The following is a 57,671-nucleotide window of genomic DNA, read 5'->3' as shown; positions in this document are numbered from 1 at the left end:
ACAGCTAGGTTAAAGATATCGTTTTCTTTGGCGACACCTCGGCCAAAGATCATGTCAACATTTGCCTGTTTGAATGGCGGTGCAACCTTATTTTTTACAACTTTTAAGGTTGTTTCATTCCCTATTTGATCTTTACCTTCTCTTATGGCATTACCTTTTCTTACCTCTATCCTTATCGTAGAATAAAATTTTAGTGCAATTCCTCCCGTAGTGGTTTCTGGATTACCGTACACTACCCCTATTTTCATCCTTACTTGGTTTATAAATATTACTATAGATTTGGACTTGTTTATACTTCCAGCTAATTTTCTTAGAGCTTGAGACATAAGTCTTGCTTGAAGTCCCATATGAGAGTCTCCCATAGCTCCTTCTATTTCTGCTTTCGGTACTAAAGCGGCTACAGAGTCTACGACTATTAAGTCTACTATGTTAGATCTTATCAAAGAATCTACAATTTCAAGGGCTTGTTCACCATAATCCGGTTGTGAAACAATTAATTTGTCGACGTCTACGCCTAACTTTTTGGCATATTCAACATCTAAAGCATGTTCGGCATCAACAAATGCGACTATACCGTTCAATTTTTGGACTTCCGCTAAGGAATGAAGAGCTAACGTAGTTTTACCCGATGATTCGTTTCCATATATTTCCACAATTCTTCCCCTTGGATATCCGCCAACACCCAAAGCTATGTCTAGCGATAAACATCCACTTGGTACAACGGATATATTGCTATTATCCAATCCCTTACCCATTATCATGACCGATCCTGTTCCATGATTTTTTTCTAATTCTTTAACAAGCTTTTCTAACAGTTCTTCTTTATTTGTATCTTTAGAATCATTTTTAGCCATTAATGATGACGCCTCCTTCAAAGTCGACAGTGTAAAGTTTTTTATATATTGGGCCTTTCCTTGTTAGTTCAGAAGAGTATATACCGATAGAATTTACGTATACTTGGATTTGATCGAAAGTTACAGAATTAAGTAGTTCTTTCCAATGGTTAGGATAGGATTTAACTCTTCCGACAGTAATATGAGGTAAAAAGTTGGTATCTTTAACCTCAAATTCTGAAATCTTTAGTACTTTCCTTATTTCATCATATAGTCCAATTAAGGTATTATCTTCTTCTATTCCTAGCCATAATACCTTTGGTTGAGAATCATTTTCAAAGAATCCCATTTTATGGATATTAAAATGAAAAGTAGGAAATCCAGATATTCTTTCACCAATTTTATAAGCCAGATGGGCTATCTTTTCCATTTTTTGATCTCCGAGGAAAAACAAGGTTAAATGGACATTTTTTGATTTTGTCCAATTGGCTTTAAATCCCATCCTTTGAAATCTTTCAATTAAATCATTCAACAACTCTTCTAATTTTTCGTTGGTTTCAATGGCAATGAAGGATCTTAATTTATCGGTATTGTAGTAATTTACATTTTTTAGCTGTGTCATATGCTAGGACCCCCTTCTTTTTGAAAATTGTTTAGCAGTTTTGAGAGTATAATTTACTCCCGATAATAGACTGATTATAACGGTTAAATAGATCAACGTACTAACTAGAAAGTTCCAAAGCATCAAATATATTACAATGATTAAAGCGATTTCTAAGACGGTTTTTAGTTTACCAAACTTATCAGCGGGGACAACAATATTTTTATTCGCAGCTGCCATTCTTAAACCGCTTACAAAGGTGTCTCTTGATACAATTACAGCAACAAACCACGCAGGCAAAATCCCTACACCCAACATCGCAATAAAAACAGAGTTTATAAGTATTTTGTCAGATATTTGATCAAAAAATTTGCCGATATCGGTAACCTGACCTGTCTTTCTGGCAACATAACCGTCTAACCAATCGGTTAAAGAAGCTATAATAAATAAAACCAAGGCTACGATATAAAAAGGTTCTCCAAAGACGGTTAAAATAAATATTGGAACGGCTAGTATTATCCTAGAAAAGCTTAAAAAATTTGGTATGTTCATGTTCAACGATTTCTCCTTCTAGATCATATTCGTATGAGCCAGTAATTCTCACTTTCACGAAGTCCCCTAAATATGGTTCTTTGTCACCAAAATTTTTTATATACACATTCCCATCAATTTCCGGAGCGTCTAAAAAGCTTCTTCCGATATAAACGTTGTCTTCTTTTTCTTCCAAAAGAACTTCTAAAGATTTATCTGTATATTTTTCCATGAGGTTTTTGGAAATTTTACTTTGAACTGCCATTAGTTCATTTTGTCTTTGATTTTTAATGTGTTCATCAATTTGTTCTGGAAACGTGAATGACCTTGTATTTTCTTCTTTTGAAAATTTAAAGCTCCCCATTCTTTCAAATTTTACCTCTTTTACAAAATCTACTAACTCTTCAAAGTCCTCAACTTTTTCTCCAGGAAATCCTACCATTAACGTTGTCCTAATAACGGATGGTTCTTTTCTAATTTTCTCAAATAGTTTCATTAATTCACTTCTTTTCTTATGCCTTCCCATACTTTGCAAAATTTTATCAGAGATATGTTGAATTGGAACATCGAAATAATTTAATACCTTTTCATTTCTATGTATGCTTTCTATGATTTCTTCGCTTAAAAAATCCGGATGTAAGTACATGACTCTGATCCAAAATTTCCCTCTTATATCATTAAGTTTGTCTAATAAATCAGGTAATGCCTGCTTTTTGTAATTATCTATGCCGTACAATGTATTATCTTGTGATACAAGAATGATTTCTTTTACGCCTTTGGATACCAAAAATTCTACTTCTTCATTTATTTCTTCTATGCTTCTGCTTTTCGGTTTCCCTTTGAACGTGGGTATAGAGCAAAAGGTACAATTTCTATTACACCCATCCCCAATTTTTACGTATGCGTAATATGAATTTGGAACCGCTCTAATTTTACAATTATACAAAGTTTCAGGAATATCGTTTTTAAAAAAAAATTCACCATTTTCAATTTTCTCAACTATGGTTTTTGGGGACAACACACCGTATAATCCATCTATTTCTGGAACATTTTCGAGAAACTCATTGAAATACCTTTGAGTTAGGCAACCTATTGGTATAACTTTTGGATTTTTGTTATTATCTTTTAAGGATGTATATTCAAATATAGTTTCAATGCTTTCTTTTTTAGCTTCTTCTATAAAACCACATGTATCGATGAATATGTAGTCAGCAAATTGAGGGTTATTCTCGTGTTTATATCCTTTGCTCAGGAGTAATCCTTTCAGAATTTCCATATCTGCATCATTTTTTGGACAACCTAATTTTACGATGTGAAACTTTTTCATTCGATTCCTCCATGTTGGTTTTTTTGATTGTAGAATTTAAAATCTAATTATATAGCGGCCCTTCACCAGGACGTTAAGGGGTTTACCCCTTAAAATCCCCGAACGTTAAGGGAGTTCCCCTTAAAAACCCCTAATCAAGGTCAAAATCATTTAAAAACAAGGTTTGCACACTGCAGCAAATTTAAAAAACCATTTTGCACAGAACAGCAAAACAAAATATCTAATTAGTTATTTAGATTATATCAGATTTTCTTTTAAAAATGAAAATATTTTTATAACTAGTTATACATATTTATAATTATCATTTTAGCCAGTTTTTACCAACACTTATATCAACTTTTAAAGGTATTTTCATTTTGACAGCATTTTCCATACAATCTTGGACCGTTTTTTTGGTTTCTTCTACGATTTTTTCTGGTAATTCTATTACAACTTCGTCGTGTACCTGAAGTATTAATTTTGCTTCTTTTGGAAGTTTTTTATACAAATTTATCATCGCCAGTTTCATTATATCGGCTGCGCTTCCTTGGATAGGGGTATTTATGACTATCCGTTTCAGTTCAGATTTGCCTGTTTTTATGTTTTTCAAAAATCTTTTTCTTCCGAATATAGTTTCGACATAACCTTTTTGTGCTGCAACCTTTAAGCTTGATTCCTGATATTCTTTGACTTTTTGGTAAGTTTTAAAGTATTTGTTCATGAACTCTTTTGCATCCTCTACAGGTATTTTTAAATTCTCGGCTAATCCATATGGAGATGATCCATACACCAGAGAAAAATTAACTACTTTTCCCACTCTTCTCATGTTGTAGTCGACATCGTCGATTTTTACACCAAATATTGCAGCTGCGGTTAGAGCATGTATGTCTTCATCACTGTTAAAAGCATTTATTAAAGTTTCATCGTTACTTAGATGAGCTAAAACTCTCAATTCAATTTGTGAATAATCGGCACTGAGTAGAACACGATCATCTTTTTGCGCCTTGACGGTGCTTCTAATTCTTTCTCCATCTTCTTCTCGTATGGGGAGATTTTGAAGATTTGGTTCGCTACTACTTAATCTACCGGTAGCTGTTCCCGTTTGATTGAAAGATGTATGAACCCTACCAGTTTTTTTGTTAACTAATTTTGGTATAGCAATTATGTATGTAGAAAGAAGTTTTTGGTATTTCCTATATTCTAAGAGTTTTTCTATTATGGGATGTTCATCTCTTAGAGCTTCCAATGAATCAGCATCTGTTGAATATGATCCGCTCTTAGTTTTTCTTTTTCCCTTCAATCCTAAGTTTTCAAAAAGTAGTTCACTAACTTGTTTTGGTGAATTTGGATTGAATTCATAACCCACGATTTTTTTCATTTCATACATTAATGAATTTAGCTTTTTGTTGTATTCCTCTTCCAGTTTTTTGAGTTCTTTTAAATCAAAATATACTCCGTTCATTTCCATTTCTGATAACACATTTATAGTTGACATTTCGATGTTTTCAAACAATTCAATTAGTTCAAATTCTTCTAGTTGGGGTTTTAATACTTCAAATAATCGATAAGCAATATCCGCATCTTCTGCAGCGTATTCAACAACCTTTTTCTTATCGATGTCTCCAAGGGTTAACAGTTTGATATCTTTTCCCATAACATCTTTGTATTTAGTTGTTTTATAATCCAAATATTCTTTGGCGAGATCGTCCATATTGAACCTTCTGCTATCCGGATTCAACAAATAAGCAGCTATCATACTGTCAAAATATACTTTGTTTAATTCAATTCTATTTACTTTCAAAACGGTCATATCGTACTTTAAATTTTGACCAATGACCTTTTTGTTGTTTAAAAGATTGACTATCTCTTTCGTTATTTCCCATCTGTTTTTTTCTTTGTATAGATACAAAAAATATCCTTCAAACGGTTTCCAGCTTAAAGCGATTCCTACTATATCTGCTTGATATGGATCAAGAGAAGAAGTTTCAAGGTCAAAAGATATTATTTCGTATTTTTCTAAAGTTTTTAATAGTTCTTTGTAATCTTGTGCGTTGTATTCGTAATACTTACCTTTTGCTGAATAATCTTTTTTTTCTGTTTTTGTTTCCATTCTCACTTTAGATGAGTTACTAGTTATATCAGGCATATCTAACTCTTTAAATAGTGAGTTGAACTCTAACTTTTTAAGGAAATCTCTTAGATCGTCTCTGAATCCTTGATATATTATTTCTTTATCTTCAAATATTTCTTCTATTGGTGCATCTGCCATCAACTGGACTAATTTTTTACTCAGATATGCTGTTTCCTTTTCATTTTTTAGTTTGTTTTTTGTAGAACCTTTTATTTCATCCAAATGTTGATACAGATCATCTAAATCCTTGTAATTTTGCAACAATTTTTGGGCTGTTTTTAATCCAATGCCTTTTACTCCCGGGATGTTGTCAGAACTATCTCCCATCAAAGCCAGTAAATCAGCTATTTGTTCTGGAGGAACCCCCATCTTTTCTTTCACTTGGTGTGCATCGTAGTTTACCATTTCTGTTATTCCTTTTTCTGGCCTCAATATATACACATTATCCTTAACAAGTTGCATCATATCTTTATCAGACGTGATTATATAAACTTTATCGTACTTTCTTTTCTTTTTTGCAACTATCGTGGCTATAACGTCGTCGGCTTCGTAATTATCCATAGCAACTAATTTCATGCCTAATTTTTCCACTAGTTCGTAAATGTATGGGATCTGTTGTATATATTTTTCGGGCGTTTCAGGTCTTTGGGCTTTATAGCTTTTTAATAGTTCATTTCGATAAGTGGTGGTTTTTTTATCCATAACAAATATTATTGAATCTTCGCCTTTTTTAACGTATTCTTTGAGTAACTTTAGAAGCATTCTAGCTACTCCATAGATGGCGTTTGTTGGCAAACCATCAGAAGTGCTCATCCAGTCCCCCAGTGCAAAAAAGGCTCTATATGCTATTCCCGAGCCGTCTATTAAATATAAATTTGCCATGTAAAACACCTTCTTTTCTTTTGATTTTTTACTCAATTACAATTAATTTATATTTTCCAGTCTTTTCATCTGACTTGATATCTTCCACAACTTTTACCTCAAAATTGACGTTTTTCATTTTTTTCTTTTCTAAGATATCGGTAAGTTTGTTTCTAACATCTTCTACAATTTTATCCGAACGTTCTTTCTGTGAAACAACTATTTTAAAGACAAAGAAAGATTGATTTCTTTGGACGAATTGAAACTTAGCCACTCCTTTGACAAAAAATTCGGCTATAACGAGTGGATGAATACCGTCTTTTTCTCCGTTTTCATTTATAAAAAATGGGATTATCTCGGTTCTACCAGTAATTTTTTCGATCATTGTAAAAGGCCATTCGCCTTCATCATCTTTTGATTTTTTTAGGATATCTGTTAATTCATACCTTATTATAGGTTGGGTGTAATTGTACAAGTTAGTTAAAATTGTTTTATTCTCTTTGATTTCAAGATAAACCGCATCGTCGTATATGTACATACCTTTTAAATCTTCCCTAGAGGCACCCATAGCCAAAGACTCAGATGTTGCATAGCTATCAACTATTTCAGCATCTTTCCAAACTTCTTTTAAAAACTGTTCTACATTTTTTAATAAAGGTTCTCCACCGCAAACTATCACTTCGGGGTGAATGTTCAAAAGGCCTTTGCTTTGAAAGGTAGCTAAAGATCTTATACCATAAGGATACCCTGTAAGATTATCCGGTTGAAACTCGTTAAGTTTTTTTAAGTAAGTTTTGATAGGTTTGTTTATATCCATTACCATATAATCTTTATAGAAAAGCTTCTCAGGTCCATTTAGTGGAGAGAGGAACAAACTTATGGCAGCATAATGTCCATCAACTGCACCTATAAAGGCATATTTCTTTCTTTTGAGAGTGAAATTTGAAAACATCCTTGTTGAAATAGCTTTGATGAAATCCCACTCTTTTTCACTGTACAAATAATATCCTACCGTTCCAGTTGACCCAGAACTGTGTATTACATGATACTTGTCATAAAGTAGAGAAGTTGGATTGGGGTTATTTTTTAAAAAATCTTCCACTTTATTTTTAGTAATTTGGTTATCTTTAAAGAACTTATCAAAATTATCAATCATAATATTTTTATTGATCGTTGGTAATTCGTATATGGGAATCTCTTGCAGCATGTTTTCTTTTATGCCATAAGAAGCATAAAAATCTTTATAAAACGGTATTTTTCTATAAGCATATTTCAGTATTTTTCTAAATTTCTTTTCTCTTAATGCTAATATCTTTTTTCTTGAATAATTAAGGTTTTTACGTAGAGAGTAATAATAGTAAACTGTCCTTAGAAAACTCATATTCTCAAAATTCTTTCAAAAAATAATCCAAGTGGTCTTTGCCATATATTACAAATCTGATTTCCTTTAAAAATTGTGGATTGGTATTTATAAAATCAGAGACGGCTTTTTTATAAACTGGAACCGCTTTTTCTATTGGGTAACCGTATATACCTGCACTTATGGCGGGTAAGGCCAGTGAATTCAATTTCAATTCTTCTGCTTTTTTCAAAGAATTGAAAACGGCATCATACAATAACTTTTCTTCTTGTTGATTACCTCCTTCCCAAATAGGTCCAACTGCATGTATTATGTATTTGCATTTTAACTTTCCCCCAGCTGTTAGGGCAACATTTCCAGTTTCGACTTTACCATATTTTTTGATATATTCGTTCGATTCTTTTTGAATATCGGGACCTCCTTTTCTTAATATTGCTCCAGCTACTCCACCACCATGTTGCAACTGTGAATTAGCAGCATTTACAATAGCATCTGTTTCTTCGATAGTTATATCACCAGATACCAATTTAATTTCAACGTTGTTGACTTTTATTTCTTTTATAATTTTGTTCATACTTTAACCCTCCTCAAAACATAAAATTATATTACCGTTCATATTTAATGTTTCTATTATTATATCAAAAGTTTGTTGACTAACACAAAAAAATGCAATAATGAGAAAATCAAAGATTTTAGATAATAATCTCAAATAATTACTTATAATTAATCGTAATCACGAATAATCAGATTTTGAAAATAATATTTTTTTCTGTATAATGAAAATGAAAATTTTCTTTTTATCTTATACTTATGTAAAAAATTTTTATTCACAGTAAGAACCAAAATTTCAGGAGGTGTGTATGGTGAAGAAACTTACAGTAGTTATTTTAACAGTGTTGGTTAGTGCGATGGTGTTCACTCAAACCATTACGTTTTGGCACACTCAGGTAGAAACAAATAGACAACAAAGGATAAGAGCCTTAGCACAGATTTTTGAAGCACAAACGGGTATAACCATTAATTTAGTACCTATTGAGGAAAATGAGATTTTAGAACAGATTCCAAGAGCAGTTCAGGCTGGTACCTTACCAGATGTAATAGAAGGAGGCATTTCTCCTATTCTCCTGCTTGGAAGCCAAGGTTTTATGGATACAGAACTGAATGCAAAGATCATCGAGGATTTTGGTGATGTTTATGAAGGTGTTTCAAGATTGATGAAAGCACCAGATGGAGGATATTATGGGGTACCTTTTCACGCCTGGGTTCAAGGGATTTGGTATAAGGCCAATTTGTTTGAAGAAAGAGACCTAGGGGCTCCAACATCTTGGTATAATATACTTACAGCTGCTAAAGCATTAAACGATCCTGCTAATGGTTTCTATGGTTTAATATTGCCTAAGAAAGCTGACGCTTATACGGAGCAGGTCTTTTCACAAATCGCTCTTTCAAATGGTGCAAGACCAATAGATAGAGATGGAAATATTCTTTTTAATACTCCCGAGATGATCGAATCATTTAGATTTTATAAAGAACTTGGAAAATATTCCAAGCCTGGTTTTACCTCTGTTCCAGCAGCATTAAATGGTTATTTGAATAATGAAGCCGCAATGGTTTTCTATTCGACTTATATAATGGACGATATTGCGGTGGAAGAGGTTCAAAAACAAAGAGTAGAACAGTTTGATCCTAAACTTGTTGAGAATACAGGTTTTGCAAATTTTATGGTTAACATAAGGCCGTCTTCATTTGGAGAAGTCGTTGGATTGGGTATACTTAACACATCCGACAACAAAGATGCTGCAGAACAATGGGTAAAATTTCTTATGAGTGGAAACAATTACATCTACTGGTTGCACATGGCACCTGGCGGAATGAATCCAACCAGAAGCTCTATAGCACAGATGGATGAATTTTTAGATAATCCTGTTTTAGAAAGATATGGGAAGGACCAAATAACTACGATTATTTCCGCATTAGATACTGTTGAAAGATTTGAGTTCATGGAAGGAGAAATTATTGAGGAGATGAGTATCCTATCTGGTAACTTTGTAGTTGGTAGAGCGATCAATTTGATGTTTGCAAACGATTGGACACCACAGCAAACCGCTCAATGGGCACAAAAAGAAGCAGAAAGATTATTAGGCTATTAAAAGTTTACTAGCTGTTAAAAGGGGAATACTTTATTCCCCTTTTTTATTAAAAATTGGGAGGAGAGAGAAATGCAACGATTTCGAGAGTTATCTCCTTTAAGGAAGAAAGAAGCGGTTTTTGGATGGCGGTTAGTATCTCCCGCAGTTATTTTGATAGGGATTTTTATTTTGTATCCGGTTTTATACAATATTTACTTGAGTTTTTTTCAAGTATCCCTTACACCGGGAGTACCGAATAAGTTTGTTGGCTTTCAAAATTATAGAGAACTGTTAACCGATCCTACCTTTTGGAATTCTTTTGGTATAACCATGTTGTTCGTTTTGATTACTGTTGTTGGCAGTATTTTAGTTGGTTTAGGGGTCGCTTTACTTATGAATAAAGAATTTCCCGGCAGAGGTATAGTAAGAGCTCTTATATTGTTCCCATATGTTGCACCGGTTATTTCAACCGTTTTTGCTTGGCAATACGTCTTAATGCCTTTAAATGGTCCTTTAACAATACTCTTAAGTAATTTAGGTATAATGGATGTGACACAAGACCTTGTTAACAATCCAAATAATGCATTCTTAGTTGTATCTTTTTACAGTATTTGGAAGAACTTTCCTTTTATTTATTTGATGATTCTATCCAGGTTACAATCAATATCTCAAGATTATTATGAAGCAGCTGATATAGATGGCGCTAATGGTTGGCAAAAATTTCACCACATCACTTTACCAGAACTATATTATGTAATAGGTTCTTTAGTCCTATTAAGAGGAATATGGAACTTTTACAAATTTGAAGAGGTATACCTTTTGTCGAAAGAAGCAAGAACTCTGCCTATATATCTATATGAAAAAGCCTTTACAGGTTTGCCAGAGTTAGGAGTCGCGGCAGCGATTGCAACGGTCCTCTTTATTGTTATGATGGTGCTCATATCCATCTATGTAAGGAAGGTGTTAAAATGGTAGTCAGAAAAAGATCTTTCATAAAAACATTTTTATTTTGGTTTTTCATAGCTTTAGTTATAATATTTGTTGCCTACCCTTTTGCATATATGGTTTCAGTTTCCTTTAGATATGATTCTGATGCATTTGATCCTGGATTGATCCCTGAGAATCCAACATTGTCACAGTATGCTCAACTATTAGGACTTGAGGAGTCTATTAGGCAAGAAATGAGTAATGAAGAAGAACAACTTATTAAACTTTTAGAGTCTTTTCCAGAAGAGCAAAGAGCACAAATCCTTCAGAATATACAATCACAAAGAAGGCGTGAATCGTTCCCTTTTTTAAGATGGTTTGGTAATAGTTTACTATTAGCTGGATTAAGCGCTTTAACAAGCTTGATAATAGGTATATTTGGTGCCTATTCTTTCAGCAGAGTTTGGTATCCGGGAAGAAATCTTATTCAAAGAGGAGTTTTGCTAGTATACCTAGTAGGTGGAGTGATATTATCGGTGCCCTTGTATGATTTGTTTGTAAGAATGGGATTAACTAATTCAGGGGGAACCTCAATGTTCTCTTTGTATATAATATATGTAATTCAGACGTTGCCAGTTTCAATGTACATGCTTGGTAATTATTTCAGAACAATTCCTGAATCAATTGAAGAAGCGGCTTTAATTGATGGTAGTACAAGAATAGGAACTATTATGAGGATAATCATTCCTCTATCAATGCCTGCTATAATCACTGTTTTCATATACTCATTTATGATAGGATGGAATGAGTATTTGTTTGCTTCTATCTTCATAAGGCCTTATCCTGTATCTTATACTTTGCCAGTAGGTTTAAGAGAGATTTTCTTTTCTGAACATGCTGTATGGGCTAAAATGATGGCAGCCTCAGTATTGACAGCTGTTCCCGTCATTGTGTTGTTTATGACCGTAGAAAAGTACCTAACGGCTGGTTTAACTGCTGGCGGAGTCAAAGAATAAAGTTGAAAGCGACAAAAAGGAGGAAGTTAAAATGTCAATATTCTATGATGATAAAATTTTACAAAATTTACCTAAAAGGGTAAAAGTAGTTGTGGGTATTCCAAGCTATAATAATGCTGAAACGATTTCTTTTGTTTCTAAAACAGCTGCAGAAGGAATAGTCGAATATTTCGATTCAGATGGGCTAATTGTCAACGCTGATGGTGGTTCAAAAGATGGAACAAAAGAAGTTTTTATGAAAACAGGTACAAAAAATGTACCGAAAATCGCTTACGATTATATTGGACTTCCCGGTAAAGGAAGCGCTATGCTTTCTGTCATAGAAGTTGCTAAGAACTTAGACGCCGAAGCGATTGTATTTTTAGATTCTGATTTAAAAAGTGTTAGGCCATGGTGGATAGAAAGATTAACTGGCCCAATAATGAAAGGACTTTCTGATTATGTTACACCTTATTATGTGAGGCACAAGTACGACGGTACAATCACAAATCAAGTATGTTATCCTTTAGTTACCTCTTTGTTTGGTCAAGCTATTAGGCAACCAATAGGGGGCGACTTTGGTGTAGGCAAAAATATGATCGATGTTTATTTGAAAACCACTTCGAGTGTCGCAAAAACAGACGTTGCTAGGTTTGGGATAGATATTTGGATGACTACAAATGCTATACTTAACTCCAATAAAAAGGTTTATCAAGCTGCTTTAGGAGCAAAAGTTCACGATCCTAAGGATCCTGGAGCTGATCTATCTCCAATGTTTAAGCAAGTTGTTGGAACGTTATTTGATATTATCGTAGATAGCGTCTCGAAATGGAAAGATACCGTTACTATTGAAGAAGCCCCAATGTATGGTGAAATACCTAAGGTATCAGTTGATCCTATCAACATCAACATAGAAAATTTGGAAAAGCAGCTTTTAGAAGGATTAAAAAAACAAGAAACAAAAAGATTAGCAAATGATCACTTGGAAATCATAATGAAAAATAAGAAAGTACCACTTCAAACCTGGGTGGATATCTTATTCAATGCATTAACAGAGTATTCAAAAAACAAAGACAAAAAGTTGGTGGAATCCTTAGTACCCCTCTATTTTGGTAGAGTAGCTGATTTCGCTGAATTGACAAAAGATATGAATGAAGTAGAAGCTGAAAAAGTTATCAGAGATCAAATAAAGGTATTTAAGAATAAAAAAGATGAATTGATGAAAAAGTTATAGCCGATTAGAGGTGACGAAGTTGGTAACTTCCAAGATTAAAGGGATATACAATTCTTTAACTGACAAAGAAAAGCAGGTAGCACAGTATATAATCGAAAGGCCCGCAGATGTAATACACTACAGCATCACTGAATTATCCAATTGGGCAGGAACTAGTGAAACTACTATATACAGAGTTTTAAAAAAGGTTGGCTACTCGGGATATCAAAAATTTAAGTTAGAACTAGCAAGAGAGTTGAGTACCCCTACACTTGAATTAAAAGAGTCGAAAGATCTTGTAGATATGATTTACAACAAGACTGTAAACTCCTTAACAGATATTCTAAGGCAAGCGGACAGGGATAAAATTAATCGAGCATCCGAAATGATACTTAACAGCAAAAAATTACTATTCTATGCGGTAGGAAGATCTTTTCCCGTAGCTTTGGATGCTTCGTTAAAGTTTGCTGCCTTGGGATTTGCTTCCACTGCATATTCTGATCCACATATGCAAGTTATAGTCGCTTCTAATCTTGAAAAAGATGACGTAGTAATTGCTATCAGTCATTCTGGGGTTATCAGAGATACTTACAAATCTGCCCAAGTAGCCAAAGACGCTGGCGCCTTCACCATAGGTATAACTGCAGGGATTAATTCACCTATGTCAAAAATAGTCAACCTAGTTTTATACACTTCCGCTGAAATGCCTCAGGAAAGCGAATTCACTGTGAGCAGAATAGGAGAGATATTTATGGTGGAACTTTTGTACAACTCAGTTGCTTCTAAAATGTCCCTTAAAAACAAAGAAAGTAGAATAAGTCAAGCGATGAGAACAAAAAGGTTTAGTTAACAAAAAAGGGGGATCCCCCCTTATTTTGTTATGAAAGTTCCCGTTTTTCCTTCCAATGCATCAACCAATTTGGTTAAATCTGTAATTAAAGCAGCTCTTCCAGTCTTGAGAACAAAATTTGTACACGCCTCTATCTTTGGCAACATACTCCCTTTTGAAAATTGCTCCTCATTCATGTATTGTATTGCTTGATTTACAGTCATTGAAGATATGGCTTGTTGATTGGGCTTGTTAAAATTTATGAATACTTTTTCTACAGCGGTTAGAATTATGAACTCATCGGCGTCCAATTCTATAGCTAACAAAGCAGAGGCTCTATCTTTGTCTATGACACCTTCCACTCCTTTTAGTTTATCCCCTTCTTTTATTACTGGGATACCTCCACCACCTGCTGCTATGGTTATATTGTTATCCCTTACCAATTGTTTAATAGCTTTTATCTCTACAATCTCCAACGGTTCTGGAGAAGGTACTACTCTTCGCCAACCTCTTCCGGCGTCTTCTACCATACTCCATCCTTTTTCTTTGATGAGGGCGTCTGCCTCTTCTTTGGAATAAAAAGGCCCAATGGGTTTTGAAGGATTTTTAAAGGCTGGATCATTTTTATCAACAAGTACCTGGGTAACGATACTTGAAACTTCTTTTTCAATATTTTCTGCTGTTAAAACATTTTTTAACGTTTGGGATATCATGTATCCTATATATCCTTGAGTCATAGCCCCGTTAACATCCAGGGGAAAAGGAGGAATAACATCTTTGGCTATATCTTGTTGAACAAGAATATTTCCTACTTGTGGCCCATTTCCGTGTGTTATGACTATTTTATAATTTTTTTTTACTAGCTCAACTAAGCATTTTGCCGTGTTCTCTAGGTTTTTTAGCATATTTTCGGCGGTTGGAGATTCTTTTGGTTGGGATAAGGCATTTCCTCCAATTGCTACTATTGCAAGTTTTTCAACCATTCCTATCAACCTACCAACGTTGCTACCATAACTGCTTTTATGGTATGCATTCTATTTTCTGCTTGGTCAAAAACCTTTGAGTACTTACTTTCGAACACTTCGTCCGTAACTTCCATTTCTTTAATACCGTATTTCTGGTAAACATCGTATCCCATCTCGGTTTTTGTGTCATGAAAAGAAGGCAGACAATGCAGAAAAATTACATCAGGATTGTTTGTCTTTTTTATCAAATCCATATTTACTTGGTATGGTTTAAGTAATTTGATTCTCTCTTCGACTTTACTTTCTTCTCCCATAGAAATCCAGACATCAGTATAGATGACATCCGAGTTAGCAACAGCATCAAGATTGTCTGTGATGGTTATTTCTCCACCGTTTTCGCTAGCTGTCTTTTCCATTTCGCTTACCAGTTCGTTATTTGGGAAAAGTTCTTTTGGAGAGATTATTACAAAATCCATCCCCATCTTAGAGGCACCTATCATAAGTGCATTAGCCATATTGTTTCTTCCATCTCCAACGTATACAAACTTGATCTTATTAAGAGGTTTTTCAAAATTTTCCATAACTGTTAAGAAATCTGCCAAAACTTGGGTGGGATGATCTTCATCTGTTAGACCATTCCACACAGGAACACCTGAATATTTTGCTAGAATTTCCACCGTTTCTTGCTTGAAGCCTCTAAATTCTATACCATCGTAAAATCTTCCTAAAACTCTGGCGGTATCTTCTATTGATTCTTTCTTACCCATTTGACTGTTAGTTAGAAATGTAACGTTTGCCCCTTCATCGAAGGCGGCTACTTCAAAAGCACATCTTGTTCTAGTTGATGTTTTTTCAAATAACAAAACTATGTTCTTACCTTTTAATAAGTTCCCCTTAATACCCATTCTCTTTTTGGCTTTCAGATCTTTTGAAAGTTCCAAAAGATACTTTATTTCTTCGGGCGTGAAATCTTTCAACGTTAAAAGGCTTCTTCCTCTTAAATTGATAGGCATGTTTCTTTAATTCCTCCTTTTTATTCTCCGAGAACTTTTTTAAGTTTTTCAGGTTCTACCCTGAATGGTGACCCCTTACCTTGGAAAAAATGATGTTTTTCTATTAAGTGTAGCGATAATTCTGTGATAAGAAGTTCTTCTTTGTTAACTAAATTTTTAATCCTTAAATTAACTTTTCTAAAAATACCGTCTTCAAAGGGACAAGGTAGATGCCCTCTAGCTTCGTCCACTTTTATAAGCCATTTATTATCAACGGTTACAGGTTCTTCAAAAGCTTCTTTTCCTTTATCAAAAAGATATCTAATCTTTTTGAGGTCGTCTTCTAAATTTATATTTAAAGCCCTGATTTTTTCTTCATCACTTTCAATTATGTCAACCAAAAGTCTTTCATCATCACCTAAAAATCCATCAGCGGTTATAACTCCGGGCTTCATGTTTTCATAGGCTTTCTTTAAATCTTCAGTCATTTTCATTGAGGAAAAGCACCTCCTTTTAATTACGCGAACTTATCATAATATATTTTATCTTCGGATATGCCGTTCTCTGTCATTACTTTAATGCAGGCATTAATCATGCCGGGGCTTCCACATAAATATCCTTCCTTTTGGGTATTTTGATCCATTTTTTCTTTGAAATATTTTCCCAATACATTTGTGATAAGGCCTGTTTCACCATTCCAATTATCCTCAGGTTGTGGTTCGGAAAGAGCAGGAACAAAGTGGAATCTGTCCCATTTCTTTTCCATGTCTTGAAAGAAATCCATGTAGTAAAGGTCTTTCAAACTTCTTGCCCCGAAAAACAACCATACATTTCTGTTGGTTATCCCCCTTTCGAACATATCTGCAACGATAGATTTTATTGGAGCTAATCCCGAACCTCCTGCAACACATATCATATCTGCATCCGTATCTCTCATATAAAATTCGCCAAAAGGACCGACTAATTCCATTTGATCATTTTCTTTTAGATAATTATGAACATAAGTTGTTGCAATCCCGCCTGGGACAAGCCTGATAAAAAATTCTAAAGATTCTTTTTGGCTTGGAGATGATGCTATGGAATATGCCCTTTGAGTATATTCGTTTATTTTCTCGTAGGGAGGTATAACCAATTGCATATACTGCCCAGATTTAAACTCAATTTCATTGGGTTCGACAAGTTTAATTTTAACTCCTTTTATATCATAAGTCAAATCATTTGTTTTTTCAACCACACCCTTGAAAATTTTTGCGGAAAATAGTTCTTCAGGTATTTCTATTGCTATGTCAGATTTTACTTTCACTTGACAAGATAGTCTTATATTTTGTTTCATTTCTACTTCGTCTAAAAGGGGTGCTTCAGTGGGTAAAATTGGCCCTATATCTGATAAAACTTTCACCTTACATGCCCCACAACTTCCTCTACCGCCACATGCTGAAGGGATAAAGATGCCTTGCTCGGAAAGAGTGGTAAGTAGTGGAGCACCTCCATTTACCTTTAACTCCTTTTTCCCGTTGTTGATATCAATCTTAACCTCTCCATAATTGTTAACTACGCTATCAACAACCACAATCATAGTAGCTAAAACTGCACTTAATCCACCTATTAAAAATGAAGCGGCTAAAATTGCATTCACATCAATCACCTCACTGTACGTTTAACATACCGGAAAATCCCATGAAAGCCATCGCCATAAGTCCAATCGTGATTAAAGTAATTCCAGGTCCTTTTAAAGGTCCTGGTACAGGAGATTTATCAACCTTTTTTCTTATCGCTGCTAGAGATACTATTGCTAACCACCAACCTAGCCCTGAACCTAGTCCAAATATAACCGATTGAAGAAAATTATAATTTCTAATCTGCATAAAGAGAGCTACACCCAGTATAGCGCAATTGACGGTGATTAAAGGAAGAAAAATACCTAAGCTCATATACAAATTAGTTGACATTCTCTCTATAACCATTTCTGATATCTGAACTATTGCGGCAATAACTATTATGAACACTATATATCTAAGATACTCTAATCCGAAGGGAATCAACAAGTAATGGTAGACAAGCCAATTAATTGCGGTAGTTACAGTCATAACAAAAGTTACTGCAAGGCCCAGCCCATTAGAAGAAGTGAAATCCTTTGAAACCGATATAAAGGAACACATTCCTAAAAAATTAGAAAGAAGAATGTTGCTTGTAAAAATAGAAGCAAAAAATAAAGATATCAAACCTACGTCAGGGGACATTATTTTTTAACCTCCTTTCTAAACATGTAACCTTTGAGTATCCAAATAAAAATAGCTAACATAAAGAAGGCACTTGGAGGCATCACCATTATAGTCCAATTTGCAAAATTATTTGGTAATATTTGAAATCCAAAAAGTGTTCCAAAGCCCAATAATTCCCTCACAAATGCGACCATCAAAAGAACATACATATAACCAATTCCACTTGTTAAACCATCCCACAAGGATAGCAGTGGAGGGTTAGATTGAGCAAAAGCCTCTGTTCTTCCCATTATTATACAATTAGTTATAATCAAACCTACGTATGGTCCCAACGCTCTACTAACTTCAGGTACATAAGCCCGTAGAACGATATCAACAATTATAACATAAAAAGATATTATCAACGTTTGGGCTATCATTCTGACTTTCCTAGGAATAAAAGATTTCAACAAAGAAACCGTCAACGCGGATAATCCTGTTACAAAAACAACTCCTAGAGTCATAATAGAAGTGTTAATAAGAGTATTAGTTACGGCTAGTGTGGAACATATTCCGAGTATTTGAATGAATACAGGATTGTTATACCATAAATTATCTTTAGCAATCGCTATCCAATTTTTCTGAGCCATTAAATACTCACCCCCAGAATATCTTTCAAATTCGAAATCGTTTCATTTACAATTTTTTCAATAGACTCAGAAGTTCTTGTAGCGCCAGTTATTGCATCGACTTGTCCGTTTTCGTAGTCGTAGTCTCCGCCGTTTTGTCCTGTTACTATTTTTATTTCACTATCTATAATTTTGAGACCAGAAAACTGCCTTTTGAACCAATCTTCTTCTATCCTTCCGCCTAATCCTGGCGTCTCGTTTTGAGATATAAAGTCAATACCAACGATTCTAGAAACATCTTCGTTCACAGCTAAGACACCCGTGATCGTTCCCCATAGTCCACTTCCTGAGAAGATGGTAGCATAGATGTTTTCTTGGTTTATTTGAGCTGTATATATCTCAGAGCCATTATTATTTAAGGTTGAAACTATAGAGTTATATTTTTGAAAAGCTTCTTCATCACTCTGATAAGATATACCCGTTGCAGATAATATGGCTTTAATTTGGAACAATTCTTGATTTTTTTCTACAGTATCTTTTGTTAGTTCATTTGCAACTGCCAGAACGAAAACAAATACAAAAGAAATAATAAATGTAAATATTATGGTATAAACTCTACCTTCCCTTTTCATGCTTTCACCTTCTTTCTAGTAAAAGCTATATCCAACAAAGCAGCAAAAGTGTTACCCATTAACACTCCAAAACTTGTACCTTCTGGGAAAAGAGAAAAAGTTCTGATAAATATAGCCGTAACCCCTATTATAATGCCATAAAACCATTTAGAGGTTTCATTTTTTGGTGCGGTTACAGGATCTGTTGCCATAAAAACGGTAACAAACATGAAACTTCCAGAAAGTAAGAATTCTAAAGGATAAAAGGCGTTCTGTAGGCCCATTAAAGAAAAAAAGATTGTCAGCAAAGAAGCACTCAAAAATGTCGATAACATAATTTTCCAACTAGCGGTTTTTGTAGCGATAAGGTAAATTGCAGCGATAAGTATTAAAAATATAGGACCCTCTCCCATTGAACCGGATCTAAGCCCAAAAAATAGTTCAAACAAACCGAAATTTTCGCCATTAGCTAAAACTTGAAGAGGGGTTGCTGAAGTTAAGATATCAGATGTAGCTCTCCCAAAATTTCCTGGTTGAAGCCATGATTGGGTCATTATATTTGGAAAGGTGATGTAAATAAAAAGCCTACCAGCAATAGCTGGATTAAAAACGTTCCTCCCAAAACCTCCATAAACTTCCTTTGCAAATAAAACGCCAAAAATAATCCCAATACTGGCAATCCACCAGGGTGTTGCAGGAGGAAGAGATAAGACGAATAAAGTGCAGCTAACCAGAACCGCTTCGGTAACTTTACGTTTTTGTCTTCTTTCCATAATATACTCTGTCAAAATCCCAAAACCATAAACAAATATAGATAAAAAGATCAATCTCCATCCGTACATGTAAAAAGCAAATGTGTATATAGGTATGAGTGAGTACAGCACTTTTCTCATCATAACCTGCTTTTGAAAGAAGCCTGATGCCACACGAACACCCCCCCTTAATTAAATTAAAATTAATAAATCTATCGATATTTTAACATGTTTTCTATCTTATATCAAGATTCTTTTGTCATTTTATAAAAATAAAAAAGGGCGAAGAAACTCGCCCCTTGAATTTTTAAAGAATATTAATTTTGATATAAAACGTAGACGGATAAAGGTGATACTTCGATTACTCCCTCTACAACATCCAATGTTACTGTACCTGCTGTATCTTCATTTACAACTAAGTTCCATTCCCCTTCAGGTAAAGTGATTTGAACTGAAGATTCTGGTTCTGCGTTGTAAACAACTACTATATTCTTCCACGGATCGTTGTTCGCATTATCTTTTATGATAAAAGCAACGGTTTTTCTATATTCTTTTGGTAGTTCAAAAAATTCTATGTGATTTATTATATCTTCACTATTTGTCATTCTAAAGGCGGGATGAGCTTTTCTCAGTTCTATCAATCCTTGGTAATACTCAAATATATCGTAAAACTCGCTTTTCCTGTTCCAATCGTATACGTTTGGTTCTAAAACGTTGTATGAATTATCGTTACCGTTCTTAGTCCTTGCAAAATCAACGCCTCCGTGTAAGAAGGTTATGCCTTGCATGGTTAAAATCATTGCGTTAGAAAATTTTTGAGAGGCTTTTAAGGTTTCTAAAGTTAGTGGGTCTATCTCTTCTTCCCATGGTTTTACACCGAGGGCAAGGGCATTTTTATCCCATAAAGTATGGTTATCATGGTTGGAAACGTAGTTTATTGTTTCTTGTGGGTCTTGTGCCCAAGATCTTATTGTATTGTCGTATTCAATAGATCCAACAGCGCCTCTTTTTATCCTCGTTTGTTGACCTGGAGCACCTAAGCCAAAACCTTTGGCCTCAGGTTCAAATACGCTTCCCCTAATAGCGTTTCTGACGTCATCGTTGAATACTGCCACTTCTAAACCTTTTTGGTCCCCTTTACCAAACGTTATTGGACCTCCGCCAGTCCACGGTTCCCCATATAAAAGTAAGTCTGGTAGTATAGCGTGTAATTCTTCTGATATTGTTTTTACCGTTTCTTTGTCAAATAAACCTAATAAATCGAATCTGAATCCGTCTACATGGTACTCATCGACCCAATACTTTAAACTATCTAATATGTACTTTCTAACCATAAACCTTTCCGTGGCTATTTCGTTTCCACATCCCGATCCATTTGTATATTTCCCTGATTGATCAGTACGATAATAGAAGTAAGGAACGGTTTGATCGAAAGGTGAATGCTTCCCAACTTGGTATGTATGGTTGTACACAACATCCATCACAACCCTTATACCGTTTTCGTGAAAAGTTTTAACTACAGTTTTAACTTCGTTTATCCTCTTTAATGGATCATACGGATCTGTCGAATAAATACCTTCGGGGACATTGTATACCAAGGGATCGTATCCCCAACCGTATTGCTGATCGAATTTAGTTTCATCTAAAGAACCAGCATCTTGAATAGGCATAATGTGAACATGAGTAACTCCAAGTTCCTTTAGATGGGATAACCCCGTCTTCACACCGCTTGGGGACTGGGTATTGTCTATAGTCAACCCAAGATATTTACCCCTGTATTCTTCTGGAATTCCTGAGCTTTCGTCTATCGTAAAATCCTTTACGTGAATTTCATAAACAATTGAATCTTCTATGTTGTTGAGAGTAGGCCTCACATCTTTATCCCAACCTACGGGATCGGTATCTTTCAAATCAACAATCGTAGACTTGGTAGAATTGACGGCAAGAGCCGCGGAATAAATATCTATAGTTCTTCTTGTTTCTCCGTATGATACAAACTCATATAGATAATACTTCCTCTTTAAATCACCGTTCACAGTAGCTTGCCAAACTCCGTTATCGTTTTTTTCCATGGGAACTACTTTATAAGGTTTTTCATCCAAATAATTATCAAAAAGTAGTACCGTTGCCTTTGAGGAAACGGGGGACCAAACTTTAAAATCTGTCTTATCTGGGGAATACACCGCTCCTAAATCGTTTCCGTAGTAATGAAAAACTTCATCATCTAAAATATTTCTCATAATTACATAATTTTCTGATACATATCCTTCTATATCTACTTTATACAATTTATCCACATCCTGGGAAGATATAGGATTAGCAAGTTTTATGGTAATATTTGTGGTGACGGAAATATCGGTAGGATCAGTTTTATAAACATCTGATACATCTAAAGCAACGGGATCAGAATCTTCCACCTCATAAAAATTAACTTTACCTTTCCACTCTTTTGTATCAAAGGGCACAGTTAGATTCACCATTATCTCATCGAATGAATCCATAATAGCTGCGTTCACTCGAGGACTTAGGTCAAGGTTTTCTGGATCGGTATAGTAATTTTCTACGCCTGATAAGACCCATATTTCAGCAACACCACTTTCAGGTATACTCACGAATCTATCCACTGAAATATCTTTATCCCAGTTATCTGTTCTTACAATAAAACCCAGTTCCTCATGCTTTTCATCAAATTTGATGATTGCATACTTGCCGAAGCTGTCTTCGCCATCGAATAAATATCTTGCTCCTTCTTTTGAGACGGGTTTACTTGGCCAAATCCAAAGATTCCAAGGTTCATAATCCCCATCAGGTCTGTAATAGTGTACGATCAAAACGGTTTGTGCATCAAAATCATCGGCAGTTTTGCCTTCAGAAAGGCTTACAAAATCATTAGGATTTGTACTTCCAACCTCTTCAGGCAAAGTTTGAGTTTGGTTGGCTTGATCTGTTTGTGCAGAACAGCCTAACAAAATGGAAATTAAGAAAAATACTAACAAAAAGTAACCTACTTTCTTCATAAGTACCTACCTCCTTTTTAAGTTGTAATTAAGTGAAAAGGTTTCCATAATAAAAAAAAAAATAATTACATCTTCTATGTTTGTCTTTCTACTACTTTTCCTTCTAATTTATGATGTTCAACTTTTTCTCTTCCTTCCATAGAAGAGATGAACATTTCATATGCAATTTCGACCATTTCAATAATCGGTTGTCTAATCGTTGTTAATTGAAATAGTCTACTAATAGGTAGATTATCAACAGCTATCAATGAATAATCTTTTTTTGGATGCATATTCTTTTCTTCCAAGTACTTTTTGATGCCTATTCCAATCATGTCACATGTTGCAAATATGGAGGAATATTTTTTAGGACGTCTTTTTAAAACATTACCAATCGCTTTATACCCTCCGTCCCACAATAAATCGCTGTATATTATCTTTACCTTTTTATTGTTCTCTTCCATAACCTGTAAAAAACCTTCATCTCTTTTTTTGAAAACGAAAGAGGTAAATTCATTGTTGAGTTCCTTAAAAGTAACCAAGTAAAAAGTGCTATTTGACGGCGAATTACTTATAAGGTACTCAGCAGCGGTTTTCCCGACTTGATAATTATCAACATAGACAGAATCAAATCTTTCATCATATGAATCGATCAATATTATCTTTTTAGGGGGAATCCTGTTCTGAAAAATACTTGAGACGGAAAGAGAAGAGATGAACACTCCGTCAGTTTGATAAATTAAATCGGTATTTTGCTTGATCTTTTCCAGCGATATCTGATCTATAAGGGGAAAAACAATCAACCTATAATTGTTACGAGAAATCTTCTTTTCAAGTAAAGAATACATGATCCCATAAAATTCGTTTCCCATGTCAGGTGTCACAAAAGAAAGGGAATTTATATTTTTTGAAGATAATGTTCTCGCATTAATATTGGGAGAATAACCCAACTCTTCAATGATTTCTAGAACTTTTTCTCTGGTCTTTTCACTTACTTTTTCGGAATTATTTAACACCCTTGAAACTGTTGCTATTCCAACGTTGGCGAGCCGTGCAACATCTTTAATAGTAGGATTTGGATTTTTCTTTTTTTCTTTCACAATACTCACCTCAAAGTTTATTGTCTTGGGAAGTTCTAAAACTTATATACAGCGCCCCTTTGCCCCACTCTCTACCCATAAGGATAAAGGAGTTCTTACCTCTTTCCCCCACTCTCTACCCATAAGGAACCGTTTCCTTTTTTTACTCAGTCTTATTTTACCTCTTTGCATTTAAAAAAGCTAATCAAATTATTCTTGATTACAGAAGATTATAGGGAATTATTATCGATTAAGTGGAGAAAACTCCATTTTTCTCTATTTTTAGAAATTTAAAAAAGGTTTGCATAACGTTATTTCGTATGATATAATAAAAAAAGAATTATAAATTTTTATTGATAATCAATATTTTAAAGAGGAGGAAATTTATGGGGTTTCTAGGTGTCTTGCTGATAATTATTCATATCATTTTAGCCTTGGGAGTAATCTACTTTGCACTGCAAAGAATGCAGAAAAATAGTGAAATAGGTGGAGCGTTTGGTGCCGGAGGTTCGGCTACCAATTTTGGTCGAGAGAAAGGGTTAGATAAAAGTTCCAAAATTGCTCTAACTTTTGGTATACTCTTTATGATCAACTGTTTTTTGGTAACATGGATAATAGCTTAAAGGAGGATCCAACATTTGAGCCCTGAAGACCAACTTAGAATTGTACAAGAAGATTCCGTCGATCTTATTACACCAGAAGATTTTCTGATCAAATTAAAAAATAAAAGTCAATTAAAAGTTAAATTAGGGGTGGATCCTTCTAGGCCTGATCTTCATTTAGGGCATGCTGTTGTATTAAGAAAATTAAAACAGTTTCAAGAGTTAGGTCATATCGTTTACTTAATAATAGGGGATTTCACCGCAAGAATAGGAGATCCGTCTGGAAGATCAAAAACTAGGCCTCTGCTTTCTGAAAATGAAGTACGAGAAAACTCTAAGACATACGTTGAACAAGCTTTTAGAATACTCCAACCCGATAAAACCGTGGTAAAATTTAATAGTGAGTGGCTCTCTAAATTATCTTTTGCGGATATAATTAATCTATCATCAAGATACACAGTTGCAAGAATGCTTGAAAGAGATGATTTCAGTAAAAGGTTAAAAGAAAATCAGCCTATAAGTATATCTGAATTTTTGTATCCTTTAGCCCAGGCGTATGATTCTGTTGTTATCGAAGCCGATGTGGAACTTGGAGGTACAGACCAACTTTTCAATCTTTTGGTTGGAAGAAAGCTTCAAGAAGAGTTTGACCAATCACCTCAAGTTGTGCTTACTATGCCATTAATTGAGGGGACAGATGGATACTTAAAGATGAGTAAAAGTTATGACAATTATATAGCTTTTAACGATTCTTCAAAAGATATTTTCGGTAAAGTTATGTCTATTCCTGATCATCTTATTATTAAGTATATGAAATATTTAACAGATATTCCAAAGGATAAAATAAAAAATATGGAGGACCAAATCAAAAGCGGAGAAGTGAACCCTAGAGATATTAAAATGATTTTAGCAGAAGAAATAGTTACTATTTTGTATAATAAGGATGAAGCAGAAAAGGCCAAGCAAAACTTTGTCTCGATCTTTCAAAAAAGAGAAATGCCAGAAGATTTGCCAGAGATTCAAATTAAAAGTGGAGAAACGATTTTAGATATAGTTTCAAAGACCAAGGTTTATGATAGTAACAGTGAAATAAAGAGGGCTATAATTCAAGGGGCTATTAGAATAAACGACGAAAAAATAAATGATTTCAAACAGATCGTTGATTGTGATGATGGAGCTATATTACGAGTTGGGAAAAAGAGTTATTTTAAAATAAAAAAGGTAAAATAGATTTTGCAAAATTTGTTTAAATATAGTATAATATAGTGACGGGTTTTTGAAGGAAGAATTTTTTTACCAAATCAAAATCATAAAAGGGGGTAAGGAAGAATGAAGAAAACGCTTGCTTTTTTTGTAGTAATGGTATTTGTGGTTTCTGCCTTTTCACTTGGCTTCACTGATGTAGGATTAGATCATTGGGCGTATGATTACGTTATGAAGCTAGTTGAAAAAGGCGTAATTCCTGTAGATGAACCAACCTTTAGAGGTTATGAACCTTTAACAAGGTCTGATGCCGCAGTTTGGATGTCGAGGTTGGTAACTTATTTAGAGAATTCTCCTGAAATCGCTAAGACGAGAGATTTATCCTATTTGGAAGCTAAAGTAGGAGACCTCTCAAAGAAAGTAAATAACGTTGAAAGTCAGTTTAATTCCTTGAATGACCAGTTGCAAGCGGATGATCTTTTATCTGATTTGCAGGCGACATATCAAGATGTTAAAAAGACAGCCTACAGAGCCAAAAACATGGGAGATGCTTTAGAGACCGATCTTTTAGCGGTAAGCCAAGATGTAGCTGGTTTAAAGGCAACAGTTAGTCAGTTAGAGGTAACTGTGAAAGAAACAAAGAGTTTAGCAGAACAAAATCAAATGTTTGTTAAAGCATTACCTACACTCTCACTAAAAGTGGCTTCACTCGAAGAGCAAATAGCTTCACTCGAAGAATTCAAAACAAGTATGGCAAAGCAACATTTGAATCTCAAATACGATACTTACGATAAGATTGATGGATTAACCAACAGGGTATCTACAAACGAAAAACAAATCGCATCTTTATCTCAAGATTTGGCAGATGTAAAAAGGACAGCTGAAATAAATCAGATGTTTGTTAAGGCTTTACCAGATCTTTCAAAAAAAGCCGCTTCTAATGAAGCAAAAATAACAGAGTTAAGTCAAGTAGTTGAAGCTCATAACGCAGAAATAGCAAAGGCGCAAGATAAAACAATGTTATGGTTAGTAGCTGGTTTGGGAGTAATTTTAGGTGTCGTTGGAATATTCATGCCTCAATAAATGCTATAAAATGTTAGATTTATATTGACAAGTAGTGTGGATGTTTGCTATAATAATAAGGATTTTCTAAAAAATTAAATCACAAGTAGAAGGGGGTTTTTGTATGAAAAAAGTTTTATTGTCTTTGTTGGTAGTTTTTGCGTCACTAGCACTTTTTGCATTAGAGCCAGTATATGATGTTAGTGGAACAGCAGGTTTTGAATTCAAGATGGATGAAAGTGCGTTGGATATTGAGAAGGTGTTGACATCGGATTTGAGTATCAATGTTAGTTTTACTACGGAGCTTCCGGCAACTTTAACAGCAGGTTTTACATTTTCACCGGTGACTGTAACTACCGAATCAACTCCAGTTTATGACACTGATTCAGCCACTACAGATGTTTTAACAAGTGTTGTTGTTGAACCAGGATTAAGTTTGAGATACGTTCAATATGAAGAAGAAGCATGGTTGTTAAGATTCGAACCAAACGTTATAGCTTTAAGTAACTACACTTTGAGTGGATACACTAATGCTGTAGGTTCTTTAAAACTCGGTTTGAAGGATTACGGAGTCAACTTAGTATTAGCTGATAGGTTAGCTGGAGAAGTTACTCCGCACGCTACAGGAGACTTCGCAATTCCTGGAAATTGGATTTTAGGTGCTAGTTACGATCTCGACGTAAGTGGAGTAAAAGGACTTGTTGCTGGTGCTTATAAATTTGAAGATGCTACCAACAACAGAGTTACCCTTGAAGGAAAAGTTACAGAAGTACCAGTCCCAGGAAGTTTAAGCGCTGATTTAGTTTTTGGCTTACTGAATTTTGGAGATGACACAACTGATGACTCCACAAGTGCTTACAGAGTAGATTTAGCTTATGAATACCCATTAGAAATGGACCCTGTAACAGTTACACCTCACGTTGGTTTCACATGGCAGAATAACCTAGAAACAGTTTATGCAGAAGAAGGTGGAGCCGGTCTTTTCGTTGCCGATAAACAAGAAGTTACAGCAGGAGTAGATGTAAGCTATCTTGCGGCCCCGTTGACAGTAGATTTAACTGATAAATTAACAATAAATTTATTAGATGCAACTCCCGTATATTCCTTAGCTCTTACTCCAACCGTTGAATACGCTATTTCCGATCTAAGTGTTGTAGGAGTAGAAGTTCCCGTCGAAGTTGCTGACTTAACTGACTTTGCAAGCACATTATCTATTACACCTCATGGATATTTAACCTACGGTGTGGCTGAAGTTCCTGTAACCTTAGCTGCCGATGTTTACTATTTCTTCGAAGATGGAGAACCAGAAGAAAATCCAATAGCGTATATAGCTAACGTTTCTTATGCTATCAACGACTACATCTCTGCAGGAGCCCACCTTGGTAACGAAACTCTGGACGTTTATGGTAATGTAAACGGAGCAGATACCTTAGCAGACTTACATTGGTATCTATATCTCAAAGCCCAATTTAAATTCTAAGATGACCCATAAATCAAAAAGCTGGCTTTTTAAAGCCAGCTTTTTTGAAGTTATAAGAAAGAAATCTATTTTTCGTAAATTAAGTCTATACCCACTTGTTCTAATTTTTCGTGTATGTTTTCGTATCCTCTGAAAATATGATCCACGTTTGAGATGATTGTTTCTCCTTCTGCAACGAGTCCCGCTATAAGTAACGCTGCAGCGGCCCTTAGATCTGTGGCCTCTACAGGTGCCCCTGATAGTTTGTTTACCCCTTCTATAATTGCTGTATTGTCTTCTACCCTGATCTTTGCTCCCATTCTGTTCAACTCATCGATGTGATAAAATCTACTTTTAAATACAGATTCAGTTATTGTAGATCTTCCTGGGACCAAAGATAAAAATGTTGTGATTTGAGGTTGTAAATCTGTTGGGAATCCTGGGAAAGGGGATGTTTCCATGCTGATACTGTTCAATGTATCCATAGAAGTTTCTTCTACTTTTACTTCTCTTTTTTTCTCATCGTAATCCACTGGGCTTCCTATATTTTCAAATATTGAGAATAAACTATCTAGATGCTCAGCTGATACATTTTTTATGGTTAGTTCTTTGCCAATGAGTTTACCTAGTATAATATAGGTGCCAGCTTCAATTCTGTCAGGGATTATAGTGTATTTTACACCTGATAATTTTTTTACCCCTACGATTTTCAATATTGAAGTTCCCCCACCCGTTATCTTAGCTCCCATTTTGTTTAAAAAGTTAACTAAATCTGTTACCTCTGGTTCGATGGCACAATTAGTTATAGTCGTTTTTACACCTTCCAACAAGCAAGCAGTGGTTAAGACATGTTCTGTGGCTCCAACACTTGGAAAAGGTAAAGATATATTTATTAGGCTATTGGGATTGTTCAATTTACTGGTTACGAAACCGTGTTCGATCGTACTTTCTATTCCCAACTTCTTTAAACCCTCTAAATGAAAGTCCACAGGCCTTGCACCGATAGAACATCCGCCTGGAAGGGCAACTTTCGCATAACCATTTCTAAGGGTTAATGGACCATAAACGTTGAAAGAAGCCCTCATTTTTCTTACGGGTTCATATGGAATCTCAGAATTGATAGTTCCGGAGCTTTTAATTATAAGTTGATCATCAAAACGTTCTATTACTTTCCCTGCACTTTCAAGTATTTCGATCATTGTTCTAACGTCGGCTAAATCAGGGACATTTCTTAACTCAATGTCATCATCAGTGAGTAAGGATGCTCCCATAATTGGTAGCACAGCGTTTTTCGAACCAGAAACAGTCAATATGCCTCTTGCCTTTTGAGGTCCTTTTACGATCATTTTTCCAGATGTATCTAAACCAATACTTTTCAATTTTAGCCCCCCTAAGAAATAATGAAAGAACGTTTACCAATTTTTATTTCCGGTAGGTAGTAATTCGCCAGAAAAGACCTTCTTTGCATTTTCCTCCACTGATTTAGAAAAATAGGTTACTGATTTTATATCTGTAGTATTTATTTTTCTATATAATAAATTTTCGCCTTCATCACGCCATCCCGTTAAAATAATGCTATTGCTAAAAATTTCTTGAATAGTCTCTTCAAGAGTACCTTTCCCGTAATTCCATGGAAGGGAAAATAGATTGTTTTTCTGAAGGTAAAGATTATTACCATCAAAAAAGAGGTCCACATTTTTTATTTGATCTGAATAAGTGTAAAATGATCCGCCTTTTTGAAGTAAGGATTGAGTTGCGTTTCTATCGTCTTTAGATGTTACAATGATTACAGGGGTAACACCACTTGTTTCTAATCCTCTTATCATTCGGTAAATGATTTCAGATATCAAATAAGGGGAATTTCCAATATACTTTAAAGGATCATCCGCATCTTTTTCCAAAACCATTAAATTACCGAATACAACAAAATCTATTCCCAAGTTTTTAAGGTAATAACCTAATTCTCTTGAAAAATCCTGAATTAAAGAAAAGTTTCTAACTGAACCTAACGCCAAATAACAAAGTTCGGAATCTATTTCATGTAAATCCAAAAAATACCCCACCATGTAATTTGGGTCTATTTCAGCAATTTCAATATCTTTTAACGTATGAAAAAATTTTCCAACTATATGATTATCCTCTTGTATTATATCGTATATACTTCCAAAAGTAAAGCTAAATATTAACATTGTCGATATCGTCAGCCAGTATCTTTTCAATGGCATATGCCACACCGTCCTCATCGTTACTTGGTATCAAATAATTTGCTACTTTTTTTACATCTTCTTTAGCGTTTCCCATGGCAAAACTGTTTTTTGTTAATTCAAGCATGTCTATATCGTTTTCGGAATCACCAAAAACGTATAGAGTGTTGGGATCTAAGTTGTACATTTTTGAAATTATCTTCAAGCTATTTCCTTTGGAGACATCATAAGGAATAAAATCCAAATAAGTATCCCAAGATTTCATGAGGTTAAACTCTCCTTGAAACTCTTTTTCCGCCAATTTTTTAACGAGGTTTATTTTATCAGGCTCTCCAATTGCTAATATTTTTAATGTTGGGTGAGATGAATTTTCTATTTCAGATATTAAGTCATCTACTAGCACGTAATCAACAAATGAATGTTTAGAGTAATCTCTAATCTCTTTATCGTCTATTTCTGAAATAAGTTTATCGTTTATATAGATATGTCTGTGGATCTTAAGGTCTCTAAGGAATTTTATACATTTGACAGCACTTTCCTTTGAAACACCTTTTTCAAAGACTACTTTTCCATTGAGGTCGACTATGTATCCGCCGTTGTAGGAGGAAATAATCACGTTCCCTTTCAAAAACGGTAGAAAGTTTTCAACAACGTACATAGTCGATGCATACATTCTTCCACTTGCTATTACAATAAGATGGCCTTCTTCTTTCAACTTTTTTAGAGCTTGATATGTTTTTGGTGAAATTCTTACCTCAGAATTTAAAAGAGTACCATCCAAATCAAAAACAAAAGCTTTTTTCATCTTCTTCTCCTTTCCAAACTGTAACCTTTTTAGAAGCAAAAACTTATTTTTAAAAATTAGTTAGTTTCTAAAATATTTATTCTATCTACGTTTGCGCCCCTTCGCCCCGCAGCCCACCCATGGCCATTAAGGGGGTTCCCCTTAAAAACCCCAAATCAAGGTCAAAATCATTTAAAAACATTTTTTGCACACTGCGGCAAATGCTCCCACCCATCTAGGGAAGTGATTTTCTCACCCTTTCAACCCGTTCCACGTCCATTAAGGAAGGGATCCTGTTACCCCTTCGCTCCGTAGCCTGAGAGAATTTTAAACGTTCTTTTATATTTTATCATAAAAATCATTAATTATAAATTAATAAAGCACCCTTATAATGTTTTTCTTTTGCTTAAAGCCATCATAACAAATGTGTGGTATGATTTTCATTAATCTAATTGGAGGGGGGAGTATCGAATGGATTATGCTAAATTTGGTAGTAAATACATAGTTAGATTAGATAAGGGAGAAGAAATATTTTCAACTTTGAAAGACTTTTGTACAAAAAATTCAATAAAATTAGGCACTGTATATGGTTTAGGTTCAACGAACGCTATAACTATTGGTTTGTTCAATACCCATGAGAAGAAATACTATTCAAAAGAGTTTAAAGGAGACTTTGAAATATTGAATCTCACAGGAAATATATCTACTATGAATGGAGAGACTTATTTGCACTTACATGTGATTATCTCAGATTCTGATCTTCGTTCATATGGTGGGCATTTGAATTCTGCAATAGTTAGTGGAACCGCAGAAATAATCGTTGAAAGTATAGATGGCACTGTAGATAGAAAATTTGATTCAGAAGTTGGTCTCAATCTGTATAATTTTAGAAGATAGTGTATTCTATTTGAGAAGGGAGTAAATAAATTGAATTTTATTGATACTCATTGCCACTTGTTACTCAAACAGTTTGATGAGGATAGACAAGAGATAATGAAAAAAGTTAATGAAGAGTTGGATCTGTTGATCGAAATAGGTATAAACGTAGAGACTTCTAAAAATGTAGTTGATTTCGTAAAAAATAAAGAAAAAATATTCGGAACTGTTGGGATACATCCCACCGAAAGCGAAGGTTTAAAGGAAACGGATTTAGATGAAATAAAAGAACTATCAAGAAAACCTAAGATAGTTGCAATTGGAGAAATCGGATTGGATTTTCATTGGGAAACTAATAAACAGGACCAGTATAAAAGTTTGGATACCCAATTAGATATTGCTAAAGAGGTAGGCTTACCAGTAGTTTTTCATATTAGAGATGCGTATGATGAGGCATACAATTTTTTACAAAAAAAAGGATTATCTGAGTATAAAGGTGTGGTTCATTGCTTTTCAAGTGATTGGGAAAAGGCTCAGAAATTTTTGGATTTGGGCTTATATATAGGGTTTGATGGTCCAATTACTTATCCAAAAAATAATAAATTGAGGGAAGTGGTTGAAAAAACACCTGTTGAAAGAATTTTGCCTGAAACAGATTCCCCTTTTTTACCTCCTGTACCTTTTAGAGGAAAAAGGAACAAACCAACCTACGTAAAGTATATTTATGAGAAAATATCAGAAATAAAAGGGATTGATATTGAAACTTTGAAAGAGATAATAAAAAGCAACGTTGAAAAGCTATTCTTTAATAAGGTCTAAACTGCCCAAGTAATTTTAGTTTTTTGCCATTGATGGCATCTATTGTGGTTATCTTTTTTTTACCTGGGAATTGTATCTCTTTCACTTTTACAGCCCCATTTCTACATTTTACAATTATGCCATCTTTTTCAATATCAATTATTGTTCCTGGCTCTTCTTTATTTTCAATTGTCGTCAAATCAACAGAAAATTCCGAGCCAAACATCTTTACCTCTTCTTTTTCGTATATGCTTCTTACTCCAGGGTAGGGATCGTAAGCTCTAATTTTGTTATGAACCTTTAGAGTATCATTATCAAAATCTACAATTAGGTCTTCTTTTGTAATTTTTTCTGCATATGAGGCTTCTTCTTCATTTTGTGGTTTCAAAATTAACCGATCGAATGAATTTAAAAACTCCAACACAGTTTCTTTGGCAAGAGCTAATAATTTTTCATAAACTACGCCATAATTGTCGTTTATTTCAATGGGTATACTTTTTTGAATGGCAATATCTCCTGCGTCCAGAGCTTCTACCATCTTGAAAATACTGATTCCTGTTTCTTTTTCTCCGTTTTCTATAGCTCTTTGAATAGGAGCAGCTCCCCTATATTTTGGCAACAGAGATGCATGAACGTTCCAACATCCTTTTTGTGGTAGTTTTAAAACGTTTTTTCTCAATATTTTTCCAAAAGCAGCCGTAATAATAATATCAGGATTCAACTCTTTCAAAAAGTCAAAGCCTTCTCCTTTATTAACACTTTTTGGTTGAAATATGGGAATATTGTATTTGAGGGCAATTTCCTTAGCTGGAGTTGGTTGAAGTTTTTTTCCGCGCCCTCTAGGTCTGTCAGGTTGGGAAAATACTCCGACAACATTAAAATTGTGATTTATTAATTCTTCTAAAACTTCAGCTCCAAAATCAGGGGTACCCATGAAAACAATTTTAAAATCGTTGTTAGTTGTCATAATTTAACCTTATCCTCTAACTCTAATGAGCGATTTTTCCCCTTTTCTATCAGTTTGTTTAATTCTTTTTTTAACCTGGCTTTCTTTACAAGGGGTAATTTGTCGGTGAATAAAATCCCATCAAGATGATCTGTTTCATGTTGGAATATTCTTGCCTGATATCCGTGAAGATCTTCCTCAATAACTTTTCCGCTTAAATCCTGGTAACGAACCTTCACACCTTCTGCTCTTACTACATCTTCAAATATATCAGGAATGCTTAAACACCCTTCTTCAAAGCTAACCTCTTTTCCCAAGAACTCTATTATTTCGGGGTTAATAACAACTTTTTTGCCCTTTTCGTTATTTGCCGTGAGGCTGTCTCCTTCGTTTTCTCTAGAATCCATAATAAAAAACCTCAACGATATTCCCACTTGAGGTGCGGCTAAACCTACTCCGTCGTATAGATACATTGTCGAAAACATTTCATCAATGACATTTTTTAAGTTTTCATCGATTTTTTCCACTTTTTTCGCCCTTTTTCTTAAAACAGGGTCTCCAATGAGTCGAATTTCCATCTCTTTAAACCTCCAACCGTGATTTTAATTCATCTATAAAATCATACTTTGTCATGAAAACACTCAGTGGGGTTACAGAAACATAACCTTGTTTTATTACATTATAATCTGAATTATCATCGTTATCATCTTCTATGATATTTCCCAACATCCAATAATAAGAATTTCCAAAAGGATCTTTTCTTTCTTCAAAGTAATCTTGGTATCTTCTTCTGCTTTGCTTGGTAATTTTTAAACCTTTCATTTCATCATACGGAATTCTTGGGATGTTAATGTTTAATGTAGTAAATTCAGGCCAATTGTTCAAATCTAATTTTTCCAAGATATTCAAAACAACCTTTGCCCCATCTTCGAAGTTAGGATTAGAAAAGTCAACACAGGAAACAGCGATAGAAGGATAACCACCAACAGCACCTTCTAATGCTGCAGACACGGTACCAGAATAAAGGACATCCGTTCCCAGATTCGCTCCCCTGTTTATACCGGAGATTACAAAGTCGAAATGTATATCTTTATATATTGCATCTAATCCTATTTTAACACAGTCAGCAGGTGTTCCATTCACTGCATGACCAAAAAAAGTATCTCCAAACTTAACTTTTTTAGCCCAAAGAGGGTTTCTGACTGTAATTCCATGTCCAGTTGCACTTCGTTCTATATCGGGGGCGACAACGTAAACATTATGCTTTTCTTGCAGATAAGTTTTTAAAGTAATAATACCTGGAGACATTATTCCATCGTCATTTGAAAGTAAAATATTCATTAGTTTCTATGACTCCTTTTTTAATTATATCGGTTGGATTATTTTTTATAATTTTAACATATTTAGATTATAATTCATTAAATACTTAATTAATTTTTTTGCTGCTTTCTGCAAAAAACTTTATTCGTAATGCTTTTGAACAGCACCCAAAACCTCATTTGCTCTGCAAATGACGTATACAAATATGGTATAATAAATATAAAAGGCTATTTTTTAAAAAGGAGATCAATTTTGAAAGTTTTAGGTATAGTTGTTGAATACAATCCTTTTCATAACGGGCACCTCCATCATTTGAAAGAAGCTAAAACTTTAATTAACCCTGATTACACAATCGCTGTAATGAGTGGGAATTTTGTCCAAAGAGGAGAACCTGCAATCTTGGATAAGTTTTCTCGAGCCGAAATTGCTGTTAATATGGGAGTAGACGTTGTCTTGGAATTACCATTTGTCTATTGTATACAAGATGCAAGTGGATTCGCAACAGGAGCCATAGGCGTATTAGAGAGAACCAATGTTGTTACAGATATAGTTTTTGGAAGTGAATCTAGTAATTTAGAAGTTTTAGATAAAATATCGAACATTTTATACGAGCAACCCAAAAATTTTAAGAAGTTACTCAACAAAAATTTAAAAAAAGGTTTATCCTTCCCAAATGCTAGAAAGTTTGCTTTAGTTGAGCATTTAGAATCTTCAAATTACGAACACAATGTACTAGACATATTAGAGCAATCAAACGATATCTTAGGTTTGGAGTATTTAAATGCCTTAAAATTATATAATTCAAAGATCGTTCCACATACTATTCAAAGAATAAAGGCGGAATACAATCAAAAAGAATTCACCGGTGAAATTTCCAGCGCCACTGCAATACGAAATCTTATAGAAAAAAAAGAGATGAACAAAGTTAAGCAAGGAGTTCCACCCTTTTCTTATGAAGTTCTACTTAGGGAGATTGAGAAAGGTAAAGCCCCAATAATATTTGAAGATATGCGAGACATAGTTTTAGCTAAGTTGCGAATGATGAAAAGAGAAGAATTCATTCAGATAGACGGAGTAAAAGAAGGATTAGAAACAAGGTATTCAAAATTTTCCAAAACAAGTTCCAATCTTACAGAATTAGTAAACAACGTTAAGACGAAAAGGTTTACGTTGACAAGAGTGAAAAGGACGCTTTTAAAGATTCTATTTGATTTAAAAGAGAAAGATGTAAAATTATATAACAATTATGGACCACAATATTTAAGGGTTTTAGCCTTCACAAAGAAGGGTCAAGAATTGCTGGGTAAAATAAAAGATCTTTCTACTTATCCAATTATTACTACCCCATCGAGATACAGAAAAATATATAATAGATTAAACGACAAACTATTATCAAGTAAAAAAAAGTATGAAAGTATACCTGAAATCTATTTAAATCAGATTGAATACGATTTTTTGGCAAGTAATATTTACACTTTATTATACAAAAATACAAATTTATCCTCATACGAACCTGATAAAAAAAATAGGGTTATAATTTTATGATCTTATGGGTTTATAGTAAAAGCATATCAATTTCGGAGGTCTCTCAATGGAAAAGATTCTTGTCATCGATTATGGTTCTCAGTACACTCAGCTTCTAGCAAAAAGGATTAGAGATCTGGGGGTATTTTCAGAAGTAGCACAATATGACGATACTATATCCCTTAACAACGTGAAAGGTATAGTCTTGTCCGGTGGACCTGATAGTGTTTATGATGTTGATGCTCCCCATGTATCAGATGAAATATTTCATGCCAAACTTCCTATTTTAGGTATCTGTTATGGGATGCAGCTTTTGGCGAAGAAACTTGGTGGAAAGGTTGAACAAAGAGGTATAGCTGAGTATGGAAAAACTAAAATTTCCATAACCAACCAATCTCTGTTATTTAAAAAGCTTCCAAGCGTATTTAACGTTTGGATGAGCCATAAGGATATGGTGACGAAAGTTCCTGAGAAATTTAGAATTACTTCTCTCACTTCAAACAATATCATCTCTTCTTTTGAAAACGAATCAGAAAATATATACTGCATCCAATTTCACCCTGAAGTTAGGCATACTGAATTTGGAATCGATATATTGAAAAATTTTGTTCATGGCATATGTGGGTTGAAAGGTTCATGGACTTTGATGGACTTTGTTGAAGATAAGATAAATAAAATAAAAGACACAATCGGTGATAAAAAAGCGATTATAGCTTTATCAGGAGGAGTAGATTCATCGGTTGCCGCTGTATTAACCCACAGAGCTATAGGAAACAACCTGAAAGCCATCTTTGTAAACCATGGCCTTTTGAGAATGAATGAGGTTGAAGAAGTTGAAAGTACGTTCAGAGACTATATCGGTTTAAATTTGACCACCGTAGATGCCCAAGAACAATTTTTAGGCAAATTAAAAGGAATCACTGATCCTGAACAAAAACGTAAAATAATTGGCGAAGAGTTTATCAGAGTTTTTGAAGAAGAAGCAAAAAAAGAGAAAGATTGTGAGTATTTAATTCAAGGAACAATATATTCAGATGTCATAGAAAGTGCGAAATCTGGAAAAAAAACATTCAAGATTAAGAGTCATCACAACGTGGGGGGACTTCCAGAGAATATAGACTTAAAAATAGTAGAGCCACTTAGAGAATTATTTAAAGATGAAGTTCGAAGTGTAGGAGAAATCTTAGGGCTCCCAAGGGAAATACTGTACAGGCATCCATTTCCAGGGCCAGGATTAGCTATTCGAATCATTGGTGAAATTACCGAAGAAAAACTGACAATTTTAAAAAAAGTTGATAATATTTTTATCAAAACACTAAAAGAAACAGGTTGGTACGATAAAGTATGGCAAGCCTTTGCCATATTAATACCGATAAGAACTGTAGGTATAACTGGGGATAAAAGAAGTTATGGTTATGTGGTATCTTTAAGGGCTGTTGATAGTGTGGAGGGTATGACCGCAGATTGGTCTAAAATTCCCTTTGAAATTTTGGACTTGGTTTCCAGCAGAATAACCAACGAAGTTGAAGAAATTACCAGAGTGGTTTACGATATCTCATCAAAGCCCCCTGCCACAATAGAATGGGAATAATTGGAGGTGTCTGTGTTTTGGATATTTACTTAGTAAGACATGGAGCTACACTTTGGAACAAAATGGGGATTTGGCAAGGCCAAAGAGACGTAGAGCTTGATGAAGAAGGGATTAATCAGGCTAAGGCAACCGCAGAAAGATTCAAAAATATCAAAATAGATGGGATGTATACATCCGTTTTACAAAGGGCTATTAAAACGGCAGAAATCATCAATCAATACCACAATTTGCAAATAAAAAAAGATTCCGATTTGAACGAATGTAATATAGGAAAATGGGATGGGAAAAAGATAGAAGAGATACTTCTTAATTACAAAGAAGAATTGGAGTATTGGCATAAGGATATCTGGGCCTCAGTGGAAGATGTTGAGACTTTAGGTGATGTGCAAAGAAGGGCGGTAAGGGCTATAAAAAGAATAGTTAAGGAGCATAAATTAGAGGATAAAATAGTTGTGGTTGCACATGGTTTAGCTATTAGGACTATCATTTCATGGATTCTCAATATTCCACTTAATCAACATACCTCTTTTAGAGTTGACAATGCATCCGTTTCACATGTAATATATGAGGGAGATTATAGATACGTTTTAGCTTCTTTAAATGAAACGTGGCATCTTGAATATTATGGGCTTGAAACTTATCTTACTCCAGAAGAAAAGGAGATCGATTAAGATAAAAGAAGAAAGTCTATTCGAACCAGAATTGAATGTCTATTTTCTGCCGAATGAAAATATAAAAAATCATCAAATCTATATACTTATAGATCTTTTAAGGGCTACTTCTAGCATATCAGCATTACTCCATTGTGGTGCTGAAGAAATTTTTGTAACAGATAGCATCGAAGTGGCAAAAGAATTAAAAAAGATGGGATATTTACTCGCAGGGGAAAGAGAAGCAATAAAGTTAGAAGGTTTTGATTTTGGCAATTCCCCATTAGAGTTTTTAAATAATTCTGATAAAATAAGGAAAAAATCCATTGTACTAACTACTTCCAACGGATCAAAAGCTATGAAAAAAACAAGCGAACTGGGAGATATAATTGCCCTTTCATTGTTGAATTTTTCTTCCGTGGTTGAATTCATAATACAAGGGAATTATCAAAGTATTGGAGTAGTTTGTTCTGGTACCAACCGTTCAATTTCTTTTGAAGATTCATATCTGGGTGGATTATTTGTTCAAAAAATCATGGAAAAACAAACTTATCACTTAAATGACGGAGCAAAAGTATCCTTAAATTTAACTAAATGTAAAAAGAGTTACGTTATGGATTCTGATCATGCCAAAAGACTAAAAGCTTTGGGACTTAAAGATGATCTTGAATTTTGTTTCAACATGGATTTGTTTCAAGTGGTACCTTATTCAAAACAAAACAGTTATACTTTCAAAAATCTAATATCAATTTAAATTCGTATATCAGAAGGGGGCAATTTAATGAAGAATTCTGCTTCTCAGCATACAGCTGTAAAAAGGGTTGCAAGATCACCTGTTTATATAGCGTTGGGAGTTGTTGTCTTTTCATTTTTGGTTCATAGCATCGGTAATCCAATGCTGGGAATTATAATCTTACCGTTGCATTTTGTTGCTTTAATGGCTGGTATCATGGAAGGGGCAACGATTGGATTACTTGTAGGGGCTTTAATGCCTGTTTTAAATTTTTTACTTTTCGGTATGCCGCCATTCCCTGTTTTCATATTTATGACCATAGAAGTTGCAACCTATGGATTTATATCAGGCCTTTTAAATAAGAAAAATATTTATTTGGATCTCTTAGTATCTATGTTGATAGGTAGGGGTGTATATATGGTAGCTTACTACACCATAGGATTAATCCTTAATATAAATCTTAGCCCTTTAACTTCAATTTTGATGAGTTATGTGTTCGGGATTCCTGGTATAATTCTTCAACTAATATTCATACCGATGATTGTGAAAAGAATGCCTTTTTCTATTAGGGCGAATAGTGAGGCAAAAAAGCGTCAAAACAAACTTTAGTGTTTCTTAAAAAAATTTATTAATTTTGGGACGCCTTCAGGAAAAAATGATTTGGGTTAAATGTAGCAATTTGTGGGTGAAGGGATTGTTTATAAAAAAAATAAAAGGGGTGGGACCTTCATGTCTTTAACAATCAAGAGCTGTTATGCTATACGTGGTTTATATGAAATGTATAAACTTCAAAATAGAATCAAAGATGAGGAAAACATCAAAATCTCAATATCGAAGATTGCGGAAAGTTCAGGTATTTCACAAGAATTTTTGGCAAAGATATTTGCCAAATTAAAAAAAGCTGAAATAGTTTCTTCGGAAAAAGGTAAATTTGGAGGATTTTATTTTACAAAGGCTCCTGAGGAAATCAAACTTTCCGAAATCGTAGAGGTTTTAGAAGAACCGTTGAACTCTTACGATTGTATTTCCGAGGGTGAATGTGAAAATCAAAAAATTTGTCCCGTAGAGTTTGTCTGGCAAAGGGTACGAAAAGCAATATTTAACGAGTTATCTAATATCACTTTGAAAGACGTGATAGAATGTGGGCATAAAAAGGAAGCTTTAGCTTCTGAAAATGAATGAATCGAATTAATTACTATAACTATATATTGATAATTTTATTGTAAGCACCCAAGTATTCTGAGACTTTTTGAGTAGCGTTAACGGCATTATGTAGAATTTGCTCTTTTTCTATATTATTTAAAATTCCGTCTATGAAGACCGTGTCAAACACATCTCCCATACCGATTTGGTATGAAGCCTTTCTGCCAGATAATGCCACTATCTTTTCACCCCATTTAGCGCCTTTTTTCCCCAGTTTTACAACATCGCAAGTGAATAGAAAATCTTTGCACTCTTTTTCGTTGCCGATGAAAAAAACATTTTCACACTTTTTATCTATTAATTTTGGTCTAGGACCTATATCAAAAAAGGTTTTTTTGTAGTTCAGAAAAATATTGCTGTTTATTATTCGTTCGTTCGTTTCGGTAGTGATGAAGAGATACTCTGATTTTTTCTTTGGTATAATCAAGTCTAAATCGTTTATTCTTCTATCTACTGCAATGGGCTTTTCATTCATTGTGATGAAAGTAGCCGTGTGTTGATCTACTTTCTTTATCCATTCAACATTAACAGAATGAAAGGATAGCTTCTCCAATAAAAACTCTCCAACGAAATCTTTGCCCACGTTACCGAACATTCTTACGTTATGACCTAATCGAGCAAGACCAATAGCCACATTTAACGCGGATCCTCCAGGAAGTTGTAGAATTTTTGAATTGTGATTACCATCATTTTTCAGTATATAAATGTCTAAAAAGATTCCACCAATAACATCGATAGTAGCCATTTTCACACCTTATTTAAATAAAATTTGAGGAACTTTTTTAACCGGATGTTTTATAATATAAGCATTCATCTCAAAGATTTCATCCATGATGGATTCATTTAACACCTCTGCCGGTGTACCAGAGTATCTAATAGATCCATCCTTCATAACGATTATTTTATCAGAGAATAACGCCGCATTATTCACATCGTGAAATACTGCTAGAACCGTTTTCTTTTCTTTGGTAACCATTTCCTTAACCAATTTCAAAAGGCTTTGGGTGTAACCGGGGTCTAAATGCGAAGAGAATTCATCTAAAAGCAATACGGGCGTTTGTTGAGCTATTGCTCGAGCTATCATAACTTTTTGCTTTTCTCCTCCTGACAATGATGAAAAGGGCTTGTTCTTATAACTTATCAGTCCAACAGTTTTAAGAGCTTCATCGATAATTCTTCTGTCTTGTTCTGATTCAAAAAAGTTTATCCTCTTTGAAAAAGGTATTCTTGACGTTGAAACTATACTTTCCAAATCATAATCGAAAGAGGTGTTGAATTCTTGGGGTACAACGGCTACCTTCTTCGAAAGCTCTTTATACGAATAATTCTTTAATTCATTGTTTTGTAGAATTATTTCTCCCTTGTAATTTCTTAGAATCCCTGAAAGAATCTTGATAAGAGTACTTTTACCTGCTCCATTTGGGCCAATTATAGAAATAATATCTCCTTTTTTTATTTTTAAATCTTCGATTTTCAAAAAAAAGCCATTCCCATAAGTGAAACGGACGTTTTTAAACGTTATCATATTTTCTCTTTTCTCCTCATGACGAAAATGAATATTGGGGCACCTACTATTGATGTTACCACACCTATAGGAAGTTCTGTGGGAGCAAATAATGTTCTGGAAACAAAATCTGCAGACATTAAAAACATTCCTCCTATGAAAAGCGAGTACAAGTTTGAAATAAAAGAATATGGCCCTTTAACGATTCTAACTATATGAGGGATTATAAGCCCTACAAAACCTATTATTCCTACTTGTGATACGGTAAAAGATACTGCGAAAACGTTTATTACGATCAAAAAAAGCTTCAATCGATCGGGATTTATTCCAGAAAATACTGCCATGTCATCTCCCATCGAAAGAACGTTCAATTGTTTGGAAAATAATAAAACTAAAACAAATTGAATGATGAGCGTAAAAAACAATTTAAAATTATCACTCCAAATTAAATCCCCCGTACTTCCCATCAACCAGATGTTGACATGAATTAAGTTTCTCCAGTACATCACGGTAAAAAGTGTAGTAAATGAATTAAACAAAAAGCTAATTATTACACCACTTAGTATTAGAGATAAAACGGGAAGTTTTTTACCCTGTCGCGCCAATATTAAAACAATAAATGTTGCAAATATGCCAAAAAGAAAAGAAAAAGTTTCTAATCCAAGAAAAAGGGAAAGACCATAAATGCTGCTCAACGCTGTGTATAATACTGCACCAAAGCTTGCTCCTGACGAGATTCCTAAAATGTATGGATCTGCGAGAGGATTTTGTACTACCAATTGTAAGACATTCCCAGAGACTGCCAATATGCTACCTACTAGAAAACTTCCAACCACTCTTGGAAGTCTTATGTTTAAAATCAAATTGTTGTAAATATCGTTGTTGCTTTTACCCATTAAAGAGTTGAAGATGTCCTCAACAGGAATCTTTACACTCCCAAAAGATGTGAAAAGTAAAATTAATATAAAGCTCGAGATTGTAAGAAATAAAACAAGGGGGGCTTCCCCTTGTTTTTGGATGATTTTCATCTGTTTTCACCAAAATACTCATATAATTGTTCAAGGACATCGAGCAGCGATGGAGAAGGTTGATGCATTTTGTTACCATCGACTATTACAATTTTTCCTTCTTTAACAGCTTTCACGTTTTCAAACTGTTTGGCATTCAAGAGAGCATTTTTAGCGGTTTCGTCGCCTTCATAGTATGAGTCAACGATTATGATATCAGGATTTTGAGCAACGACGAATTCAGGTCCAACGGGTAAAAAACCATTGTTCCCAGTATATGGAGCGGCTAAATTTAATCCTCCAGCGTAAGCAATTAACTCATTTATGTATGAACCGGTTCCTGCCGTCCAAATTTCAGATACGTTATTTTGAACCATTAAATATAGCACTGTTGGCTTGTTTTTCCAAGTGAAAGAACTTTTAGCGATACTTAAAACACTTTGTCGTAGTTCATTTGAAATAGCCTGGGCTTTTTCTCTTTCACCCAATATACTCCCAATTAATACAATTTCCCTGTAAATATCGTTGAAACTTACTGGATTAATCACAAACGATTTGATATTGTATCTTTCCAACCTGCTAATCTCAGGTTCTTGAAATCCTCCTGTTAAAAAAACAACATCCGGATTCAAAGAAACTATTTTCTCCAGGTTTAAAGGAACTAAATTACCAATTTTCTCGGCATCAATATTAATATCCCAGTCAGTAACGCCCAGAACTTTTTCCTCTAAACCTAGAAATTTGATGTAATCAGATACAGCTGGTGCGGCAGAAATAACCCTGTTAACTTCTCCTTCAAAGGGGACTAATCTTCCAAGATCATCCACCATAAAATACGCTGCCGACACAACAACCGACAAAAAAATAGCAAAAAATGTAAATAATACCTTCCTCATCCCAAATGGCCTCCTTATATAAATTAGCGCCATTTAAATATTTTTTTCTATCTCTTTGGCGCGAAGAGATAGAAAAAGCTGCATTATTCAGGTCTCCCGACTTTCGGATCACTCTACTCCTTACGCCTTCCCGGAACTTTCCAGTGACTTTTTGTAAGTTTCGTCCCCGATTACGGTGGCGCGACCGTAACGGATTTTCACCGTTTTCCCTTGAAATAATGCAGTAAATATTAACTTCCTTACTTGCCGTGAGGCTGTTTCCTTTTCAATTATACCACATAGGTATTCTTTGTTCAATTTTTTCTTTGACATTATTTAAATTTGTGATAAAATAACTTTATATAGCCTGTCCACAAAGGAGGAGCCAAGACATGGAAGTGTTGAAAGTTAGTCATTCATCCGCACCGAACAAAGTAGCAGGAGCTATAGCGGGGGTTTTATCAAAAACAGACGAAGTTGAGCTACAAGCTATTGGAGCTGGAGCAGTTAATCAAGCAGTGAAGGCTATTGCCATTGCAAAGAGATTTATCGAGGCTAAAGGAAAAGAGATATACGTTATTCCTGGTTTTGTGGAGGTTGAAGTAGGTTCGGAAAAAAGAACGGGTATTAAGTTTAAAGTGGTGGCTAAGGTTTCTGAAAATATTTCCCCAGAAGAGTATTCTCAACATTAAAAATGAATGAAAATGAGAAAGTAATAAAAGAGATCATTGAAGCGTGTTCAAAAAACACGCATCTTTTTGATATAATAAAAGATATTACTAAATTAGATAACGATGAAAGATACAAATTGCGAAGGAAGGCTTCTCAAATACTTAGTAAGAACAACGGAATTGACAAAGAGGCTTTAAAATTTTACTATGTAGTTACTGAACAAGGTGTTGCAGAAGAGATATTAAGGAGGATTCAATCTAGTGAAATCAAAACCTAAAACCGTTGGCGGACAAGCGGTTATTGAAGGCGTAATGATGAAAGGAATAAATACCGTTGTCGCAGTAAAAAGGAAGGACGGAAATATAGCGGTTAAAAGGTTAAAGGATAACTCCTGGGGAATTTGGGAAAAAATACCTTTTATTAGAGGTTTTTTTGTATTGCTACATTCTATGATAGTTGGTATGAACGCATTGTCTTATTCGGCTAATGTATCTGGAGAAGAAGAGGAAGAATTAACTACAAAAGATATGGTCGTTGCTATATTAATTGCTATTGTAGTTGCAACCTTAGGGTTCGGTGTTTTACCTGTATTTGTAACCAGACCTTTCAACATCAAATCTGAATTTTGGTTTGCTTTCATTGAAGGTTTTATAAGGGCGCTTTTGGTTGTCGTCTACATCTGGGGTATTTCTTTCATGAAAGATATAAAAAGAGTATTTCAATACCATGGAGCCGAGCATAAAAGTGTGTATACGTACGAAAACAACGAACCTTTAGAGGTAAAATACGCCGAAAAATACACGACCTTGCATCCCAGGTGTGGTACTAGTTTCTTGATAATTACGGTTTTTGCTTCGATTATTGTTTTTGCCATAACGGGTGGATTAGGCTTCAATTCAACTTTACAGAAAGTAATATCTAGAATAGTACTTCTCCCTCTAGTCGCAGGATTAGCTTACGAATTTCAAAGGTTTACCGCAAAAATCATCGATACAAAAACAGGAAAAATTCTTGCCTATCCAGGTTTGATGCTACAAAAAATTACTACAAAGGAGCCTGAAAAAGAACAACTGGAAATAGGGCTCATATCTTTAGAATATGCACTAAAAGAAAATTTTGATGGTGAAGTAATTTTAGATAACCATGGAAATCAGATTGAAAATCAAGGTGCAGAAAACAAAGTCTTTGCTCCAGATGTAACTTCCCTCAAAGCGGATTCCTAAGCCCCTAAAATAAATCAACGGGCTTTTAATGTTTTTATGATACTTGATACTATTTATATTATATTTCTTGAATTAGGTATGGACTTCATTTAAATTCTCCGAAGAATATTTCTTATTCTCCACACTTTTTCTATAGTTGTACTTTTTTCGATTAAGAGATTACTTCGTTCTTATGATGTGGCGTGCTCACAAAATTTATTAATATATTATGAAGAGTATGAGATATTTTCTTATGCTAGCAAAAAATATTGAGAAACAATTAAGAAATAAAAGAATTCTCTATTATAAGACGTTATTTAAAAAGGTTTAAAGGGTAGAGCCCTGTTGCTGATCTGTGCAAAATGGTCTTTTTCGTAATTCTTTTGAATAACTTTCCTAATCTCATTTGCTTTGCATTTTGCGGCTTTATGCAAAACGTTTTTATAATGCTTTAGAAACAATTTCCAAATTCTCATTTGCGAAGCAAATGCGTTCGGGGATCTTAAGGGGTTTGCCTTTTGCTGATTTGTGCAAAAAGATTTTTAATCGAATAAAGATATTGAATTTGGGGATCTTAAGGGGTTTACCCCTTAATGTTGTGCGCCCAGCATGGGCAATAGCTAAGCGGTGAAAGTCCGCTGTGGGCCAGGTAGCGGGAACCACTAGTCGAAGGCAAGGGTGTCCATCGTGAGGTGGAATCTGAAGGAAGCCCAAGGCAAAGTCCCGGTCCGATGAACAAGAATCAGATACGGGGCTAAGTGAAGTGGACGAGTTTGCGACTCAAAACGAAGTCCAATAGCTATCCAGAACTTCACGGAGTATATCTGGCGGATAGATGGGATGAAAGTTATTGCACTTACCTGGGGAGATCTCAAGAATATGCTAATAAGGCAACCCATACAGCAATGTATGGCTGAATCTTGAGAAGTCAGCAGAGGTCATAGTACTCATTGGAAGATGAGGAAGGACTGAACAACAGGAGGTTTCGAATCTTGAAAGATGCGAAGGGATACGGGAAAAGCATACAACTTCGATTAGAAGGTTTCCTGCACGAAGATAAGGGAGAGCCTGAAAATAATGTAGAAGCGCCTAGTATAACTTCTACGTCTGAAAGAGGAAGAAACGGTGTTAAGGGTCATAGACATCAAACCTATTGAACCGCCGTATACCGAACGGTACGTACGGTGGTGTGGGGGGACGGTAGATAAATTAATTATCTACCTCCTACCTGATTGGGCGAAGGGGAGCTAAAACAGATTGTATGTAACTTAGAATGATGGATGTATTTTAAAATTTTTTTATTCTAGAAGTAAGGTTTAAAGGTAAATTCAGAGTTTCCAAAGACAGTAACTAAATGGAATAAGGAGGAATATACATGGATGAAAATACTAACAATGTAGTTTCTAAGAAACAAACTAGGGATAATATTCAAGCCATTGAAATTAATATGGCTAAATTGAATGAAATGACAAGAAAAGAACTATACGAGTTAGCCCGTAAACTTGAAATATCTAATTATTCTAAAATGACAAAAAACGAATTGAAGTTTGCTATTTTAAGAAAACAAACTGAATCAATCGGATACTTTTTTTATGAAGGAATTTTGGAGGTGCTGCCCGACGGTTATGGTTTCTTAAGAAGCGTAGATAATTCATTGTTGCCTGGAACTGATGATATATATGTTTCTCAATCACAGATTAGAAAATTCAACCTTTTTACTGGAGACATAATAGCTGGTCAAATAAGACCCCCAAAAGAAGGCGAAAGATTTTTTGCCTTGTTAAGAATAGAAGCGGTTAATTCCTTACCCCCTGAAAACGCTCGGGATAGAGTCTCTTTTGAAAATTTGACCCCTGAGTATCCGAAAACCAGAATGGTTTTGGAACATAAAAACGCACCATACAGTTCCAGAATAATTGACCTATTCTCTCCTATAGGTTTTGGTCAAAGAGGTTTAATCGTTGCTCCTCCAAAAGGTGGCAAAACTACGCTGTTAAAAGATATTGCCAACTCAATTGCCAAAAATTATCCTGATACTAGAAGGTACATACTTTTAATAGATGAAAGGCCTGAAGAGGTAACGGATATCCGAGATACAGTAGATGCTAACGTTATAGCAGCACCGTTCGATATGGATCCAGAAAATCAAATAAGAATCGCAGAAATGGCTTTGGATCACTTTAAGCGGCTAGTTGAATTTGGTCACAATGTAGTTGTTCTAGTTGATAGTTTGACCAGAGTTGCACGTGAATATAATCTTTATGTACCATCCAGTGGAAAATTGCTGAGTGGAGGTCTTGATCCTGCAGCTGTTATTTTCCCAAAGAAATTCTTTGGTGCTGCAAGAAAGATTAGAGAAGGCGGTAGTTTGACCATTCTAGCTACGGCATTAATAGAAACAGGATCCAAGATGGATGAAGTGATATTTGAAGAGTTTAAAGGTACAGGAAATATGGAGCTGGTGTTATCAAGAGAAATAGCTAATGAGAGAATATTCCCTGCCATAAACTTAAAATTATCAGGTACCAGAAAAGAAGAATTATTGTATGACCCTGATGATATGAAAAACATAATTATTTTAAGAAAGTTCATTAACGACATGTCCCCAAAAGAGGCTTTAGAATTTATCTTGAGTTTATTAAGGAAACACAAAACTAATGATGAAATAAGGGAAGCAATAGAAAATCAAAAAGCTTTGTGAAATGTGATATAATTTATTTATGAAAATATATCATAGATACTACTTACCAAATACAAATAACTATAAAACTTTATATCTAATTCACGGTCTTGGAGAATATTCTGGAAGATATGTGAATTTCATTAAGCAATTAAATGAGAGAGGGATTGCTGTTTTTACATTTGATCTTCCAGGGCATGGTTATACTCCTGGTAAAAAAGGGGATATAGAGAATTTTTACGAGATTTATTCTTTTTTGGAAAATTATGTTCAAGAAGATTATATTCTATTTGGACACTCTCTTGGGGGGTTAATTGCCTCAAGATTCGTTGAAATAACTGAGAATAAACCTCAAAAACTTATTCTCTCTTCTCCTGCCTTGGGTGATATTAGGAAACTGGCCTGGCTATTAAACCTTTTCTCGATATTTCCACCCCTTTCTTTTTCAAATGGAATTGATCCATTTGATCTATCCACTGATCAAAAAACATGTGAATTATATAAAAAAGATCCGCTAATACACGATAAAATAACTGTCCGAACTGCTCGTCAAATGTTTGACGAGGCTGAGATTGCATTAAAAGAAATAGAAAAGGTGAATATTCCTACATTGTTGCTTTTCGGAGGAGAAGATAAAATAATCAATATTGAAGAGTATAAAAAGATAAAGAATTCAAACATAACTAAAGTTTCTTTCCCCAAAGGGAAACATGAGTTGTTCGAATGTATTTACAATAAAAATAAATTTTATGATAAGATTTTCGAATTTTTAAAATAAAGATAAACCCTTTAGAAATAAAAAATGGATGGGGAGCGGGGCGAAGGGGCGCTAACATGAGTTTTAGAGTATATAAAATAGAGAAATTAGGAGGTAAAAAGGTTAATGATCGATAATACAACATACGATGAAACTAAAGTATTAGAAATACTAAAAGACACTGGGGCCTTTTTAACGGGGCACTTTTTATTATCATCTGGATTACATTCAGACACATATATACAATGCGCAAAAGGTCTTAAATATCCGGAGTATGCAGAATTTTTTGGCAAATTAATTGCCAAAAAAATAAAAGTAAAAGTAGACTACGTTGTTTCTCCTGCGTTAGGTGGAATTATCATAGGATACGAAGTCGCAAGAGCTTTAAAAGTTCCGTTTTTATTCACTGAGAGAGATGAAAAAGGGAACATGAGTTTACGTAGAGACCAGGTTATCATTAACAATAGCAAAATACTAATAGTAGAAGATGTAATAACAACTGGGAAATCCACTTTGGAAGTTACAAAATTGGTTGAAAGTAGTGGAGGGGTTGTAACTTCAATTGCTTGCATCGTTAACAGGTCTTCCAAAAAAGTATTAGAAAGCAGAGAAATCATATCTCTGGTTAATATAAAAGCTGCTACCTACTCACTAGAAAAATGTCCATTATGTTTCCAAGGTTTAGAATTAGTAAAACCAGGTAGTAGAAAGCAATAAGAAGAAGCACCCTTAAATATTGAAGCTTTTAAGTTTCTTTTAAGAAAGTTAGCTTATATTTAAGTGAATAAAATAATTGGAGGTGCTAGTATGAAAAAATCTATCTTGTTCATTTTAGCGGTATTTATGCTTTCTATATCTTCATTTGCAATTGTGAATGAAGGTTACGTAAGTCCAGTAGTTAAAGTGGTTGAAGAGGCTGCCCCAGCTGTTGTAAATATTGAATCTATTCGTTCAGCTGCGGTTCCAATAGATCCCTACTTTAGAGAATTTTTTAAAAGATTTTTTGGTCAAGAAATGCCTGAGTATCAAACTAAAGGCGTGGGTTCTGGCTTTATTTTCGATAAAAGAGGTTATATATTGACAAACTACCATGTGATAGAAAGTGCAAAGGAGATATCTGTATCCTTGCCGAATGGAAAGAACTATGATGCTGAGTTGGTAGGCGGAGATAAAGATCTGGATTTAGCAATAATTAAGATAAACGCTGACGAAGATTTACCAACACTACCATTAGGTGACTCTGATAAAATTAAGATTGGAGAAGATGCAATAGCTATAGGTAATCCATTGGGTTTACAAAATACCGTTACAGTGGGGGTTATAAGTGCAACCAATAGAAGTATTCCAAAACCACGTGGAAATAGTAACTATGTGGGTTTAATACAGACTGATGCAACAATTAATCCTGGTAACAGTGGAGGTCCTTTGCTGAACATACATGGAGAAGTCATAGGAATTAACACCGCAATCGCAGTAGATCCTCAACTGGGAAGTGTGAACATAGGATTTGCCATTCCTGTTAACATAGCAAAAAGATTCGCTGATTCTGTTATGGAAACCGGTTCCTTCCAAAGAGCTTATTTAGGTGTATATATTAGTAATATAACAGAAGAATTGAAGAAATCTTTGGGATTAAAGGTAGATAAAGGAGCCTATATACAGGATTTGGTACCTGGTGGAGCTGCAGAAAAAGCCGGTATAAAGGTGAATGACGTAATAGTAGAAGTGAATGGCAAAAAAATTGAAAATGTAAACGATTTAACTTCTTTAATATCCACTTATCCAGCGGGGACTACCGTAGAAGTTGTTGTGGATAGATTTGGAGAAAAGATTACTTTTAATGTAACTTTGGGAAGCCAAATGCCTGAAGCTGTGGAAGCTTATTTTGGAATCGTTGTTAGAAATATAACTTCTGAAGATAGGCAAAAATACAATATAAGAAATAGTATTCTAGGAGTTATTGTTGAAGAAATACAAGACGATTCATATGCTATCGGTCTAAGAACGGGTGATGTTATTACAGAGATAGCGGTTAATGGAGTGTACAATGATATACAAAACATAGATGACTGGAAGAAAATAGCTTCATCAGTAGAAAAGAACAGCTACGTAGCCTTGATAGTTTATAGAAATAATGTGAGGTATGTAGTTCAATTCTTCTATAGATAAAATAAAGATAAGCAATTAAAAAACGGGGTGTAGTTTAAAAGCCCCGTTTTTTTAAATGCTATTTCACTCGTTATCAATGCTTTGTATAAGATGCCTAAATTCTTTGATGCATGTTTTAATTGTTTCTTCATTGGACCCTTCGGTCATTATTCTTATTTTAGGTTCAGTTCCAGAAGGTCTAACTATAACTCTGAATCCTTCGATACTTTGATATTTTTTTGTTAAATTTTCAATTCTAATGTCTTTCATGATTTTTGAATTATCTTTCACTGTAATGTTTTCCAGGTGCTGAGGATGTTTAGGTATTTCTCGGAGAAAATCATCAAGCGATTTAGAGAAATATTTGAGCGTTTCCAAAGTCTCTAAAGCGGTAATTATCCCGTCTCCTGTTGTAGATCTATCAAGGAATATAATATGTCCTGATTGTTCGCCCCCGATTGTAGCATATTCTTGTAGCATTTTTTCCAAAACGTATTTGTCTCCTACGTCTGTACGTAGAAGATTTATTTCATTTTTCTTTAAATACTCTTCCAAACCTAAATTACTCATAATGGTCGCAACGACGATCTTGTTTTTTAGCCTTTCTTGAGCCTTCAATTTTAAAGCGTTGATAGCCATTAATACATCACCATCTACGAGATTACCGTAGCGGTCGATAAAAAGGCATCTATCAGCATCCCCATCGAACAAGATTCCAAGATCATACTTTTCTTCCTTGACGATTTTAGAAAGAGTTTGAGGTGAGGTAGAACCACAGTTTTCATTGATATTGAAACCATCTGGAGCATTTTGGTATACAGTATAGCTCAAACTTAGTTGACCAAAAATGTCGTCTATTATAGCTCCAGCGGCACCGTTACCTACATCAACAGCAATTTTTAAATCATTACATTGTATTTTTTCTCTGTACAAAGAAACTACGTAATCAACATATTCTTTTTTTGAGGAATCTTCTATGTATCTTCCAATATCTTTATAATCACTGTATTTAAGTGAACCTTTCAAAATTATTTCTTCTAACTTTTCTTCTGTTTCATCTGAAATTTTAAATCCTTCACAAAAAACTTTTAACCCGTTGTACATTGGAGGGTTGTGAGAAGCAGAGATGACAACGCCAATAGACTTTTCTTGCTTAGTTATATACGCTAATCCTGGTGTGGTTAGGATTCCACATAATTCTACATCCATTCCACCTGCAAGTGCCCCAGAAGCTAAAGCCATTTCCAATACCTTTCCCGAATTTCGTGTATCTCTTGCAATGTACAATTTTTTATACTCCAAACCGAAAAAATTAGCAAGTGCATTTCCAAGTTTCATCGCTAAGTCAACGGTCAACTTTTCATTAACAACCTCTCTTATGCCATCTGTACCGAACAAAATTTTCATCTACATCATCCTTTTACGCTTCCAGCTGTTAAACCTTGAACTATCCTGTTTTGGAACACTAAAACCAAAATAACCAAAGGCATTGTAACTATTACTGATGCAGCCATAAGTTGTCCCCAAGGAACTTCGTAGAAGGTTCTACCTGTAAACATAGCAATTGCAACTGGAACTGTGTATTTTTCAGGGGTCTGCATAAAAGTTAAAGCAAATAAGAATTCATTCCAAGCCAGAATAAAAGCCAACAAACCAGTCGTGACCAAACCAGGAGCGGAAAGAGGTAAAACGATTCTCCACAGAGTTTCGAATTTTGAACATCCGTCTATATAAGCAGATTCTTCTATCTCTTTAGGAAGCTCTCTGAAGAAATTTTGCAGTATCCACGTTGTTAAAGGTAGATTCAAGGCAATATATGGGATTATCAATCCCGGATAAGTGTTTATCAATCCCAAATTTCTGAGCAACTGAAAGAGACCACCCAATATGGAAACTTGGGGGAACATACTTACCGAAAGTATTAATAGCATCAAAGGGCCTTTCCCGGGAATCTTTAAGCGCGCTATTGCGTACGCTGCAAAAGAACCAACAATTAGAGAGAAAATTGTTGTGGCTCCAGCTACTATAATGGAGTTTAATATATTTAATCCGAAAGGTCTCTCAGTGAAAACTTTTATATAGTTTTCAAAGGTAAAACCTTGAGGCCTAAGGGTGATGTTTTTTGTAAAAAGATATTGATCCGCAGTAAAAGAGCTTTTAATTGCCCAATAGAAAGGGAAAATATAAAAGATGATCATCAATATAACCAAAATATATAAAATTGTACGTTGAGTATTTCTTTTTGCCCGCATTCCCCATCTCATATTTTTATCCTCCTCAATCTAATTTAATGTTCAACGAGCGCATGTAAATAAGTGTGAATATACCTATGATTAAAAATATTACGACCGATAGTGCAGAACCATATCCAAACAAACCTCTTGGAGAGAAGATATTATCCATCAAAAGTGACCTATTGTAAACCGCTAGAGTTTCAGTTGCCACTGCACCCTGTGTCATGATGTAAACAATATCGAAAACCCTCAAAGCGTCTAAAGTTCTAAATATTAAAGTCACGCCAATAGTAGGCCTTAATACAGGTAAAGTGATAGAAGTGAATTGTTTCCATATACTAGCCCCATCTATTCTAGCTGCTTCGTATAACTCATTGGGTATGATTTGAAGCCCCGCAAGGAGTAAAAGAGCAACAAAAGGAGTAGTTTTCCAGACATCTACGGCTATAATGGCTGACATAGCCATCCCTGGAGTCCCAAGAATAGGGGTACCTTCCTCAAGTATTCCTAAATTATATAGCATTAAACTTATTACACCATATTGGTCATTATACATCCATTTCCACATTTGTGAAGAGACCGCTGTAGGTATAGCCCATGGAATCAAAACTGCTGCTCTTACTAAACCTCTCAATTTAAAATCTGCGTTCAATATTAAGGCGGTTCCTAGCCCTAAAAGGAATTCTATTAGTACAGAAAAAAAAGTAAAATATATTGTATTCCATAACGAACTCAAAAATCTAGGGTTTTGAAACAAATTGATATAATTTTGAAATCCTAAAAACTCTCTTTCAAATCCTGGTTTGAGAGACCATTTGAAGAAACTATCATAAATAGTTTGCCCCAGAGGATAGAAGGCGGTAATACCGATAGCAATTAAGGTTGGGATAATAAGCCAAAACGCAAGCCAGATATCCGATCTTTTATACGTACCTTTTACTTTCATTGAAGCGCCCCCTCATTATAATCTATTATATTATACACAAGAGCGGTAGACGGAGAAACTCCGTTTACCGCCCACATGTGGGAAATTATATCAAATTCTTCATTTTTTTTATTCAACTAAAGATTTAAGGTTTCTTGCTAAACTGTCCAAAGCTCGTTCAGGGGTAGATTGGCCTGTTAGAACTTGGTGTACAGCAACTTGGATCTCGTATGAAATTTCAGAATATATTGGAGAAATAGGTCTTGGTTCAGCATTCAAGAAAACATCTAAAATATCTGGATAGAAATCATTTGCTTCAATAGTTCTTGGATCGTTGTATGCTTCTATCATAGTTGGAGTTTGACCAGCATATACAGCTTTGTAAACTTGTTGTTCTTTACTGGTTAAGAATTTGATTAACTTTTTAGAAGCCTCTACCTCAGCAGGAGAAGAGTTTACATTGATACCGAGGTTCCATCCACCTAATGTAGCAGAATTTCTTCCATCTGGTGCAGGTCCTTTTGGAAGGACTGTTATACCAACTTTCCCAGCAACAGGAGACTCGGGAGCGTTAGCTAAAGACCATGCATATGGCCAGTTTCTCATAAACACAGCATCACCATTTTGGAAAATTCTTCTTGCTTCTTCTTCCATGTAGGTAGTTACTCCCGCAGGACTGACCCCATCTACTATCAATTTATTCATGAAAGTTATTGCAGCTAAATTGTTATCATAATACTCAGGATCATCAACAACAACTTTGCCGTCTTTCATTATCTCTCCACCGAAACTATGGACGAATTCCATAACGTCACAAGTTAATCCTTCATATCTGGCTCCTTGCCATACGAAACCATTGATTCCTTCTTTTGCTGAGATATCTTTTGCTGCTGTGTACAATTCATCCCATGTTTCTGGCACATCGTAACCGTACTTTTCCAACAGATCTTTGCGGTAATAAAGAATACCTGCATCAGTAAACCATGGAACTGCTACTAAACTTCCATCTACGGTATTTGAAGCAACGGTTCCAGGGAAAAACGCATCAAGTCCGAAATAATCGTAATCGTCTGTTAAATCTACTAAGAATGGGGCGAATTCTGCGGGCCAAATAACATCAAGCATCAATACATCTGGATCCGGAGTGCCTGAAGCTAAGTAAGTAACGTAAAGATCATGTCTATCCGTTGAACTGTTTGGCATTGGAAGAACATTCACAGTTATATCTGGGTTTTCTTCCATAAACACAGCAATTTGTTCATAAAGGACTTCTAATTCTCTTCCTACTGCACCAGCCGTCATAGTAATGGTTATAGAAAAAACACTCAACACCATCGTCAATATAGCAAATAAAACAACTACTTTTTTCATACTACTGTCACCTCCTGATATGATATAATTAATTAAATAAAACAAATTAATCTTTTTATATTTTATCACATGTAACTTTTATCTCAAAAGGGGATTATTTGCGATTAGAAGCTATTATAATTAATTACAGATGATTAAAAGCGATTAGAGCCCAAAAGCTTAGTTTTCCTTGAAAAAGAAAAATTTTGTTATAAATCTTATTGAAAAAACAAAAAAAAATTTAATATTTCGAACTAAATTACGGGACCTAGAGCGTTAAAAAAGTTTTACAGTTTCTAAAAATATAAATTGTAAAAGAATAGAAGTTTAGGGAGGATTAATTATGAGAGTGAAGTTGATAATGGTTCAAAGTATGAATGGAAAAATTAGAATTACAGATGATTCGCAAAGAAGTTGGTCTTCGACTGAAGATAAAGAACTTTTCAATAATATAACCAGAGATATTGGCATAGTACTTATGGGTAGAAAAACATTTGAAGAGATAGGATCTCCTTTAAAAAAAAGAATTAATGTTGTGTTGACAGGAAATCCAGAAAAATATAAAGAACTTGAGTTGAAATATGACAAATATCTCTACTTTACAGACAATCCTCCAGAGATATTGTTGGATAAACTAGAGAAGAAAGGTTACACTGAAGTTGCATTAATAGGGGGCCCTACAATAAATTCTTTGTTTTTAGAAAAAAATTTAATTGATGAAATCTTTCTAACTATCGAACCGGTAATTATTGAAGGTGATCTATCGATTTTCAAATACGTGAATGATAAATATAATTTCAAGCTAAATGATTTTAAAAAATTAAATGAAGATACTATACTTTTGCATTATTTGAAAGTAGATGATAAAGAATATCCTCATGCGAAATAAATGAATTTTCAGAAATACGAAACGGAGCTGGGCGAAGGGACTCTAAACAAAGATCGAAAAAGAAGCTAATCGGTGATATGTCAAGGAGTAAAAACCAAAAAGATTGTTAAAAATTAGCGTAACTGACAATGCCCATACTTTCAGAAAAACTCAAAATAGGCTTGAAAACACAAAAAGATTCACTTGTATCTATTCAACTTAGTAATTCGAATAGATTCGATTTTTGCTCAGCAATGCAAAAATCAGACGAACCAACTTACGAGCCGTGAGCGCGAGGGCTCTTTTGTGTTGATGAGTGGTAACCTCGTAGTATTTTTTCCAGTAGTACTTTTCAAACTCAGGGATATAATTTTTAACGGAGCTAGCTGCTTCGATAAAATAGTATCGAAGATACGGGTTGCCTGTTTTAGTCATTTCTGTCTCGTCAGAGGAATAATTCCCTGATTGACGTTTTCTCCATGTCAGTCCTGCAAATTTGGCCAAACTATCGTGAGATGGAAAGGAAGCTATCGTACCTATCTCACTGATGATG

58 protein-coding genes and 1 riboswitch (1 of these 59 running past the window's edge) are annotated in these 57,671 nt (G+C 34.6%); of the genes, 26 read left to right on the top strand and 32 right to left on the bottom strand.

All coding sequences use genetic code 11. From position 1 onward, the window contains the following. The 7 genes from recA to AD60_RS00260 form a co-directional block, all read right to left on the bottom strand. Positions 1-854, bottom strand: partial view of a recombinase RecA gene (recA, locus tag AD60_RS00290; protein WP_103875877.1) — the 5' portion only. 253 nt of this gene lie to the left of the window's left edge; only the first 854 of its 1,107 coding nucleotides appear in the window; the start codon lies at positions 852-854; its stop codon lies off the left edge, out of view. Next, positions 847-1,455 carry an RNA 2',3'-cyclic phosphodiesterase gene (gene thpR, locus AD60_RS00285; RefSeq protein WP_103875876.1) on the bottom strand — a complete coding sequence of 203 codons (609 nt, stop codon included), beginning with the start codon at positions 1,453-1,455 and terminating at the stop codon, positions 847-849. Before thpR ends, recA begins: the two co-directional genes overlap by 8 nt. Before the next feature lie 3 nt (positions 1,456-1,458). After that, a complete protein-coding gene (pgsA, locus tag AD60_RS00280; RefSeq protein WP_103875875.1) occupies positions 1,459-1,986 on the bottom strand; it encodes a CDP-diacylglycerol--glycerol-3-phosphate 3-phosphatidyltransferase in 528 nt (175 codons plus the stop codon). Next, positions 1,955-3,292 (bottom strand): 30S ribosomal protein S12 methylthiotransferase RimO, encoded by a 1,338-nt coding sequence (rimO, locus tag AD60_RS00275; RefSeq protein WP_103875874.1) that lies wholly within the window; start codon positions 3,290-3,292, stop codon positions 1,955-1,957. The genes pgsA and rimO overlap by 32 nt, the downstream gene beginning before the upstream one ends. Before the next feature lie 301 nt (positions 3,293-3,593). Further along, positions 3,594-6,284 (bottom strand): DNA polymerase I, encoded by a 2,691-nt coding sequence (gene polA / locus AD60_RS00270; RefSeq protein ID WP_103875873.1) that lies wholly within the window; start codon positions 6,282-6,284, stop codon positions 3,594-3,596. Positions 6,285-6,312: 28 nt separating this feature from the next. Next, complete coding sequence (locus AD60_RS00265) at positions 6,313-7,644, bottom strand: phenylacetate--CoA ligase family protein (protein ID WP_103875872.1); 1,332 nt, start codon at positions 7,642-7,644, stop codon at positions 6,313-6,315. Positions 7,645-7,648: 4 nt separating this feature from the next. Next, complete coding sequence (locus AD60_RS00260) at positions 7,649-8,197, bottom strand: macro domain-containing protein (RefSeq protein ID WP_103875871.1); 549 nt, start codon at positions 8,195-8,197, stop codon at positions 7,649-7,651. A 286-nt stretch (positions 8,198-8,483) separates the two neighbouring features. Between AD60_RS00260 and AD60_RS00255 the strand changes: the two genes are divergently transcribed. The 5 genes from AD60_RS00255 (at position 8,484) to AD60_RS00235 (ending at position 13,737) form a co-directional block, all read left to right on the top strand. Next, on the top strand, positions 8,484-9,773 hold the full coding sequence (locus tag AD60_RS00255) for an ABC transporter substrate-binding protein (protein ID WP_103875870.1): 1,290 nt from the start codon (positions 8,484-8,486) through the stop codon (positions 9,771-9,773). A gap of 69 nt (positions 9,774-9,842) precedes the next feature. Continuing rightward, complete coding sequence (locus tag AD60_RS00250) at positions 9,843-10,727, top strand: carbohydrate ABC transporter permease (RefSeq protein WP_103875869.1); 885 nt, start codon at positions 9,843-9,845, stop codon at positions 10,725-10,727. Next, a complete protein-coding gene (locus AD60_RS00245; RefSeq protein ID WP_103875868.1) occupies positions 10,721-11,695 on the top strand; it encodes a carbohydrate ABC transporter permease in 975 nt (324 codons plus the stop codon). The genes AD60_RS00250 and AD60_RS00245 overlap by 7 nt, the downstream gene beginning before the upstream one ends. Positions 11,696-11,726: 31 nt before the next feature. Beyond that, positions 11,727-12,908: a glycosyltransferase gene (locus AD60_RS00240; protein WP_103875867.1), complete on the top strand. Its 1,182-nt coding sequence runs from the start codon at positions 11,727-11,729 to the stop codon at positions 12,906-12,908. 19 nt (positions 12,909-12,927) lie between these two features. Beyond that, positions 12,928-13,737 (top strand): MurR/RpiR family transcriptional regulator, encoded by an 810-nt coding sequence (locus AD60_RS00235; RefSeq protein ID WP_103875866.1) that lies wholly within the window; start codon positions 12,928-12,930, stop codon positions 13,735-13,737. Between the two features lie 20 nt (positions 13,738-13,757). Here the strand turns inward: AD60_RS00235 and arcC are convergent, their stop codons facing one another. The 10 genes from arcC to AD60_RS00185 form a co-directional block, all read right to left on the bottom strand. Beyond that, the gene (gene arcC / locus AD60_RS00230; RefSeq protein ID WP_103875936.1) at positions 13,758-14,699 is read right to left on the bottom strand and encodes a carbamate kinase; all 942 of its coding nucleotides are present in this window, start codon (positions 14,697-14,699) and stop codon (positions 13,758-13,760) included. A 5-nt stretch (positions 14,700-14,704) separates the two neighbouring features. Then, complete coding sequence (gene argF / locus AD60_RS00225) at positions 14,705-15,694, bottom strand: ornithine carbamoyltransferase (protein ID WP_103875865.1); 990 nt, start codon at positions 15,692-15,694, stop codon at positions 14,705-14,707. A 20-nt stretch (positions 15,695-15,714) separates the two neighbouring features. Further along, a complete protein-coding gene (locus AD60_RS00220; RefSeq protein ID WP_103875864.1) occupies positions 15,715-16,167 on the bottom strand; it encodes a hypothetical protein in 453 nt (150 codons plus the stop codon). A gap of 23 nt (positions 16,168-16,190) precedes the next feature. After that, entirely contained in the window at positions 16,191-17,309 is a 1,119-nt protein-coding gene (locus AD60_RS00215) for an NADH:ubiquinone reductase (Na(+)-transporting) subunit F (protein WP_199177791.1), read from the bottom strand. Between the two features lie 10 nt (positions 17,310-17,319). After that, positions 17,320-17,913 (bottom strand): NADH:ubiquinone reductase (Na(+)-transporting) subunit E, encoded by a 594-nt coding sequence (locus tag AD60_RS00210; protein ID WP_103875863.1) that lies wholly within the window; start codon positions 17,911-17,913, stop codon positions 17,320-17,322. Then, the gene (locus AD60_RS00205) at positions 17,913-18,524 is read right to left on the bottom strand and encodes an Rnf-Nqr domain containing protein (protein ID WP_103875862.1); all 612 of its coding nucleotides are present in this window, start codon (positions 18,522-18,524) and stop codon (positions 17,913-17,915) included. Before AD60_RS00205 ends, AD60_RS00210 begins: the two co-directional genes overlap by 1 nt. After that, positions 18,524-19,135, bottom strand: coding sequence for an FMN-binding protein (locus tag AD60_RS00200; RefSeq protein WP_103875861.1), 612 nt, complete (start codon positions 19,133-19,135; stop codon positions 18,524-18,526). The genes AD60_RS00205 and AD60_RS00200 overlap by 1 nt, the downstream gene beginning before the upstream one ends. Then, positions 19,132-20,010 carry an RnfABCDGE type electron transport complex subunit D gene (locus tag AD60_RS00195; RefSeq protein WP_103875934.1) on the bottom strand — a complete coding sequence of 293 codons (879 nt, stop codon included), beginning with the start codon at positions 20,008-20,010 and terminating at the stop codon, positions 19,132-19,134. The genes AD60_RS00200 and AD60_RS00195 overlap by 4 nt, the downstream gene beginning before the upstream one ends. A gap of 173 nt (positions 20,011-20,183) precedes the next feature. Further along, positions 20,184-22,883: a type I pullulanase gene (gene pulA / locus AD60_RS00190; protein WP_103875860.1), complete on the bottom strand. Its 2,700-nt coding sequence runs from the start codon at positions 22,881-22,883 to the stop codon at positions 20,184-20,186. 74 nt (positions 22,884-22,957) lie between these two features. Next, positions 22,958-23,962 carry a LacI family DNA-binding transcriptional regulator gene (locus AD60_RS00185; protein WP_134080010.1) on the bottom strand — a complete coding sequence of 335 codons (1,005 nt, stop codon included), beginning with the start codon at positions 23,960-23,962 and terminating at the stop codon, positions 22,958-22,960. Between the two features lie 365 nt (positions 23,963-24,327). On the opposite strand from AD60_RS00185, the gene secG reads away from it, so the two are divergent. From secG to AD60_RS00165, 4 genes are all read left to right on the top strand, one after another. Then, on the top strand, positions 24,328-24,564 hold the full coding sequence (secG, locus tag AD60_RS00180; protein WP_103875858.1) for a preprotein translocase subunit SecG: 237 nt from the start codon (positions 24,328-24,330) through the stop codon (positions 24,562-24,564). 15 nt (positions 24,565-24,579) lie between these two features. Then, positions 24,580-25,773: a tyrosine--tRNA ligase gene (gene tyrS, locus AD60_RS00175; RefSeq protein WP_103875857.1), complete on the top strand. Its 1,194-nt coding sequence runs from the start codon at positions 24,580-24,582 to the stop codon at positions 25,771-25,773. 99 nt (positions 25,774-25,872) lie between these two features. Continuing rightward, positions 25,873-26,829 carry an S-layer homology domain-containing protein gene (locus AD60_RS00170; protein WP_103875856.1) on the top strand — a complete coding sequence of 319 codons (957 nt, stop codon included), beginning with the start codon at positions 25,873-25,875 and terminating at the stop codon, positions 26,827-26,829. Positions 26,830-26,932: 103 nt separating this feature from the next. Continuing rightward, positions 26,933-28,288, top strand: a complete 1,356-nt coding sequence (locus AD60_RS00165; RefSeq protein ID WP_103927195.1) for a hypothetical protein — start codon at positions 26,933-26,935, stop codon at positions 28,286-28,288. Positions 28,289-28,353: 65 nt separating this feature from the next. On the opposite strand, the gene murA is transcribed toward AD60_RS00165, so the two are convergent. From murA to AD60_RS00150, 3 genes are read right to left on the bottom strand one after another with little or no spacing between them, the layout of a single operon-like run. Then, positions 28,354-29,646, bottom strand: coding sequence for a UDP-N-acetylglucosamine 1-carboxyvinyltransferase (gene murA / locus AD60_RS00160; protein ID WP_103875854.1), 1,293 nt, complete (start codon positions 29,644-29,646; stop codon positions 28,354-28,356). A 33-nt stretch (positions 29,647-29,679) separates the two neighbouring features. Then, on the bottom strand, positions 29,680-30,492 hold the full coding sequence (locus AD60_RS00155) for a hypothetical protein (RefSeq protein WP_134080008.1): 813 nt from the start codon (positions 30,490-30,492) through the stop codon (positions 29,680-29,682). Next, positions 30,443-31,276 (bottom strand): Cof-type HAD-IIB family hydrolase, encoded by an 834-nt coding sequence (locus tag AD60_RS00150; RefSeq protein WP_103875852.1) that lies wholly within the window; start codon positions 31,274-31,276, stop codon positions 30,443-30,445. The genes AD60_RS00155 and AD60_RS00150 overlap by 50 nt, the downstream gene beginning before the upstream one ends. A 450-nt stretch (positions 31,277-31,726) precedes the next feature. Between AD60_RS00150 and AD60_RS00145 the strand changes: the two genes are divergently transcribed. Then, the gene (locus tag AD60_RS00145; protein ID WP_103875850.1) at positions 31,727-32,152 is read left to right on the top strand and encodes a PPC domain-containing DNA-binding protein; all 426 of its coding nucleotides are present in this window, start codon (positions 31,727-31,729) and stop codon (positions 32,150-32,152) included. Positions 32,153-32,182: 30 nt separating this feature from the next. Beyond that, positions 32,183-32,950: a TatD family hydrolase gene (locus tag AD60_RS00140; RefSeq protein ID WP_103875849.1), complete on the top strand. Its 768-nt coding sequence runs from the start codon at positions 32,183-32,185 to the stop codon at positions 32,948-32,950. Here AD60_RS00140 and fmt read toward each other — a convergent pair. The 3 genes from fmt to surE are packed head-to-tail and all read right to left on the bottom strand — an operon-like array spanning position 32,937 to position 35,216. Further along, on the bottom strand, positions 32,937-33,896 hold the full coding sequence (fmt, locus tag AD60_RS00135) for a methionyl-tRNA formyltransferase (RefSeq protein WP_103875848.1): 960 nt from the start codon (positions 33,894-33,896) through the stop codon (positions 32,937-32,939). The two genes, AD60_RS00140 and fmt, sit on opposite strands and share 14 nt — an antisense overlap. Further along, on the bottom strand, positions 33,893-34,453 hold the full coding sequence (def, locus tag AD60_RS00130) for a peptide deformylase (RefSeq protein WP_103875847.1): 561 nt from the start codon (positions 34,451-34,453) through the stop codon (positions 33,893-33,895). Before def ends, fmt begins: the two co-directional genes overlap by 4 nt. A 4-nt stretch (positions 34,454-34,457) precedes the next feature. Then, complete coding sequence (gene surE, locus AD60_RS00125; protein WP_103875846.1) at positions 34,458-35,216, bottom strand: 5'/3'-nucleotidase SurE; 759 nt, start codon at positions 35,214-35,216, stop codon at positions 34,458-34,460. Positions 35,217-35,447: 231 nt separating this feature from the next. Between surE and AD60_RS00120 the strand changes: the two genes are divergently transcribed. The 6 genes from AD60_RS00120 (at position 35,448) to AD60_RS00095 (ending at position 40,875) form a co-directional block, all read left to right on the top strand. Beyond that, on the top strand, positions 35,448-36,740 hold the full coding sequence (locus AD60_RS00120) for a nucleotidyltransferase (protein ID WP_103875845.1): 1,293 nt from the start codon (positions 35,448-35,450) through the stop codon (positions 36,738-36,740). Positions 36,741-36,786: 46 nt separating this feature from the next. Continuing rightward, entirely contained in the window at positions 36,787-38,310 is a 1,524-nt protein-coding gene (gene guaA / locus AD60_RS00115) for a glutamine-hydrolyzing GMP synthase (RefSeq protein ID WP_103875844.1), read from the top strand. A gap of 17 nt (positions 38,311-38,327) precedes the next feature. Continuing rightward, positions 38,328-38,981: a histidine phosphatase family protein gene (locus tag AD60_RS00110; RefSeq protein WP_158248338.1), complete on the top strand. Its 654-nt coding sequence runs from the start codon at positions 38,328-38,330 to the stop codon at positions 38,979-38,981. Further along, positions 38,935-39,714: a 2-phosphosulfolactate phosphatase gene (locus AD60_RS00105; RefSeq protein ID WP_158248337.1), complete on the top strand. Its 780-nt coding sequence runs from the start codon at positions 38,935-38,937 to the stop codon at positions 39,712-39,714. The genes AD60_RS00110 and AD60_RS00105 overlap by 47 nt, the downstream gene beginning before the upstream one ends. Positions 39,715-39,741: 27 nt before the next feature. Then, positions 39,742-40,302 carry an ECF transporter S component gene (locus tag AD60_RS00100; protein WP_103875841.1) on the top strand — a complete coding sequence of 187 codons (561 nt, stop codon included), beginning with the start codon at positions 39,742-39,744 and terminating at the stop codon, positions 40,300-40,302. 120 nt (positions 40,303-40,422) lie between these two features. Continuing rightward, positions 40,423-40,875: an Rrf2 family transcriptional regulator gene (locus AD60_RS00095; RefSeq protein WP_103875840.1), complete on the top strand. Its 453-nt coding sequence runs from the start codon at positions 40,423-40,425 to the stop codon at positions 40,873-40,875. A 19-nt stretch (positions 40,876-40,894) separates the two neighbouring features. Here AD60_RS00095 and AD60_RS00090 read toward each other — a convergent pair whose 3' ends face one another. The 4 genes from AD60_RS00090 to AD60_RS00075 are packed head-to-tail and all read right to left on the bottom strand — an operon-like array spanning position 40,895 to position 44,303. Then, positions 40,895-41,641 carry a PfkB family carbohydrate kinase gene (locus AD60_RS00090; protein ID WP_103875839.1) on the bottom strand — a complete coding sequence of 249 codons (747 nt, stop codon included), beginning with the start codon at positions 41,639-41,641 and terminating at the stop codon, positions 40,895-40,897. A 9-nt stretch (positions 41,642-41,650) separates the two neighbouring features. Continuing rightward, positions 41,651-42,421 (bottom strand): ABC transporter ATP-binding protein, encoded by a 771-nt coding sequence (locus tag AD60_RS00085; protein WP_103875838.1) that lies wholly within the window; start codon positions 42,419-42,421, stop codon positions 41,651-41,653. Continuing rightward, on the bottom strand, positions 42,418-43,428 hold the full coding sequence (locus AD60_RS00080) for an iron ABC transporter permease (RefSeq protein WP_103875837.1): 1,011 nt from the start codon (positions 43,426-43,428) through the stop codon (positions 42,418-42,420). Before AD60_RS00080 ends, AD60_RS00085 begins: the two co-directional genes overlap by 4 nt. Next, positions 43,425-44,303, bottom strand: coding sequence for an ABC transporter substrate-binding protein (locus AD60_RS00075; RefSeq protein ID WP_103875836.1), 879 nt, complete (start codon positions 44,301-44,303; stop codon positions 43,425-43,427). The genes AD60_RS00080 and AD60_RS00075 overlap by 4 nt, the downstream gene beginning before the upstream one ends. A gap of 68 nt (positions 44,304-44,371) precedes the next feature. Continuing rightward, a riboswitch (cobalamin riboswitch) is annotated at positions 44,372-44,549 on the bottom strand. 125 nt (positions 44,550-44,674) lie between these two features. Here AD60_RS00075 and AD60_RS00070 point away from each other — a divergent pair. The 8 genes from AD60_RS00070 (at position 44,675) to AD60_RS00035 (ending at position 51,762) form a co-directional block, all read left to right on the top strand. Next, positions 44,675-44,974, top strand: coding sequence for a stage V sporulation protein S (locus AD60_RS00070; protein WP_103067570.1), 300 nt, complete (start codon positions 44,675-44,677; stop codon positions 44,972-44,974). Between the two features lie 2 nt (positions 44,975-44,976). Then, positions 44,977-45,231, top strand: coding sequence for a hypothetical protein (locus tag AD60_RS00065; protein ID WP_103875835.1), 255 nt, complete (start codon positions 44,977-44,979; stop codon positions 45,229-45,231). Then, positions 45,215-46,177, top strand: a complete 963-nt coding sequence (locus tag AD60_RS00060) for a DUF1385 domain-containing protein (RefSeq protein ID WP_103875834.1) — start codon at positions 45,215-45,217, stop codon at positions 46,175-46,177. The genes AD60_RS00065 and AD60_RS00060 overlap by 17 nt, the downstream gene beginning before the upstream one ends. A gap of 971 nt (positions 46,178-47,148) precedes the next feature. Further along, a complete protein-coding gene (locus AD60_RS00055) occupies positions 47,149-47,313 on the top strand; it encodes a hypothetical protein (protein ID WP_233186761.1) in 165 nt (54 codons plus the stop codon). A 218-nt stretch (positions 47,314-47,531) separates the two neighbouring features. Then, positions 47,532-48,857 (top strand): transcription termination factor Rho, encoded by a 1,326-nt coding sequence (gene rho, locus AD60_RS00050; RefSeq protein ID WP_199177789.1) that lies wholly within the window; start codon positions 47,532-47,534, stop codon positions 48,855-48,857. Between the two features lie 19 nt (positions 48,858-48,876). Beyond that, positions 48,877-49,614, top strand: a complete 738-nt coding sequence (locus AD60_RS00045) for an alpha/beta hydrolase (protein WP_103875833.1) — start codon at positions 48,877-48,879, stop codon at positions 49,612-49,614. 105 nt (positions 49,615-49,719) lie between these two features. Further along, positions 49,720-50,310, top strand: coding sequence for an orotate phosphoribosyltransferase (pyrE, locus tag AD60_RS00040; protein ID WP_103875832.1), 591 nt, complete (start codon positions 49,720-49,722; stop codon positions 50,308-50,310). 90 nt (positions 50,311-50,400) lie between these two features. Then, positions 50,401-51,762, top strand: coding sequence for a Do family serine endopeptidase (locus AD60_RS00035; protein ID WP_103875831.1), 1,362 nt, complete (start codon positions 50,401-50,403; stop codon positions 51,760-51,762). A 63-nt stretch (positions 51,763-51,825) separates the two neighbouring features. Here the strand turns inward: AD60_RS00035 and AD60_RS00030 are convergent, their stop codons facing one another. The 4 genes from AD60_RS00030 to AD60_RS00015 form a co-directional block, all read right to left on the bottom strand. Next, positions 51,826-53,148 carry a phosphoglucosamine mutase gene (locus AD60_RS00030; RefSeq protein WP_103875830.1) on the bottom strand — a complete coding sequence of 441 codons (1,323 nt, stop codon included), beginning with the start codon at positions 53,146-53,148 and terminating at the stop codon, positions 51,826-51,828. 5 nt (positions 53,149-53,153) lie between these two features. Next, on the bottom strand, positions 53,154-54,005 hold the full coding sequence (locus tag AD60_RS00025) for a carbohydrate ABC transporter permease (RefSeq protein WP_103875829.1): 852 nt from the start codon (positions 54,003-54,005) through the stop codon (positions 53,154-53,156). A gap of 13 nt (positions 54,006-54,018) precedes the next feature. Beyond that, positions 54,019-54,921, bottom strand: coding sequence for a carbohydrate ABC transporter permease (locus AD60_RS00020; RefSeq protein ID WP_103875828.1), 903 nt, complete (start codon positions 54,919-54,921; stop codon positions 54,019-54,021). 108 nt (positions 54,922-55,029) lie between these two features. Next, on the bottom strand, positions 55,030-56,271 hold the full coding sequence (locus tag AD60_RS00015) for an ABC transporter substrate-binding protein (protein ID WP_103875827.1): 1,242 nt from the start codon (positions 56,269-56,271) through the stop codon (positions 55,030-55,032). Between the two features lie 322 nt (positions 56,272-56,593). On the opposite strand from AD60_RS00015, the gene AD60_RS00010 reads away from it, so the two are divergent. Further along, positions 56,594-57,139: a dihydrofolate reductase family protein gene (locus AD60_RS00010; RefSeq protein ID WP_103875826.1), complete on the top strand. Its 546-nt coding sequence runs from the start codon at positions 56,594-56,596 to the stop codon at positions 57,137-57,139. Between the two features lie 198 nt (positions 57,140-57,337). On the opposite strand, the gene AD60_RS00005 is transcribed toward AD60_RS00010, so the two are convergent. Further along, a partial coding sequence (locus tag AD60_RS00005; protein ID WP_146048824.1) for a transposase occupies positions 57,338-57,671 on the bottom strand: 334 nt, incomplete at its 5' end.

The sequence above is a fragment of the Petrotoga sp. SL27 genome (assembly GCF_002924605.1).
Lineage (GTDB): Bacteria > Thermotogota > Thermotogae > Petrotogales > Petrotogaceae > Petrotoga > Petrotoga sibirica.
The sequence above is the reverse complement of the archived record's forward strand: the minus strand, read 5'-3'. Positions and strand labels throughout refer to the sequence as shown.

What these genes read in the sequence shown, in the direction of transcription:
- rho (WP_199177789.1), top strand. Translation starts at nt 47,532, where the DNA reads ATGGATGAAAATACTAACAATGTAGTTTCTAAGAAACAAACTAGGGAT.
- arcC (WP_103875936.1), bottom strand. Translation starts at nt 14,699, where the DNA reads ATGGTTGAAAAACTTGCAATAGTAGCAATTGGAGGAAATGCCTTATCC.
- argF (WP_103875865.1), bottom strand. Translation starts at nt 15,694, where the DNA reads ATGCCTATCAATTTAAGAGGAAGAAGCCTTTTAACGTTGAAAGATTTC.
- AD60_RS00170 (WP_103875856.1), top strand. Translation starts at nt 25,873, where the DNA reads ATGAAGAAAACGCTTGCTTTTTTTGTAGTAATGGTATTTGTGGTTTCT.
- secG (WP_103875858.1), top strand. Translation starts at nt 24,328, where the DNA reads ATGGGGTTTCTAGGTGTCTTGCTGATAATTATTCATATCATTTTAGCC.
- AD60_RS00090 (WP_103875839.1), bottom strand. Translation starts at nt 41,641, where the DNA reads ATGGCTACTATCGATGTTATTGGTGGAATCTTTTTAGACATTTATATA.
- AD60_RS00240 (WP_103875867.1), top strand. Translation starts at nt 11,727, where the DNA reads ATGTCAATATTCTATGATGATAAAATTTTACAAAATTTACCTAAAAGG.
- AD60_RS00025 (WP_103875829.1), bottom strand. Translation starts at nt 54,005, where the DNA reads ATGAGATGGGGAATGCGGGCAAAAAGAAATACTCAACGTACAATTTTA.
- AD60_RS00195 (WP_103875934.1), bottom strand. Translation starts at nt 20,010, where the DNA reads ATGATGAGAAAAGTGCTGTACTCACTCATACCTATATACACATTTGCT.
- AD60_RS00095 (WP_103875840.1), top strand. Translation starts at nt 40,423, where the DNA reads ATGTCTTTAACAATCAAGAGCTGTTATGCTATACGTGGTTTATATGAA.
- AD60_RS00200 (WP_103875861.1), bottom strand. Translation starts at nt 19,135, where the DNA reads ATGAAAAGGGAAGGTAGAGTTTATACCATAATATTTACATTTATTATT.
- AD60_RS00100 (WP_103875841.1), top strand. Translation starts at nt 39,742, where the DNA reads ATGAAGAATTCTGCTTCTCAGCATACAGCTGTAAAAAGGGTTGCAAGA.
- AD60_RS00105 (WP_158248337.1), top strand. Translation starts at nt 38,935, where the DNA reads ATGGGCTTGAAACTTATCTTACTCCAGAAGAAAAGGAGATCGATTAAG.
- AD60_RS00010 (WP_103875826.1), top strand. Translation starts at nt 56,594, where the DNA reads ATGAGAGTGAAGTTGATAATGGTTCAAAGTATGAATGGAAAAATTAGA.
- AD60_RS00070 (WP_103067570.1), top strand. Translation starts at nt 44,675, where the DNA reads ATGGAAGTGTTGAAAGTTAGTCATTCATCCGCACCGAACAAAGTAGCA.
- AD60_RS00245 (WP_103875868.1), top strand. Translation starts at nt 10,721, where the DNA reads ATGGTAGTCAGAAAAAGATCTTTCATAAAAACATTTTTATTTTGGTTT.
- AD60_RS00015 (WP_103875827.1), bottom strand. Translation starts at nt 56,271, where the DNA reads ATGAAAAAAGTAGTTGTTTTATTTGCTATATTGACGATGGTGTTGAGT.
- pulA (WP_103875860.1), bottom strand. Translation starts at nt 22,883, where the DNA reads ATGAAGAAAGTAGGTTACTTTTTGTTAGTATTTTTCTTAATTTCCATT.
- pyrE (WP_103875832.1), top strand. Translation starts at nt 49,720, where the DNA reads ATGATCGATAATACAACATACGATGAAACTAAAGTATTAGAAATACTA.
- AD60_RS00255 (WP_103875870.1), top strand. Translation starts at nt 8,484, where the DNA reads ATGGTGAAGAAACTTACAGTAGTTATTTTAACAGTGTTGGTTAGTGCG.
- AD60_RS00035 (WP_103875831.1), top strand. Translation starts at nt 50,401, where the DNA reads ATGAAAAAATCTATCTTGTTCATTTTAGCGGTATTTATGCTTTCTATA.
- AD60_RS00020 (WP_103875828.1), bottom strand. Translation starts at nt 54,921, where the DNA reads ATGAAAGTAAAAGGTACGTATAAAAGATCGGATATCTGGCTTGCGTTT.
- pgsA (WP_103875875.1), bottom strand. Translation starts at nt 1,986, where the DNA reads ATGAACATACCAAATTTTTTAAGCTTTTCTAGGATAATACTAGCCGTT.
- AD60_RS00210 (WP_103875863.1), bottom strand. Translation starts at nt 17,913, where the DNA reads ATGTCCCCTGACGTAGGTTTGATATCTTTATTTTTTGCTTCTATTTTT.
- AD60_RS00205 (WP_103875862.1), bottom strand. Translation starts at nt 18,524, where the DNA reads ATGGCTCAGAAAAATTGGATAGCGATTGCTAAAGATAATTTATGGTAT.
- thpR (WP_103875876.1), bottom strand. Translation starts at nt 1,455, where the DNA reads ATGACACAGCTAAAAAATGTAAATTACTACAATACCGATAAATTAAGA.
- rimO (WP_103875874.1), bottom strand. Translation starts at nt 3,292, where the DNA reads ATGAAAAAGTTTCACATCGTAAAATTAGGTTGTCCAAAAAATGATGCA.
- AD60_RS00065 (WP_103875835.1), top strand. Translation starts at nt 44,977, where the DNA reads ATGAATGAAAATGAGAAAGTAATAAAAGAGATCATTGAAGCGTGTTCA.
- AD60_RS00220 (WP_103875864.1), bottom strand. Translation starts at nt 16,167, where the DNA reads ATGAAAATGACTGAAGATTTAAAGAAAGCCTATGAAAACATGAAGCCC.
- AD60_RS00045 (WP_103875833.1), top strand. Translation starts at nt 48,877, where the DNA reads ATGAAAATATATCATAGATACTACTTACCAAATACAAATAACTATAAA.
- AD60_RS00030 (WP_103875830.1), bottom strand. Translation starts at nt 53,148, where the DNA reads ATGAAAATTTTGTTCGGTACAGATGGCATAAGAGAGGTTGTTAATGAA.
- AD60_RS00080 (WP_103875837.1), bottom strand. Translation starts at nt 43,428, where the DNA reads ATGAAAATCATCCAAAAACAAGGGGAAGCCCCCCTTGTTTTATTTCTT.
- AD60_RS00075 (WP_103875836.1), bottom strand. Translation starts at nt 44,303, where the DNA reads ATGAGGAAGGTATTATTTACATTTTTTGCTATTTTTTTGTCGGTTGTT.
- def (WP_103875847.1), bottom strand. Translation starts at nt 34,453, where the DNA reads ATGGAAATTCGACTCATTGGAGACCCTGTTTTAAGAAAAAGGGCGAAA.
- AD60_RS00165 (WP_103927195.1), top strand. Translation starts at nt 26,933, where the DNA reads ATGAAAAAAGTTTTATTGTCTTTGTTGGTAGTTTTTGCGTCACTAGCA.
- AD60_RS00260 (WP_103875871.1), bottom strand. Translation starts at nt 8,197, where the DNA reads ATGAACAAAATTATAAAAGAAATAAAAGTCAACAACGTTGAAATTAAA.
- AD60_RS00150 (WP_103875852.1), bottom strand. Translation starts at nt 31,276, where the DNA reads ATGAAAAAAGCTTTTGTTTTTGATTTGGATGGTACTCTTTTAAATTCT.
- AD60_RS00250 (WP_103875869.1), top strand. Translation starts at nt 9,843, where the DNA reads ATGCAACGATTTCGAGAGTTATCTCCTTTAAGGAAGAAAGAAGCGGTT.
- guaA (WP_103875844.1), top strand. Translation starts at nt 36,787, where the DNA reads ATGGAAAAGATTCTTGTCATCGATTATGGTTCTCAGTACACTCAGCTT.
- AD60_RS00265 (WP_103875872.1), bottom strand. Translation starts at nt 7,644, where the DNA reads ATGAGTTTTCTAAGGACAGTTTACTATTATTACTCTCTACGTAAAAAC.
- surE (WP_103875846.1), bottom strand. Translation starts at nt 35,216, where the DNA reads ATGAATATTTTACTTTCAAATGACGATGGAATAATGTCTCCAGGTATT.
- AD60_RS00155 (WP_134080008.1), bottom strand. Translation starts at nt 30,492, where the DNA reads ATGCCATTGAAAAGATACTGGCTGACGATATCGACAATGTTAATATTT.
- polA (WP_103875873.1), bottom strand. Translation starts at nt 6,284, where the DNA reads ATGGCAAATTTATATTTAATAGACGGCTCGGGAATAGCATATAGAGCC.
- AD60_RS00145 (WP_103875850.1), top strand. Translation starts at nt 31,727, where the DNA reads ATGGATTATGCTAAATTTGGTAGTAAATACATAGTTAGATTAGATAAG.
- AD60_RS00085 (WP_103875838.1), bottom strand. Translation starts at nt 42,421, where the DNA reads ATGATAACGTTTAAAAACGTCCGTTTCACTTATGGGAATGGCTTTTTT.
- fmt (WP_103875848.1), bottom strand. Translation starts at nt 33,896, where the DNA reads ATGACAACTAACAACGATTTTAAAATTGTTTTCATGGGTACCCCTGAT.